Genomic DNA, 57,451 nt, shown 5'->3' with positions numbered 1-57,451 from the left:
GAGCTTCTCGCCGAGACGGCCAAAGTGGAAGCCGCGCTGAAGGGCCGCCGCGTCACGGGGGCGGATCTGTTTGCCGCAGCCCGGCAACTGGAAGAAGCCTATGCGAAGGCCGGCTATCTCCTGGTGCGCGTCAGCCTGCCGCCGCAGACCGTGAAGAACGGCAGGCCGCTGCGGCTTGTGGTGACGGATGGACAGGTGGAGGCGATCGACGCCTCCGCTCTGCCGGAGCATGTGCGTGGCCGCATCAACGACGTACTGGCCCCGCTGGTCGGCAAGACCGGCCTCACAAAGGCCGAGCTCGAACGCCGCCTGCTTTTGGCTGGCGACACGCCCGGTGTGATGCTGAAGTCGACGCTGAAGGCGGGCTCGAAGCCCGGCGGCACGGTTATCGTCGTGGATGGCCGCTATGATGCCGTCACCGCAACGCTCACCATGGACAACAGCTTGGCGGATAATCTCGGCCGCTATGTGATGGGGGTCGGCGCTGACTTCAACAGCCTGCTGGGCATGGGGGAAGTCGGCTATCTGCGCCTCAACGGCTATCCCGGCTTCAACGACAATGTCTTCGACGAAGATCCGCGCAACCGGCAGATCATCGCGGGCTTCACTTTGCCGCTCGGCACGGATGGCTTCTGGCTCAACATGGAAGGTGTGGACAGCCGCACCCATCCCAAATCGGATCTCGCCTATACGATGGAGGATCACTACCAGCGGCTTTCCACCAAACTCGGCTATAGCTGGATCCGCGCCCGGGAGGCTAACACCAGCTCGGTGCTCTCCTTCGACGTCACTGAGGAGAAGCAGAAGCTGAACTTGAGCGGCGCGACGACGCCCTTCACGCAAGACCAGTTGCGGGTGCTGCGCTTCACGCAGACCGGTGACATGATCACCGCCTGGGGCGGGCAGTTCAGCGGTAGCCTGACCGCATCCTTCGGGCTGGACGGTTTAGGTGCTCGAAGTGGGACCACCGACCTGCCGATGTCACGCAGCGGCGCAGAGCCGGATTTCCAGAAGCTGGAAATCTCTGCGACCTATGGTCAATCCTTCCTGGCAGAGCGGATGCACCTGTCGGTGTCAGGCAAGGCGCAGACCTCGTTCGGCGAAGCGCTGGCCTCTTCGGAGCAGTTCGGGCTTGGCGGTGCTGACTGGCTATCAGCCTTCGACAGCGGCAAGATGCAAGGCGATGCCGGAGCGGCGTTCCGCGCCGAGCTGTCATTCCCCGTAACGCTGCCGCAGAGCCTTGGTCTCGGCAATGCCTTTGGTAGTGCAGTGGCACCCTATCTGTTCGGAGCGGCGGGCATTGCCAAGCTGGAGCAGCCGACGGCCGCGGAAGAGGAGATCACCCGCGCCAGCGCCTTCGGCGCCGGTATCCGCGTCGGTCTGTCAGAAAAGGCAAGCCCACATTCGGCGACGCTGACGCTGGAATATGCCCATGGCGAATCCTCCAGTCTCGATAGCCAGAACCGCTTCAACATGAGGTTCATTGCGAGGTTCTGAGCCGGCTTTCGTGTTGCCGGTTGCACGGATTATCCCGTTTACACACAAACCTGGCGCCGCCACGCCATGTGGCGAGCGTCATCCGTACACAGACATTCATGGTCCGATTTATGTTCACAAATAGCCTTATGACGTCCGCTCTCTTTGCAAGTCTCTGTGCTGCATTGACGCTTACCGCTGACACAGCAGCGCTTGCCCAGACGACGCCGAAGACGGATGCGGTCAAGGTGGATGCTCAGAAACCTGCCGTTCCCAACGAACCAACTGTCACCACGGCCACCTATGGCAGCTGGGTGCTGCGTTGCGTGCAGGTTCCGGCACAGGCGACTGCGGACGGCAAGCCTGCGCGGGCGTCCGGTCAGACCTGCGAGGTCGCGCAGACGGTACAGGTGCAGGGGCAGCAACAGCCGATTGCGCAAGTGGCTCTCGGTCGTCTGCCGGGGGAGAAGGACTTAACCCTGACGGCACTTCTGCCTGTCAATATCAGCCTGCCCGGTCAGGTTCGGCTTTCTGGAAACGGTAAGAGTGGCACAGATGAAAAAGGTGGGCTTGCGCTTGCGTGGCAGCGTTGCCTCGGCGGTGCCTGCATCGCGAGCGCCAAGCCAGATACGGCAACCCTTGCGGTGATCCGCGCCAGCGCCGAAGGCAATATCCGCTTCACCGACGCCACCGGCAACACAGTCGCAATCCCCCTCTCCTGGGCCGGACTAGACCAGGCTATTACAGCGCTGGAGAAGCTGAAATGATGGGCACGTGGGGCCGTCGGATCACTGTCTTGCAAGTTCAGCACGCCTTTGCTGCGCCGGATACAAGGGGAACATCGCCATTTTAGGCGGGTTCGCCTCCGTGCGGCGTGCCATTCCATAAAAAACACAATGGGTCGAGAGATGTTTCTGCCCGGATAGCGACACGAAGGGTTCCACCGGGGTAGAGCGGCGCGGTGCAGCGCACGCGCAGGAAGACCAATCGGGAAATCCTCAGTGGCAGGTCACTAGGTCGTCAAGCTGGGCCGCAAAATCGGAAAAGATGCAGCTCCGGCTTGAGCCCGACCGATATCAGTTTTGCTCCCGCCGAAATGCGCGCAAAATTAAATCGGCCCCTTCTCTTGCAATCCGGTCTGGGTCGGTGACCGTTACCTCTTCGGCATATTCGAGATGGGCGATTGTCATGCTGGCGACAATGAGGCGACCCAGCATCGGATCGATCTCAACAAATTCGCCGCTGTCGATCCCTTGCGAGATGAGATCTTCCAGCGAATGGTAGAACGCCTTCAGCTTGGCAGCAAGCTCGGCGAATTCCTCCGATTTCAGCGCGTCTCCGGTATAGATGGCTGACATGGCCATGGGCATGCGATGAAGGGTCGACAGATCCCAGACGAGATACTGGTGAAGACGCTCAGATGCAGGCCCGTCCCGTCGGCAGGCTTCCTCGATGCGGACAGCCGCTTCGTTGAGGCTCAGCGAAAAGATTTCCTCAACGATCGCCTTCTTGTTCGGGAAGTGGTGGAAGAGCGAGGGCTGCTTGATATTCACAGCCTTCGCAATCTCCCGGGTCGTCGTAGCGCGGTAGCCCAGCTTCTTGAACAGTCTTGAAGCCTGGATCAGGATTTCCTGACGGGTGTCGACTGTCTCCAAGTGGCATCTCCCTGCTTATGCTGGTCCTCCGATTTCCCTCTGCCGGTTGACGGAGAGCTGGAAGACATCCCTACGGTCATAGTGACCGGTTACATCCAGATCGTGTTTAAATCTGATCGTGTCGGCAAGATCAATCGTCGCTTCCACGGTATCACCGCCGAAAACGGGGCCGATCCGATACTCTCCATCCGGACCGATCACACCCGAGCCACCCCGCAAACCGTCCTCACCGCCAAGGCCCAGAATGAACGCATCGCGAAGCGATAGCGGAACCCGTTCGGCCGGCATATAGGTTGCAGCGCTTACGACGAAGCAGCGGCCCTCGAAGGCATAGGAGCGGCTGGCTATCTGGTGCGATGACGGCATATCAGGCCACACAGCGACATGGATCTGCTCGTCAACCGCATGCAGCGCGTGGCGGGCGAGCGGGTGCCAGTGTTCCCAGCACACCAGTCCGCCGATCCGCCCGGCGGGTGTGTTCACAGCGCAGAGGCCCGCCCCATCGCCTGGTGTCCAGACAATCCGTTCCGTATGGGTGGGAAGCAGCTTGCGGTGTACGTTCAGGATATCGCCGTTCGGCCCTATCGTGACGAGACTGTTGAACAGGATCGCGGAACTCACGCGCGCGCGCTCATTGATGCCCATGACCACGGTCACGTTTGCTTCCTTCGCCGCCTGACGCAGCGCATCGGCGTGACTGCTGTTAAGGACCAGGCTCGACTCGACGAGCTTTCCAAACCAGTGCCGCGCCTCCTCGCTGTCCCAGCCGGCCATGCCGAATACCCAAGCCGGATAGCCTCCGAGCCAGGTTTCAGGGAAGACGACGAGATCAGCGCCCTTCTCCCCAGCCTTGCGGATGGCCTCGCGGGCCACCGCGATCGCAGTCTCCAGTTCGAAGAGCGGCGGCGTATCCTGTATGATGTGCAGGGTTGTCATGCGTGCCTCATATTGAAAAGAAAGAGAAAATGGCGGCCGCGCACAGACCGAGGGCGAAGCTCGAGAGCGAGCAGAAGTCCAGCCACCAGGCGAGCCGGGTTCGCGTCGGCCAGTCGGGCCACCAGGCCAAGGCGCCGGTCGCGATCGACGTGTAGTAGCCGCTTGCGACGAGCACCCAGACAACCGGTTGCGGGATCCATGTCAGCGTACCGAGAACGACCAGTATGGTGCCGATGACAAGGGCATCGACATGCCCTTGCCGGAAGCGGGACATCTGCCGGATACCCAGCCACCCGCTCGGCTTGTCGATGCCCACATAGAGCATCATGCCTGAAAGGCCGCCGATCGAAAGGAGAACCAGCCCCGCCTGTGTCGCGAGTGTCATGCCGTCTCCTTGCGAAACCGTGTTGCAATCGCGATGGCGAAGAGCGCCACGGCGGCAAAGATGAGGAGTGGCGCCCAGACCAGGATCCCTGTCGAACCGGGCGGTGCGAGTTCGACGCGTGGCCAGGCGATATTGGTCGTCTCGAAGGCGAGCCAAAGAAAGGCGATAATGTTGATGGCCGTGCCGAGACGGCCGGTGCGGAAGGCGCCGTTGGGCGTCCAGCGACCGGAGAGGCGGGCAAAGAGCGCGGCGGCGGCAACGAGGAAGAAGGTCGCGTAAAGCCCCATCGTCCCGAAGGAGATCATTGTCCCAATCGCCTTGTCGTTCAGCCCCAGGAGCAGCGCCAGGCCGGTCACCACGGTGACGAGCGTCATCGCCATCACCGGAACCTGATTGCTCCGGCTGACTACGGCGAGATGCTTTGACGCCGGCAGGACACCATCCCGGGCAAGCCCGAAGACGATACGGCCCGTATAGGCCTGCATGGAGACAATGCAGGCAAGGAATGTCGTGACGACGATGGCGTAGAAGGGCCGTTCGGACCATGCGCCGAAACTCGTAGTAACGACTTGGGTGACGGGATCAGCAATCTTTCCTGAAACGATCGCGGGCAGGTCGTTGCTTGCGAGCGTGATGGCCCCGGCCACAAGGACGACAAGGGCCCCGACTGCGGCTGTCGCGCCGATGATGGCTTTGGGAATGTTATTGCCGGCGCTGGAGGTTTCTTCGGCGACCGAAGCGCTGGCATCGAAACCGACGAAAGCCCAGCCGCAGACGGCCATGGCGGTCAGAAAGGTTGCTGTCGTCGGCATCGTGCCCATCGTGTCCAGGAGGGTGCTGGCAGGCTGGTTGCGGAAGAACAGGATCAGCACCACGCCGATGCAGAGCGATCCGAGCACTTCTGCCGCAATCCCGATATTGACGAGAAAGGCGACGATCTTGATTCCACGACTATTGACCACCAACGCACCCACCAGCAGCGCCATTGCGATCAGCGCACGGTTGACGCCCTGAGGTTCGCTTCCGGTGACCAGAAGGCTGACCCAGGGAGCTGCCAGAAAAGCGACCGTCGCAAGAGCTGCGGAAACCGCCAGCGCGTAGATGATGCCTGTGACCATTCCGAAGCGCGGGCCGATCAGACGGCCGGTCCAGTAATAGGGTCCGCCGGCAATGGGGAATTCCGAGGCGAGCTCTGAATAGACGAATGCGACCGTCAGCTGCCCGGCGAGAGACAAAAGCAGCATCAGAATCCAGGCCGGTCCCGTCAACTGGATGCCCAGCGAGAAAATAGCATAGAGCCCGACGACCGGCGCAACGGTCGCGACTCCGATCGAAAATACCGAAAACAGCCCGATATCGCGCCTGAGCTGCTGATCATATCCCAGTTCCGCCAATTGGCCGGCGTCTTTTGAAGGTGTTGTCATGGTTTAGACTCCCGCTCCCTATCATTTGATAGGGAAGCTACACAGGGTCTGAGAAGGTGTCAATCGGGCGCTATGCTGCGCAAATCCCTGGCACTTGTCGTCGTCAGGCGCTCCGGCTTCAGCAGAGACGACTGTCGTTTTGCGCTAAATCTCAAAGATGGAGGTGATAGATTTCAGAGGCGTGGGGGCCATTTAATTTGAGAGAGCACTTAACTTGCGAATTTGCTGGGATCTGTTCACTTTAGCCGGGAAATCAGACGACCGAGGCAATTGACCGTTTCCTGCTGTGAGTGACCCACTCCCTCACGAAATAGCCAAAGCGCCTTGGGATGAAGCGTGCCGACGCGCAGACGCAATTCGAGAGCTCCTGAAAAGTCGACTGGCAGGAGTCGAGGCGGATGTAGCAATGCTTGCGAACGATCTCGAAATCAGCCAGGCGACCGCATATCGCCTCATTAAGCTATTTCGAGCTGGCGACGCTATGTTGAGTCCAGTGGAGCGCAAGGCCGGCCGAGCAGAAGCATATAGGTGTTTGATGACTGGCGGGAGGAGATCATTCAGACGGCGATCAGCCGGTACAACCTCACCGGCAACCGTGCGTCATTTTCACGCTGTTCCGGAATGTGCAGACGAAGTGCATCTCGGTCTGGCTCAAACAGCCGCCCCTGTATGGCTCCATAGCTGGTCGCGACCTGCCACTTCATCCGCCCATCGGCGTTGATCGCCGCAATGTGTCGGTCTTGCTGACTTGGGCAATCACTTTCCGGCCGTTCCAACGCATTGGCACGCGGTGGAATAACCACCGCAGCATCGGCGCTGTGCCCGGTGATGGCGTAAGGTCCACGCACCAGAGTTGATCAAATGGCGTCTCTGACAGCCGACTGCCCGCTCGCCAGATAATCTGCAGCTTCCATTTCGTGTAATGGACGGGAATAGAAATACCCCTGGATCTTTGTGCAGTCCAGCGCCTTGAGCGCATTAACCTGTGTATCGGTTTCCGCGCCCTCCACCACACACCCAATGCCGATGCCGCGGCAAAGCGCGACCAGAGAACGGATGATCATCTGGTTGGTCTGATTGCTTTCTATGTCAGCGACAAAGCGCTGATCTATTTTCAGCTTGTCGAGTGGCAGGTTCTGAACATGGCTGAGGCTGGAATAGCCGGTGCCGAAATCATCGAGCGCTACGTGAATGCCGGCACGCCGCAGCAGTTCAATGTGCTCGCGCGCCAGCGTAAAATCCTGCAAAAGCGCCGTCTCCGTCAGTTCGAAAACGATCCGGCGCGGATCGATGCCGCTATTTTCCACATTGCTGATGAGCCGCATGATCATAACCCTGTTAATGATCTCACAGGCAGACAAGTTGAACGATAGACCGACAGATTGCGGCCACGCCTTCATCGCCTGAAGAGACTTGCGCAGGATGACAAGCGTGATCGACGAGATTAGACCGGCGCGCTCGGCAACAGGAATGAAGAGGCCTGAGAAACGGCTCCAAGAACCGGACTGTTCCAGCGCGCCAGCGCCTCCATATATTGCGTGCGGCCAGTGACTGTATCCACGATCGGTTGGAACATGGGATAGAATTCCGCTTCAGCATCAGCTTGCCGCATGGTCTGCTCGGTTGCCCCTTGTGCCTGAAGTTCTTCCTTGTGCAAATGCGTAAAAACTTCAGTGTGCGCTCTGCCTGTTCGTTTGGCGTGATAGAGCGCAAAATCGGCGTATTCGAAAAGTCGGTCACCAGTGTCTGCCATGTCCGGACAGACCGCAATTCCGACAGAGCCGCTAACGGAAACGGTCACGTCACCAAATGTCATCGGCGATTCGATCAAAGAGATCATCACCTGACCGAATTCCTTTAAAGGCGCGTCTTCTTCCTGAAGCAGAATGATGAAGGCGAACTCGTCCCCGCCGAGCCGAAAGAATGATGCTGCTTCAGCCAGGTTGGACTTCAGTCGTTCAGCCACTTTGCATAGAACCAGATCGCCAACACGATGCCCATAAGAATCGTTGATCGGTTTGAAACCATCTAGATCTAGGATGCCAACGGCAAAGCGACAGGAACCCGTGTCGGCTCTACCGATCAATTCATCGAGCATATTGAAGAAGTGGCGACGGTTTGGCAGGCCTGTTAACGTGTCGCTGTTGGCAAGTGCAGCATTCGTCCTGCTGAGCGTCTGTGCTTCGCGTCTTGCCCGTTCAAGGAAGCGGAGATCGTCATAATAACTGACCACACAGGCATAAAGCACGGCTACGAACAGCATAGCGACCAAGGCAGATACGAAGGCAAAATAGTTGTGCATTCCCCACACAACACAGAGCATGGCCAGATTGACCGTGCCTGCGACCAGATTGGCATAGTGACGGAGGTGAATGAGCGAAACGGTGCTGACGACGGAGCAGACCAGAAGCTCCATGACCAGATAATACTTACCGTATATATCAAGATAAGGCGCTGCCATCATATCCATCAAAGCGACGACTATGGCTGCCAGGAACAAAAGGCGCGTGGCACGCTCGAGCCTTACCGCAGCTAGACGGTCCTCAACAGGCTTATTCTTGTTCCGATGCCACCAAATCCCACGAACGATGGCCCCGAGAAAAAGAGCGCCCGGGCATACAACCGACCAGACACAAGGCACTATACAATACAAGGAATAGATGTGGCACGCCATCGCGAGCGTCAATCCGGCATATATGGGCGGCATTTTCTGCGCAAACGAACGGTATTGCGCCAACGATAAGTGATGATCTTGCGAAATAAAGCCTGCCATTCATCCTCCGCAGGTGGCTCGGTTTGTCTGAACCTTATTGGACGTTTCGTTAAATGGATTTCGGTCTCGATGAGCCGACGTGGCTTTCATGGATCCCACCGACAAGGCCATGTCGGCGGCGTGTCACTTCAGCTTAGCGTTCTCATCGTCTAACTGCCGATGCCGTTTGACTTCAGAGGGTCCAACGAGTTGAGCAGTTGCCTTTTGTTGCATTGCTGCACCGTTTGCAGGTTTTCATGCCCTCAACCGCGGGCTCATCGTCGCGCCCGAGCCCTGCCCCGCGCTGTCACCCAAATAATTCCGCTGCATATCTGTCAAGAACTGGCGGCTAGAATCATCCAGTTTGAAGTTCGCAAGCAAGCGCCGCAATTGTTCTGCTTCGGCCGCAAGGCTCTGGCTAGCTGCGGACGATTCTTCCACCATCGCGGCGTTCTGCTGGGTGTTCTGATCGATCGAAGACAGAGCGCCATTGACCGATTGCAATCCAACGGCCTGTTCCTTGGCGGCGTCCACGATGGCAGCCATGTGCTTGCTGATTTCCTGAACATCCGCAACGATCGCATGCAGTGCGTTTCCCGTTTCGCCGACGAGCGTGACGCCGGCCTTGACCTGATGATCGGAATTGGTGATCAGCGCCTTGATTTCCTTCGCCGCTTCCGATGCGCGTTGTGCCAGGACGCGGACTTCCTGCGCAACCACGGCAAAGCCCTTGCCCGCTTCTCCAGCGCGGGCAGCTTCCACACCGGCATTCAGCGCCAAAAGGTTCGTCTGGAAGGCAATCTCGTCCATGGTTTCGGTGATATTTCCGACCTGGAGCGAAGATTGTTCTATCTCTGCCATCATTTGGATGGCTTTGAGCATCACCGCTTCGGATTGCTCCGCGCCTTGTCGAGAACGCTCGACGAGTCGACCTGCAGCTTCAGCGCGCTTGGCGGTTTCCTTCACAGTCGTGGTGATTTCTTCGAGTGCCGCGGCCGTTTCCTCAACGAAAGCAGCCTGCTGTTCCGTCCGTTTGGACAGATCGTCGGCGGCATTGCGGATTTCGCTCGCCGAGGAGTCAATGGAATAGGCGTTTTGACCGACCGCCTCGAGAGCGGCCCTCAGCGTCGCGATCGAGTTGTTGAGATCGTCGCGCAAGCCATGATAGGCTGGCGGAACCTCGCCATCGACGCGAGAGGTCAGATCCTGTGCGGCGATGCTCTTCAGCGCCTCTCCCAGGCTGCTGCAGACAAATTCCTGTTCTCGCGCAATCGCTTCGGCTTGGGCAATCTGCTTGGCTTTTTCCGCCTCCTCCAGATAGACGGAGATGGCCAGATCCATGTCGAGCAGGACCGCTTTGGCGAGGCTTCCGAGCGCCTGGCCGAAATCCGCCGGCGACAGGCTGGTCTTCCGCCCTAGCCACCGACCTCCGGGAAAGTGCTCGGCAATTGCTGTCCTTATCAGATGGTCCAGGACGATGGCATAGCCGCCGATATACCATTTGGGTTCCAGACCGATACGCGCATGCACGCTGCCGATCTTGTAGACCTTCTCTCCGTAGGTACCCGTGAAGTCGCCATTCGATATGTTGATCCAGTGGCCCGTCTGTGCGGATTTGGCGGCGTTCATATGATCGTCCGAGCGGAAGAACTGCCGCGTCTCGGGATGTTTCTTGACCTGAACATAGAAGCGATCGAGCGCCACAGGCAATTCGCGGTCGATAACGGCCTTGAGCGAGCGGATGGCCTCGCAGTCCTCCTGTGCCATCTGCATGAAGTCGAGCCTGTGCCGAATTGCCTCAACGCGATCGGAGGCTGTCCGGTTGTCGGTGGATGGAGCATGGGAGTGTTCGTTCTTCATGTGTTTCGCGTCCTTTTCTGGGCAAATGCTGACAGTCGGCCTTCAGCCGGCTGATGAAACAGGGGATTTGTTGAGACGTTCGATGGCGCTGAGGTCGCGTTCTGCGGGAGCGGGACGGCCGAAGAGATAGCCCTGTATCTCCATACAGCCTTCTTCGAGTACGCGATCGAAATGCGCCCTCGTTTCGACGCCCTCGGCCACGGTCACGACATTCAGCCGTTTTCCAAGATCGCAAATGGCGCGCACGATTGCTGCGGCGTCTGCATGTTCGACAGCTGCCCTGACGAAAGACCCGTCGATCTTGATCTTGTCGAAGGCGAAGGCGCGCAGGGCACTGAAGGTAGAATAGCCAGTCCCGAAATCGTCGAGTGCAACTTGGACCCCGATGGCCTTTAACTGGCGCAAATCGCCAACACTGCCGCGCCCTTCCATGATGGCCGTTTCAGTCACCTCGATTTCCAGTCGATCGGGAGCAAGACCGCTCGTGGTCAGAGCGTTCAAAACAGTCTGCAGCAACGTGCCCTTCCCCAATTGGACGGGAGAGATGTTGACCGCAACCCTCGCACCGTCCTCCCAGCCGGCTGCATCGCGGCAGGCGGTCTCCAGAACGTGGGCGCCGAGCTGGAAAATGAGACCACTTCGTTCGGCAATCGGGATGAATTCGCAAGGGGAAACCCAGCCGGCTTCCGGGTGATGCCAACGCAGAAGGGCTTCGCGCGTGGACACTGTCTGTGTAGCCGCATCAACAATCGGTTGATAAAAGATGAACAGGCCTTCGCCGCTTTGCAGGGAGTGTTTGAGACCTGCTTCCAGCCGAATTGCATGCTGCATGCCTGCTTCCAGATCCGGCGAAAACATCCAGAACATGCCTTTGCCCGCAGCCTTGGCGGCGTAGAGCGCGATATCGGCATGGGCGCAAAGGGTTTCTGCGTTTAGGCCGTGCAGAGGTGCCATCGCTATGCCGATCGAAACACCGACTTGCACCTGTTGACCATTGTCGAGCCTGTAGGGCATCGACAATGCATCGATGATGCAGCTTGCGTGCCTCTTAATGGCAGTCACATCATTGAACGGGGACAGAATGGCGAATTCGTCGCCGCCAAGCCGTCCGATCGTGGTATTTGCCTCCACACACACACCGCGCAGCCTTTCCGCAACCATGCGCAACAGACTGTCTCCCGCCGGATGGCCCAACGTATCGTTGACCAGCTTGAACCCATCAAGGTCTAGGAAGAGAAGGGACAGGTTGTTTCCGGGAATGGAGAGACTGGCTTCGAGGCGCTCGTTGAAGCTCGCGCGATTGGCGAGGCCGGTCAGTGTATCATAGTGGGCAAGCTGGATGATCCTTCGTTCGGCCTCGACTTCTTTCGTGACAATCGCCCAGGTCAGCATCGGACCGAGATATAGCCCATCATCAGAAGTGATGGCTGTTACCTGTAGGTCCAGCACTTCCGAACCCAGCTTGATCCTGGCAAAATGTGGCAGGTTGTTGCCACTGGACAGCAATTGTCGCTGAGCTTCAGGATGACGGTGGAAGACATCGATGGACGTGCCGATCAAATCTTCAGCCTTGAGCGGGAGAAGATGCTCGATGCTTCGGATCAGGGTCTTGGAAGTCTCGTTGGCATAGTTGATTTTGAAGGTTTCAAGATCGACGGTCATCACCGCGACAGGCATGTCATCGATCATCCTAAGCAGCCTTTGGGTCGCCTCTGCATTGCGGACGATCTTCTTCAAGCTGGCGATATCGGCGCAGTGTTTTGCAATCTTCTTCCCCGCTGCCAGAACAGGCGAGGTTTCCCCAGAAGCCCTCAAAGGCACCGCTTTAGACTTGCTCCTCACGATACGATGCATGCATTCAATCCCGCACAATTCCGATAGGCATGAAACGAAGGCCGAGTTTCATTCGGTATTGCGCGCGGAATCATTTCGCGGACGTCGTGGTCTCGTAAAAGAATAGATGTTCTCAAAAACTCATTCTACATCCGATCCAAATGGAAGATTTTAAGCTTCATAGGAACGTAGGATTTGATATTATTAAAAATCTATAATTACGAGGAAACGTAATTACATGATGACCTAAATTAGGCGCGACATAAACGAAATAAATTTGACGAATTTCATTTTCCATGCAACAAAAACACATATTTACAGACATTGTATTTAATAATGGAGGACACAGCTTCAGTTCGCGCCACAACGCGCAAGATCCTGTGAGGGATGAGGAACAGGCCCGTCGGTCAAACCCTCATCCAGTTGCGCGAAGCCATCAACCGTCATTGATTGCCGATAGGCACGCGGCGACATTCCTATCCAGCGTTTGAAAGCAAGATTAAAGGCGGGCCCTGACGAATAGTCGAGTTTTGTTCCGACGAGATGGACCGGCAAGTTTGTCGTCGCGAGAAGGCGAAGCGCTTCGGTTCTGCGAATTGCTTCGAGGATTCCACCATAGGAGGCCCCCTCTTCGGCGAGACGCCTTTGAAGCGTTTTGGGGCCTAAATCCATGCATGCAGCCAGCATGTCCAGACTAACAATATTGACGCCGAGCATGGCATGTATGGCGACAGCTACGCGTGACGTCATGCTGCCGTCGAAGTCGGGGATATAGGCGATGCGATCGTTGATGAGATTCAACGCGCAGTTTCTGACGTGTCGATGCGAACAGAGAATAGGCAGGTCGAGCAGCTTGCTGGCAAATACGAGTTCGTTATGGTCGGCATTGAACTCCAGAGGCGATTTGAAAATGGCACTGTGAGGCGTCGTGTCGGACGGTCGGCCGTGACGAAAACGGACCAGTACATGTTTGCCTTCCGTGACGCCTGTCAGTGTTTCGAAGATCAAACTTGTAACGGCAAGTAGATGCTCGATGACCTGACGGCGATCAAGCATACGCGCGTTTATCTCCAACCTGTAGGCAAGCTCAGCTCGCCCGGACTGATAGACCACGCGCGGACGATAGGCGTTCGTATGCCCCGGTAAAACGCGTTCGGCAAGCGCGATAACATCTCGGATGGTGTGGGCATGGAAACTGGCAAGCATGATCGGCCCGAGTTGCGGGAAATATGGCTTGCTCCATGCTGCCCAGTCTAAACCGAGAGAAGGTCGGTTCATACGGCTAGAAATAAGTTGCAGCGCCATGCCGAATTTCTGCGCTCCAATATAGCTGTCCGGTTCGATCAGGCAGGCTGACGAAAGTCCAGCGGCCTCTAGCAAGCTGTCGAAATGCTCAGATCGCCCGCCCAGCATGTCCGTCAGGCCGCAAAAAGCGCCGGCTCGAATGTAGTTGCGCTCGAAGCCAACAATCACGTTTTTGCTGTTTTGTGCCATGCAGTCTTCTCGCATCTGACTGACGTATCGGCTGCCGCTGCAAACAACTCGGAACGACTTCATTTGCTTACATGAACGCGAGGATCGCACGCCCTCGGCCCGATGCGACCCGCTCGATCACATGTTCTGGGTTTCAATCTGAGAGCTCTGTTGGCATCCGACCTTGACGGCAAAGTCACGCACACCCCGCTCTCCGCGTAAGGCTTTGCCGACGCAAGAGGCTTGAGAAAAGTCAAATCTGTGCATGGCCGCAAGAAATTTGCACCTGGAGTGCAGATTTGCATTTACACGATAGGACCGGCAAAAAATCTGAGCACTGAACCTGGTGATTGCATCCTGCACGCGGTAGCTCTCGCGAAAGATATGTCTCTCACTCGCTCGGGGCTGCGATTCGCAACGTATTTGTGAGGTTTCGCGCCGAGGCGCTAAAAATGCATTTCCCGGAATTTCGTAGGGGAAACGCCATATGTTTTCTTGAAGACTTGGGAAAAGTTTGACGGTGAACTAAAGCCCAATGATCGCGCAATGTCTTCAATGGACCGATGGGCGCTTTTGAGTATCTCCTTGCCAGCCATTTCGAGCCTGAGCGCCGTCTGATATTCGCTGATCGTTCGTCCAGTTGCCTTCTTGAACGCATATTGCAAGGCGCGCGTACTGACTCCACTGACATCGGCAAGAGTGACAGCACTGATGTGACGGTGTGGAGCACTATGGATGAACTCCAAAGCGCGCTTGACCTGACGGGGCGAAAGCTGCGGCGCGTTGGATAAGAAGCCTGAATTGTTGTTGGGGAAATTCAGGATGAGCGAGTCAACGATGAAGTCTTCAAGGCCGCTGGATTGGCCAGGAGCGCCCTCGGCCAATTGCACGATTGGCGATCCTGGCAGGCTTTGAACTGCGGCGGCGAACTGCTTCAGCGCATTTGCTGGCAAGGCCACGTTGTCAAACCGCAACGGACGTCCGGCGCGCCCGTCCAAAAGATGACACAGCCTGCTCTGCAGCACATTATCGGGAACAATGAGGGAGAGTTGTTGGGAACCATCCTGCAATTTTACGTCGACAGGGTGGTGATAGACGGTTGCCATGCCTCTACCGAGACGCAAATCGGAGATTTTCGAGTTGATGGCGATCTGATGGTCCATGACGATCACGAACATTGTCGCGTCCATCGGCGCGATCGGCTTGATTTCATAGCTACCAACGGCGGTAAAGAGTTCCAGCGTGACATGACCGATCGTGTTCACCATCCCGTTGAAGCCGAAGTTCTCGTAACTGCCCAATGGCCTGATTTCGACGGGGGAATAGGATGAGGAGAGATGCTCCTCAAGTTTTGCAATGTTCGAGGAACTGTATTCAACCTTGCTTTGCATGGAGGGCCTTTGTATCAATCGCGACACCGGATACGCTGGTTCGTTGCCTTTTGTCACTTGACGCTGAAGTCGATCTTTCATAGCGGATTCAGCATGCGGCGGAAAATATTAATCATGGTCAGGGATCATTCACGGTCGTGAGTCCGCAGGACAAGAATGCTCGTGACTTCGAGCCACTGGTCGCCAGAATCGTATTCCATGTGGTCAGCGATGGCCAACGGCAAATTCGGGAGCCTGTTTTGCATCCGTCATTGTTTGCACGAAGACAGAGCAAGCGTTTCAGATGATCCGATCTTCTCCAGACGGCCTGATATCGCTAGGCGTGACACCATCGTCAACTGCCACAAAGGGTGCACTAAATTCGAAAAGCAAGCCCTCCTCCAGGTATCGCAAGGTCGCCGTGCCGCCAGCCTCCTGTGCAAGCCACCGCTCAATCATCCGTGTCCCAAATCCGCGGCGGCCCGGCACGCTGTGAATGGCGGGGCCATGTTGTTCGCGCCAGGAAAACAAGAGGGTTCTGACACCGTCGACGTCCGCAACCCGCCAGGAAACCAAAACTTCACCGTCGCCTGTACTCAGCGCTCCATACTTCATCGCATTGGTGCACAACTCATGGAGCGCAAAAATCATGACTTTGGCGAGCCGCGAGGAAATGAAGATTTCGTCGCCGGTGACATGGAAAGGAGAAAAATCCCTGTCGAATGGCTTGGTTGCCTCTTCAACGACATCCGACAGTGAGGCGCCCCGCCAATCATTGCGAATCAAAAGGTTCTGCGCATTGGCAAGCGCGCTCAGCCGTGCCTGAAAAATTGCCAGCGCTTTTTCATCAGATCGCGTTGTTTTCAGTGTCAGCCGCGCGATCGACTGCACCATAGTCATGTTGTTCTTGATGCGATGCGCAAATTCGCCCAGGATGAGCCGGGTACGTTCCTCCCTTGTCTTTAGGGACGTGATGTCCATGAAAACGCATTGCAGATCACCGGGTTCTGTTGGAACGAATTTGGCGAGAAACCAGCGCCTTGGGCTCTCTGCATCGGCGAAGAAAAACTCCACCTCACCGATGGAGCGGTTAGCAGTACTCCTGTCAATACAGGCTTCAAGAGACAATCGACTTTCAGTCGGCAAGATCGAAAGAGCTTCGGAAAGATTGCGGACCCGAATTGAAGGCGCGTCATCAGCGCGAATATCAAAAGATGACGCTGACGACGAAATAATAAAAAATATGCATGATCTTGATTTATAAATGTCCATCAATCCAATATATGTCGATTTGTTCATAGTAAACCCATTCCGACATATACGTTACATGCCATTTCATACTTGAATATATAATAATATATATGGTTATTAAGAAAATTTGCAATCGACAACTTGTTAATATTCGAGGTCAAATTGACAATCGTCAATTTGATGTCCCAAGTGCAATTGGAATTGGGATGCATAGACCGGTTACTTCGGTGGAGAGTGGTCGCCGCTTGGCGATAGCGTCCAAACCATACAGCGCTGGACGATTGATGCTCTCACTGTAGAAATTTTTTGCGGCTCTATGATACTCTGCCAACCTGGCCAATGAGCCAGCAGGCTTTCCCTGTCCGGCGTTCAGAAAACCGGCTGTCCGCGCATCCGCGCCGACCAGACTTCGGCGGAACGACCGCATTCTCACGATTAACTGCCAAGCGACACATTCGTTCGCGCTGCGCGTAATCCTCACGGTTGGCAGGCTCGACGTGCTCGTCGTTAACTGCGACCGAAACCTTTAATGGCAGGTCGATGACCTAGATTTGGATGAGGACGCTCTGGAGATGCAGTTCGTGATCAATGCCAGTGTGGCGATCGCGGCAATCCGCACCGCGATCAATGGTATGAACGATCATGGTAGGGTGATCGAGGTCGGTGCCAATGTGGTTGATCTTTTCGGTACGCCGGCTCTTACGGATTACGAGGCCACCCGTACTGCCATCGGGGCCTGCAAGGCAGTGGCACGTTATGTCGATCCCCCTGGCATTTTCGCGACTGTCGTTCCATAGACGAGACTTGCAATTGGCGGATCTAAGCCGTGGTGCCTGCCTTGCGTTCTCAAGGCAGGGCCTGCGAAATCCCCTCTACTCAGGTCAATTGCTTGTGAGGATTGGCGTGCTGGGAAACCTCACTGCACGCCACGTGCAACCTCTAGGCCGCAACGATCTCATCGGCCAGCTGCGGCCGCGCAAGCAGCTCATAGCTTGCCGCAGTCGTAACATCGGCTTTTGGATTGTCGATCGCGCCATCAAAGCGACCGATGATCTTGCCACCACTGACAAGTGCCGGCGCATCATGACTGATCAGCAGGAAGCGGGTGCCGGACAGGGCGCGCTTGATGGCTCTTTTCTCATCCAGCGTGGACATGGCATGATTGCCTGTAATGGTCGGCTCATGGGCGGCCTGATCCAGCAAGGGTGAAATCAGCTGATCGCCGAGATGATAGGCAATGTCACCGGCAATATTCACCAGGCCTTCATCGGTCTCCACGAGGACTGAGATCGACCCTGGGGTATGTCCACCGGAGAGACGGACCGCAACGCCCGGAATGATTTCTTCTTCGAAAGTGCCGTCCACGTCGAACAGGCGAAGGGCGCCACGGGTGTGCAGGCGGTCGATCAGATGCTTGGTTTCCGTGGCTGTGTACATGCCCGGTCCCATCAGGCCAGATGCGGCAAATTGAAGTTCACGGCGCGACAACATCACGGTTGTGGACATCGGAAAGAGATAGTCCTGACCGGAATGGTCGATATGAACATGCGTATGGATGATGTGGCGGATGTCTTTCATCTTGAGCCCATGTTGAGCCAGATGATGTTCGATCGTCATCTCGCGCGTCCGTTCGTGCAGCATGCCAAAGCGTTCGTACTGCTCCGAGTTTCGCGATCCGGTGTCCACGAGGATCGGCTCCTCGCCGCCGGTGATCAGGAAGCCGAGGGTTGGAATGGTGGTCGGTTGTCCGGGATTGCGGAACAGGACCAGACCACTGGAATCCATGGTGATGTTGCCGTTGTTGATCGGGTGAATCTTGAGAGCCATTTCAATTTTCCTTGAGGTTGGGACTACGTTTTGAACCATTTGGTTCTTTTTGGATGGATGCACTTTGCTCGGGAAGCTGAGGTCAGACGTCGGGGGAGACGCAGTATCGGCCGTTTTGCAGAGGTCGGCTCGATGGAAGGGGCAGAACGCTCGTCGGTATGACCGCTGACCTGTTGTTGAGGCGAGACACCACCCCGATCACGATGATGCACAAGGCGACCATCAAGCCGGCGCCGATCATGGTCGCCGTGGCCATATTGATGACGGTGGCCACCTTTCCGAGTGCTACGGCGAGCAGACCGGTGAAGAGATAGGCAAGAAGATAGAGAGCCGACATGACGCCGCCACGAACCGCTTCGGGGGTGACAGCATTCATGATCGTCAAGCCGCCATACACCGTCAGTGCGTAGCCGACGCCGGAAATCGCGGTCGCCGGGATGAAGAACAGGAGGCTGTGCTGAACGACTGCACCTGCCAGGAATATCATGCCGACAATCGAGGCGAGCGATCCGCAGATCACCGCGACGGTGCCTGACAGCCGGCGCGCAAACAGCCCGGCCGCACCAAGCGAGATTGCAAAGAGGGCCAGCGCGAAGCTGTTGACGAACACGTTCGAAGACCGGACGAGTTCCTTGGCGATCTGCGCTCCGAGCGAGGTGATGATGACACCGTGAGTGTAGGCCGTCATGACCGCGATCGATGCCGCAAGAAATGTCGGGCGGATGCCTGCCTCCACTTGCGGCATACGCGGACGCCACCGACGACCGGTCTGTCGTTCAAGGTTCCGGGGCAGAAACCAGCTGAAGATGAAGAGCACGACAAGCAGCACCAACAGCACGATGAAACTCAGTCTCGTCGGCAGCGGGGCGTACTGGACCAGAACGCCGCCCACCAGCAGCGCAGATGAAAATCCAATTGCCTGGGCAACGATGGTCGTCGCGCTTGCGCGCGTCACTCCGCCTTGTCCCGCATACTCCTGCAGTGCAGCCGTCGAAGGCCCCGCAGACAATCCGACGCCTATGCCCATGAAAATCCGCCCGACGAACAAGGTTTCCACGTTGGGCGCGACCGCGAAGAGGAGCACGCCGAGGATCGACGAAGCGAGCCCGAACAGCATCGTCGCGCGTCGTCCGATGAAATCCGAGACGTCCCCAAAGATGACCAGGATCGCCACAACGACGATGGGATAGACGGCAAAGATCGCGGTGGTGATGGTGGGCGTCAGGTTCCACTGCTGTGCGTAGAGCGGATAGGTCATCGCGGGTGCGGCACTGGTCCACAACGTATGCGCAACGACGCCCGCGCAAACCCAGAAGGCCTGTGGGTTGGTGAGTCGCTTATGCATCGGGAACTCCTGTCATCCGGCCGTCGTAGCCATTATGAACCAATTGGTTCAAAACTAGGTGAGCAATAGCGTGCCGTCAAGTAATTTCGAACTGTTTGGTTTTTTATTTTATCGAGCGAGACCGAGAAGGGCCTGCGCTGAGACCCATAGTCGATGGAACAGGGAGAGATTGTCCGATCCGCTGATGGTGATGACGGCGACAATTATCGACGAAGAGGGAAGTCGGAATGTACGGTCAGCGAACCAGATGTCTGCTTATTGACCGGACTTCACCGCGCCTGAACCGGCCCGCACAAGCGTCATAAACTGCTGGACGCGTTTTTCATGCTGAAGCCCATCTGTATGGAGATTGGCATCGATGCACAGGCCAGAAAAGTAGGTCCAGATGAGATCGCAAATTGCTTCGACGCGATCGGCTGTAACTGCGGCTTCCACATTTGCCCGGATCGCCTGCATGCGTCGCGCATTGAAATCCGCAATAAGCCGCACCGCTTTTTCCGGCAAGGTCGCAACGTCACGTGTCGAATTGATCGACAGGCAGCCGGCGTGGTCGGCCGAGAATGTTGGAGCATGGAGCAGGAACTGCTCGATATTGTGAAAGCCCGGCGGAGAGGTTTCGAGGATCCGCAATGCCGGCCCTGTCTCCAGGTAGCGCTGCAAAGCAGCAACAAAGAGGTCCTCTTTGCTGTCGAATTCGGAATAAAGACCAGACTTGTTGACCCCGGTTTCTGCTTCCAGTGTTTGGACATTCGTGCCCGCCAGGCCGAATTTCCAGAAGATGGGGATCGCCTTGTCGAGAACCCCTTCGCGATTGAACTTTTTGGGCCGCGCCATATCCGTCACCTCAGTTTCGAACCATATAGTTCAAAATAAGGCGTGTTTCAACAGACGACGGAAGAGGGCGAAGTGACGTGTCCCTCCGCTTGGCCTGCGAAGAGGATTCCCTATTCCGCACCGCGGCCAGCCTGCGCCGCGGGAGACGTGTCGAGGAGGTCTGGATGCTGTGACAATCGATCGGCCAGGAAGCGTACGAAGGTCCGTACCTTGGCGGCGATGTGACGATTGGCCGGGTAAACCGCATGAATGGGGATGGTTGCGATTTCCCAGTCGTCCAGCAGACGGACCAGTTCTCCCGCCCGAAGAGACGGCCCAACCACGTACATGGGCAATAGCGCAATCCCTGCCCCATGGAGAGCGGCGGCCAGCAGGCTTCTGCCGTCATTGCTTTCAAAGCGCGGCTGGATGGCGACGCGTCTCTCCGTCTCCGCTTGCGAAAAGTGCCAGACCCTGCCCCATCTCAGCTTGGAAAAGTGGAGGCAGGCATGGGTCGCGAGATCTTCCGGGTGAAGCGGTCGGTCCCGGTCGGCAAGATAGTCCGGCGAGGCGCAAACCACGATGGGCGAAGCGCCAATCTTGCGGGTGACAACATTCGGTTCGAGCGAGATCGTTCCCCGGATGGCAAGGTCGAAGCGTTCCTCCACGAGGTTGACAGCATCCGGCGATAGGCTGAGTTCGATGGATATGCCGGGATTGAGCTTCAGAAATGCGGCAATCGACTGCGTGACGTGATCTGCCCCTAGATCCGGCGGCGCGGAAACGCGAATACGGCCGATCGCTTCCTTCTGAAAGGACGTGGCGGCTCTTTCTGCCTCTCGCAACTGTGGCATGACATCCGCAAGCGCCAGCCGGTAGGCTTCGCCGGCCTCCGTAAGGGATACCACGCGCGTCGTCCGCTGCAGCAGCCGAATCCCCAATCGCTTTTCCAGATCCTGCACCTGCGCGCTCACCGTCGGACGCGACATGTCGAGCCTTTCAGCAGCTTTGGAAAAGCTCAGCGTCTCGGCGACTGCGAGAAAGGCAGAGACCCCCGCTAACGGATCAAGCGTCTTCATGAAAATCTTCCGACAAGTGATGTTCGTTTATCAATCTTATCACGAACAGCGGGTGGCGGTAATCCTTGTGCATCGGGACGGTGCAGAGATGGCGTCCCTCAACCCAGCAGGCGCCGCAGCGCCAGGAGACAGAGTATGAGCGAGCAAGATCGTTGGTTCATGAATGCCTATCTGAGAATTCTTCTTTCCAAGTCGGTGAGTGCCGCTGGCGTATCGCTGGTTGAACATACGATGGCCAAGGATTTCGCCGTGCCGCTGCATGTCCATAATGACGAGGACGAAACCTTCTACATGCTGGAAGGCACAGCGCGCTTTCAGGTCGAGGACAAGGTGTTTGACGCTGTTCCCGGTCAGTCCTTCCACGTTCCCGGCGGCACGCGCCATTCGTTCCGCGTCATCTCGGATGTCGCGAAATTCCTGACCGTCTCGAACGGCCATTTTGAGGATATGGTTCTGGAGGCATCCGTTCCCGCCGAACGGGCGGAGCTTCCGCCGGCTGCGCCCTTCGGGCCGAAAGAGCAGCAGCGGCTTGCCGAGATCTGCAACCTCAACGGTATCGAGTTTGTCGGGCCGCCGGTTGAATGAACGAAAGGTCTCGCGGGGAGGAAATGCCCCGCGAGACCTTCCATATCGATGGGGTCAGCGCTGATAACGCTCTGCCGGTTCGCGGCTGGAGAGGTGCGGCAGCATGGCAGTGCGGGCGGCTTCCCAGGCATCCCACTCGGCAGCATCGGCCAGCGATGGAATGGTGGCAAATTCGCCCCGATCCAGCCCCAGAAGCGCTGCATCCACGAGATCAGCGGCGGACATGACCCATTCGGTCGGCAGATTGCTGGCCGGCAGGCCCGCCACATCCCAGAACTCTGTTCCGGTCGCGCCAGGCAGCACGACCTGAACATTGACGCCGGTGCCAGCCAGTTCCTTGCGCAGCGAATGGCTGAAGGCGAGCAGGAAGGATTTTGTGCCGCCATAGACGCCGTTGAGGATTTCCGGGCCGATCGCAACGATCGAGGAAATGTTGATGATCGTGCCCTTGCCGCGCGCGATGAAGCGGGGAACTGCTGCATAGGTCAGTCTCAGAGGCGCCGTGACATTGATCGCCACCATCGCCTGCATGTCGCGTACATCGGCGGCCGTCAGGGGGGCGGCACTGCCGAAGCCGGCATTGTTGACCAGATGCGTGATCGCCTGATCCTCTGCAAGGACGGCTTCGACGGCGCTGAGGCCTTCCTCGGAACCGAGATCGGCGGCGATCGTCTTCACCTGAACGCCGTGCTTTTCTTTCAATAAAGCTGCAACATCAGTCAATCGGCCAAGATTGCGCGCCACCAGAATGAGATCATGGCCGCGGGCTGCGAAGCGGTCCGCATAGATGGCGCCGATGCCGGACGATGCGCCAGTGATCAGAACGGTTCCTTTGGTATCAGTCATTGTCTTGTCCTCTCATGTGCTGGCAGTTGATGCCCGCTGTTTCGATGAGTGAACCTTAGCGCTGGACGAGCGCGTCTCAAATGACGTATATCCGTCAAAAAAAGACACAGCCTCTTTCGGAGATCTGACATGCGCCACATCGGCTTCATCATGGAAAACGGCTTCCAGGTCATGGGCATGGCCGCGCTTACCGCGTTCGAATTTGCCAATGAGGCGCTGGGGACCGAAGCCTACCGCCTGACCGTGATGTCGGAGAAGGGCGGTCCGATCCGCTCCTCGCTGGGCATCAGAATCGACACCCAGCCGCTGGGCGAGTTTCCAGATACGCTGATGGTCGTGGGCGAACTTGTGCCGCAGCCGCTGAGCGCGCCTTTGCGCAACTATATAAGCGAAGCGGGAACAGCGTCCCGCCGGGTGGCGGGTGTCTGCACCGGGGCCTTTCTTCTGGCCGAGGCAGGACTTCTCGATGGCCGCCAGGCCACCACCCACTGGGCGCATGCCCGCACGCTGCAGGAACGGTTTCCCAAGATCGAGGTCGACGAGGATCGCATCTTCATTCAGGATGGGTCGATCTGGACGTCTGCGGGCATGAGTTCCGCCATCGACCTGACGCTTGCCCTCATCGAGGATGACCATGGGTCGGAGCTTTCGCGGCAGATTGCCCGTAATCTCGTTGTCTATCATCGCCGCCCCGGAGGACAATCGCAGTTCTCGGCCCTGCTGGAACTTGAGCCGCGTTCTGATCGCGTTCGGCGCACGCTGGTCTATGCCAAGGAGCATCTGCGCAATCCGCTGACCGTGGAGGAGCTGGCAGAGGTGGCAAGCCTTAGCCCGCGTCAGTTCAGCCGTCTTTTTCACGAGGAGACCGGGCAATCGCCCGCCAAGGCGGTGGAGCGGCTGCGCCTGGAAGCGGCCAAAGCCATGCTGGAGGAGGGGCGCCATCCGCTTGATATCGTCGCCCGTGATACCGGTTTTTCAGACCGCGACCGCATGCGCCGCGCCTTCCTGCGCTTCTTTGGCCAGCCCCCGCAGAGCCTACGTCGCAGCCTGAAGCTGATCGAGGGCGAAGACCCCAAGGTGCTGGCCGACTGACATGCATGTCTCGAATTGACGTTTTTACGTCATTTGAGACGCGACGAAACAGGCCTACTTTCCTTTCATCGAAACAAGCCCAGCGGGCAATGAAAGGAATGGCTCATGTCTGCTCCAACCAATCTGCAATGGCTTGATACCGCCCATGGCCGCCTTGCAGTTCGCAAGGATGGCCCGGAGGGAGGTATCCCCCTTCTCCTGCTTCAGCGCTTTCGCGGCACACTGGATGATTGGGATCCGGCCTTCATTCAGGCCATCTCCAGGGATCGTCGCGTCATCCGCTTCGATAGCGCCGGCATTGGCCGCTCCGAAGGAGACGTTCCTGAAACAATCGTCGGCATGGCGGCTGTCGTCGTCGAGGTTCTGGCAGCACTTGGCCTGTCAAAGGTCGATGTTCTGGGCTGGTCGCTCGGCGGTGTCGTCGCCCAGCAGTTCGCACTGGATTATCCGCATCTGGTGCGCCGCCTGATCGTCGCCGGATCCAGCCCCGGCGGCATTACGGATGGCCCGCAGCAGCATCCGCGGGTGCCGCAGGTGATGACCAAGAGCGAAAACGGCGACGATGATTTCCTCTTCCTGTTCTATCCGGAAACGGAAAGCGCGGTTGCCCAGGGGCGGGCATCGCTTGCCCGTATCAAGGCGCAGGCAGATCAGGGGCCAAAGACTTCGGCGCTTGCCTTCATGGGCCAGGCGAAGGCGATTTCCACATGGCCGGGCGTGCTGCACCGCGTGAACGAATTGCGGCTGCCGATCCTGGTCGCCAATGGCGCCCACGACGTGATGATCCCGGCCTACCGCTCCTATGTGCTCTCGCAACAGGCGCCGGATGCCAAGCTGGTCCTCTATCCCGATGCCGGCCACGCCTTTCTCTTTCAGGAGATCGAGGATTTCTCCCAAGAGATTGACCGGTTTCTCGAAGGTTGATCCGGCGATGGCCGGATCTGCCAAGTATTTCCCCGAGAGGTTCAGCATTATTCCTGAGAAAGGAGAACAATCATGTCTGCCATCACCACACTGACGGATGACGAAGTCACACCGCATGTTGCCGAAATCTTCGCGGGAGCGAAAGCTGCGATGGGCAAGGTGCCAAACCTTTTCCGCGTTCTCGCCCATGCGCCGGCGGCACTGGAGGTTTACACGGGTAGCAAGCGTTTCCTGAGCGGCGGCGTGTTGACACCGCAGGCGCAGGAGCAGATTGCCATCGCGATCGCCGCGGCAAACGGCTGTGACTATTGCCTTGCAGCTCATACGGGCGGCGCCCGCGCTGCCGGCGTCTCGGCCGAAGATCGCGTCTCGGCCCAAACGGGACACACATCCGATCCCAAGATCCAGGCCATTCTGGACCTCGCGCTGGCGATCAACGCAACCCATGGCCAGGCCTCCGCCCCGGCGCTGGAAGCAGCACGTGCCTATGGACTGTCAGACGCTGAAATCCTGGAAACGGTCGCACATGTGGCCGTCAACATCCTGACCAATAGCGTGAACAACATCGTCGGCACGACACTCGACTTCCCCAAGGTCGAACGCGTCGCCTGACGCCGGCAACCGGCCGGGAGAGATTTCTCTCCCGGCGGTCCTCCAACCAAACCCTTCAACCATCACTGAAATCACCACCCAACGCGGCGCGGCATGGATGCCACGCCCGACCAAGGAGTCATGACCATGAACATCACCGGAAACACCATTTTCATCACCGGCGGCACATCCGGCATCGGCCGCGCGCTGGCGGAAGCCCTGCATGCCCGCGGCAACAAGGTGATCGTCGCAGGTCGCCGCAAGGCCCTGCTGGACGAAGTCTCTGCCGCCAATCCCGGCATTGACGGTGTCGAACTCAATATTGCCGATGCCGCCGATATCGAGCGCGTGGCTGCACGTCTGGTCAAGGACTATCCGACGCTGAACGTGCTGATCAACAATGCCGGCATCATGCCTTTCGACGATGCCGCGTCGAAGATTGACGACGAGGTGTCTCGCCGGATCATCGACACCAACCTCTTGGGGCCGATCCGCCTGACATCGGCGCTGATCGACCATTTGAAGAGCCAGCCGGCAGCAACGATCATTCACAACACGTCTGTGCTCGCCTATGTGCCGCTCGCATCGACGGCTGTCTATTCGGCCAGCAAGGCGGCACTGCATTCCTACGCACTGTCGCAGCGCTTCCAGCTGCGTGACACCTCGGTCCGTGTTCAGGAAATCGCGCCGCCATGGGTCGATACGGACCTGATCAAGAAGAGCGGTGATCCGCGCGCCATGCCGCTGGATATCTTCATCGAGAAGACGATAGCCAAGCTTGCCACCGACGCGCCGGAGATCATTGTCGACGAAATCCAGGCCCTTCGCGACAATCCGGGCAGCGGCGAGCATGCGTTTGTTCACGGCTTCAATCAGTCGCTGGTCGAGAACCCCATTCCGGTCTGAGCAATAACGATACCACCGCGCCTTTCAGGGGCGCGGTGGTTCTCATGGATTGGAAATCCCCAAGAGCAAGCAAATGTAATCTTGTTCAACGCCGTGATTGACCAGTCATGTCACGATAGCGGGTCCGCATGACGGCGATCAGCCGCTCGTCCTCACCCCGCAAGAACGCGTGTTGCCGGAGGGGATTCTGGTTAAATGCCACGGTCACGCGCTCTCCCGGCTCCAGGTTGCCCAGATAAACGACGTTACGGGATTGTAGCGTGCGCACATGGGAGGCGCCTGCCTCGAACACTGCCCGCTCTGCCAGAGCGCTGAAACTCGGGAAATAGAGAAGCCCGACAGCGTTGAAATCGGTAGAGGGGCAAGGCAGGACCGACGTAATCTCCAATTCATCCTTGCCCGCCGAACGCGCCACATCGCTGGCATTCCGCGCCATTTTCTGGACGAGGGAGGGGGCATCGGGCGGCACCACCAACACCTTCGGCGCCCGCCGCACGATGGAGCGATTGCTCGATGGGTCAGCGCGTCCGACAAAGGTTGAAATCAGCACAACCTGTCCAATCCGGATGCCATCCACCTCAATGCGCTGCACCGACGCCAGCCGCCCATGCCCGACACGGTAAAGATCGGCGGCAAGCGTCAACTCACTGCCGAGCTGGGGACGCTCAGGCGAGGTGATATGCAGGCGTGTCGCGCAGAAGGCGGCATAAAGCGGCTCTCCTGCCGCGCAGGTGAACACGGCTTCCCGCTGCCCCATAGCCCGCGCGATGAGCCGCCAATGCAGGTCGCCAGCGCGACGCAGCAACCATTGCTCGGAGAGGCCGAGATAACCCATCTCGGCCATTCCAAGCACATGCCGCTCCATCAACTGCGGCGGCAGGCAAGGAGCAGAAGCCGCCAGTGTCATGCAGCAACCGCCTTCTTCTGGCGCGCAACGATCTGCTCGCTGAGGTACCGGCTGTCTTCATCAATCCCGAGGAAGCGCCCCGAGCCCCAGGTATTCAGCCAGCCGAGCCCGATGAAGTATAGCCCCGGTGCCGCGGTCACGCCGCGATGGTATTTGGGTTTGCTCCGTTCATCGAGGCAGTCGACCTCAAGCCACGAATAGTCCGGACGAAAACCGATCGCCCAGATGATCGAGGTGATACCTGAGGCGACAAGATCGACTTCCGTGATCTCCTGTTCAGGCCGCCAAACTTTCTCGAAGGGTGGTTCTTCCGGCGCATCGATCCCCTGCGAGGCGATCCAGGCATCGATCTGCGCCCGGATGCCGAGGTAACTCCGGTCCGCATCATCGAGGTTCTTTTCCAGATCGGGCAGGAAGCTCATCTTCGTGCCGGCGCCACCTGCCACGGAGCCATAGAGCTTTACGCCTTCTAGCGCATATTTGCGTAGATCGATCTCCTTGCCGCCATCGCGCCCGGACATATAGTGGTTGGTCTGGGTCAGCGCCTTGATGGGATCGGGGTGGCGATCGATGGTGACCGCATAGGTGCCGGCATCATAGAGCCAATCGGTGGCGTCACGGCCGCGATATTTGCGCGGGCTGCGCGGTGCCGGACCGACGGCAAGATGAACAGGCCGCCCTTCCAAATGGAAATCATCCATGATCTGCACGCCGGATTGGCCCGTGCCGACAATCAGCGTCGCGCCCTCGGGAAGCTGCGACGGGCGGCGATAATCGCGCGAGTGCATCTGCACGATCGCGGGATCGAGATCCGAGGCATAGGGCGGCACAATAGGGTTGTCGTAACCGCCCGTGGCAATCACGACCTGATCGGCAATCCAATTCCCCGCAGTGGTTTCGACCAGATAGCCGCCGCCATCACGGGGTGCGACGCGGGTGACGTCCACGCCCTCCTGCAAGGGAGGATTGAAGCTTTCCACGAAGCCATCCAGATACTCAACGATCTCATCCTTCAGCATGAAGCCGTCAGGATCCTTTCCACTGTAGCTCCAGCCGGGCAGGCGGCATTGCCAATTGGGCGTGACCAGACAGAAGCTGTCCCAGCGATTGTTGCGCCAGCTCTCGAAACGACGATGCCGTTCCAGCACCACATGTTCGATGCCTTCTCGCATCAAATACCAGCTGACGGATAGCCCGGCCTGCCCGCCACCGATGATCAGGACAGGAACACGAGATGGAATGATCTCAATCATGGGAAGCCCTTTCATGACAGGGAGAGACAGGTGACATGCCCGTCCGATGGTTGGTTCTTCGCGGCCTGCTCAATGAGCGCCAACTGGTCCATAGCGGCAGAACAGGCGAAACCGTATTTGGCCGCCACCCGCTCAGACGCTTCGTTCAAGCCAGAGCGGGCGCGGTCCAGGAACTCGGCCAGGGGATAGGTCTCACCGGCGGCGAGATGACGATGGATCGCAGTCGAGGGCGAGTAGCAGCTCTCTTCTGCCCCATCGGGCCAGCGGATCGTAAAGCGGACCTCAGGCATGTGCTGTTTCCTTGGATAGCGAGAGATAGGGCGAGGCGGCGTAGTCCCAGAAGATCGCGCGATCCTTTTCCAGCACGAGGGCAATCTCGGGCCTGACATGAGCTTTCCCGATGACGGTCGCGCTGATGTCGCGCTCCGCAAAGGCAGCACACACATCTGACGCCTTGTCCTGTCGGACCGACAGCAGGAAGCCGTAGCTCGGAAAGGTTCGCAGCCAACGGACCATCTCCACACCGGGCGGCAGGGGAATGGCTGTGAGATCAATATCGAACCCGCAGCGTGAACATTCGGCCAGCATCAGGGCCGTGCCAACAATGCCGCCCTGGCTGATATCCTTGCCCGCATCGACCAGACCCCGTTCGGCCAGCAGCGGCAGGAGTTCATAATCCCCGCGCAGACGATCATGCGGCGCCTCAAGGGCTGCGCACCAGTTGTCGAAGCGTGGCCTGTATTCTCCACGATGATCGACAACGGCAATCAGCGCATCACCCGGTTGGGCAGCAAAGCTTGAAATCAAGCGGCTTGCCCGACCCGTGACGGAGACGGCAAGATTGAGCTCTGCGCTCCGCAGATTGGTATGGCCACCCACGATCGGCACGCCATAGGCTTGCGCCGCATCCCGCAGGCCTTTCAGCAAAGGGTCGCCAGAGGCCGCGTCCGGCGCCCATATCGCATCCAGAAGCGCGGTTGCGCGCCCTCCCATGGCGGCAATATCCGACAGGTTGACCATGACGCCGCACCAGCCGGCAAACCATGGATCATCCTGCACGAACTGCGGCATGAAGCCTTCTCCGGCAAAAAGGTCCCAGCCGCCTTCAGGCCGCGCAATCGCTGCCGCGTCATCGCCCGGACTGCCGCTCGTAGACGCGGTCAAGGCCAGTGCGCGTGTCGAAGCCGCAATATCAAGCTTGCCGCGGATTGAGGGATGCGCTGAAAGTTGAGCGGCGATATCCTGGAGGTCCATCACCCCCTCCGCGCCCTGGCAGACCAGCCGGCAGCAGGATTGCCTATGGCCGGATAATAGGGGAGCGACGCCTGCATATGCATATGCGGCACGCCATGAAGATCGACTTCCTTCACCGCCTCCCAGTGCAGCCGCCGGAAGAGCGGAACATTCTTAAGCTGAACATGGGCGTTGAACACATGGCAGCCGACGCCATTGGCCGTGCTAACCGCCAGACGGATCAGTTCTGCGCCGAGCCGGCCAACCCGTCGATAGTCGGGAGCAACGGCAAGCCTTGAGCCCCACCAGACGCCTGACGAGGACTGGTGAATGCGTACCGTACCGACCACATCGGCAGGTTCCGCCGCGACTGTAGCAATCGCCACCAGCGGAAGCGCGATCTCGTCGATTGCGTCCCGGTCGTGTTCGGCAAAGATCTTCTGTTCCTCGACGAAGACTTGATGGCGCAGGCGCCGAGCGCCCGCCACTTCCCAGGCTTCTGTTGCGGCGCGAATGATGAATTCCGGGCTGATGAAGGCCTGATGGTCCATAAGGCTCATGCCGGAACCCTCAGCTTTTCATAGGTGGAAAGAGCAGAGCAGGCGCCGCATTTGCCGCATCCGGCCTTGATGTCGGAGGCCTTGAGGCCGCCTTCGATCACGATGCGGGAAAGCGGTTCCAGAATGCCCGCCATGAACTCCGATGTCGGCGCCGGATGGCTTTCGAGCGGTGTGCCCGAAATCGGCACGAAGGGTACGACAAAGGGATAGACCCCCATCGCGACCAGCCGTTCCGACATGTCGAGAATCGCCTCCTGCGTATCGCCCAGACCCGCGAGAATATAGGTCGAGACCTGTCCTCGCCCGAACACCTTCACCGCAGCCTCAAAACTGGAGAAATATTTTGAAAGCGGCACGCTGGCCTTGCCGGGCATCATGCGTTCGCGAACCTCAGGGGTGACCGCCTCCAGATGCATGCCGAGCGCATCCGCGCCTGCATCCTTCATGCGCTGGTGCCAGATGTCATCTTCCGGCGGTTCGCACTGGACCTGGATCGGCAGATCGACAACAGCTTTGACGGCTCGTGCGCTTTCGGCAAGGATCGCAGCACCGCGATCTTTACCCGGCGGCGTACCCGTCGTCATGACCATGTGCTTGACGCCGTCCAGCTCGACGGCTGCCTTGGCAACTTCCGCCAATTGTTCGGGCGTCTTGTGCGCGACGGTCCGACCAGCCGCCAGACTTTGGCCGATCGAACAGAACTGACAGGTCTTCTTGCGGCTTTCATAGCGAATGCAGGTTTGCAGAACCGTGGTGGCAAGCACGTCGCGAGAATGGAGAACCGCAATCTTGTTGTAGGGAATGCCGTCGGCCGTCACGAGGTCATAGAATTTGGGGCGATTGGGAAAGCGGATACGGGCAACCTCGGCTCCATCGCGCGTGATGCGCGCCTTGCCATCGGCACCGGGCGCTTCGACCAGATAGGGGCTGTCGAAGGCGGGGGCTGTATGCACTGGCACCATGACCGTCGTATCGCCAAAGCTGACCGCCTTGTGATCGGAGGGACCGGCGCCGCCGCGCCGGCTTTCGTGGCCCGCCCGTGGATCGACAAGCCGCATGCCTTTTGTCTGGAGATCGTTGATGAGTTCGGGATCGGTCGAGGGCTGCAGATCAAGCATCTTGAACCTCCTGAAAACTGGTAGTGTCGAGATCTTCATGGGGCGGGCGGGCGCTGCCGATCTGCTCCAGCGCCCGGGCAGGGCGCACATCCTGGACAAGATGCAGCAGTTCAGGCCGTGCGTAATGCCCGACCGAATCCATCATTCGCTTGCGCTTGGTGATCAGCCGCATGTCGAGGTCGCCGATCAGAATGCCCTCTCCCGACGTCAGCGGCGGCACGACATGGCGCCCTTCGGGGGTGATGATGCAGGTCATGCAGCCATCCCTTAGGCCCTTCTGCAGCGCGGGGTCAGGGTGGATCGAATGGATCTGTTCTTCGCTCAGCCATCCGGTGGCATTGACGACGAAACAGCCGGATTCCAGCGCATGATGGCGCATGGTCACCTCGATCTGCTCACCGAAGATCGGGCCAACGAGAGAGCCCGGGAAATGCGAGGCATGGATCTCTTCGTGCTGCGCCATGAGGGCATAGCGCGCCAGGGGATTGTAATGCTCCCAGCAGGCAAGCGCACCGACACGTCCGACGGCGGTATCGACAACCTTCAGACCGGCTCCATCGCCCTGCCCCCAGATCATCCGTTCATGATAGGTGGGCGTGATCTTGCGACGCTTCAGTTTCAGACTGCCATCGGCATCGAAAATCAGTTGGGTATTGTAAAGCGATCCCCGGTCGCGCTCGTTGACGCCAAGCACGATCACAACATTGCGCTTGCGCGCCGCCTCGGCCACGGCTCTGGTTTCGGCGGAGGGAACTATGACGGCTTCCTCGTACAGTCGCAGATGCTCCGGCCCCTGTTGCACGGGCGGAAGGACAAAACTGAAGTAGGGGTACCAGGGAACAAATGTCTCCGGAAAGACGATCAGCTCAGCGCCTTTTTCGGCAGATTCTGCAATCGCATTGAGGACACGCTCAACCGTCCCGGCACGCGATGTGAGGTCAGGCGCGATCTGGACGGCGGCGGCACGGACGGTTCGGGACATGGGAAGCTCCTTCGCATCGTTGAGGGCGCGTGGGGTCAGGGTGCGGAATGCCCGGGCGGACACAGAGCCCGGACATCCTGGCTAGGATCACACTGTCCAGGTATCGATGATCAGCGCGTTGGCCTTCTTGTGCAGCAGCACGCAATCCAGAACGTCCTGCGGCAGGATCGGGATAATGCCGGGGATCAACGATGGCTCACCGTGGCCGTAAAGCGCCTGCAGCGCGAAGCGACATGCATAGACCTTGCCGCCCTCCTTCATGAAACGCTCGAGGTTCTTGTTGAAATTCAGGTGTCCCGGAAACGCCTCGTCACCAAGCTTGGGAAAGCCTCGCTGGATGCCGAGCGTCACGCCCGGGCCGTACAGAAGGATCGAGGTTTCATAGCCTTTGCGCTGCAGGCGAATGGCGTTGAGAATGTTGACGAGGCCGATGGAGCCCTCGAAGGCAACTGTATGAAAGGTCACCAGGGCCTTTTCGCCCGGATCGGCCTTCACATCCTCGAAGACCTTGGATTCGTAATCAACGAAGAAGTCGCCATCTTTGTGGGCTTCATGCGTGACTTGAGGCATTTCTGTCGCTCCTGTTGCGGTTGGGATGACCAAGCGTACGACAGGAATTGTATGAATCAATATTAAGTTTAATATCCATACAATAATTGTTCATCTTACCGAAATCATCATGTGAATTGCATTTTCTCTCCTCACATTGCCCGTAGAAAGGGCAGATTATGCGTCGACCTTGCCCACTATTTACTCTCGAATTAAATGGTTGCCATGCGCAATACCGATGCATACAATTAGCAACAATTGATGAAAGATAGGATTCGAGACGGCATGACGAAATGGCTTCCGGTGCTCAGGCCCGATGGCAAACCGCGATACCTTCAAATTGCAGACGCGATCGAAACGGCTATCAAGACTGGCAAGATCGCGTCAGGGGAAAGATTGCCGCCCCAGAGGAAGCTTGCGGAGAAGCTTGGCATCGATTTCACTACGGTCAGCCGCGCCTATACGGAAGCCAACGCTCGTCGTCTGGTCGAGAGCCATGTCGGACGCGGCACATTCGTCAGCACGCCTGCCTATGCGCGTCATGAAGTCGATCCGCGCCGCACACGCGACGAAGATCTTTCGATGAACATGCCGCCGGAACCGCAAGACCCCGATCTCGTCGCGCGCATGCAGGAAGGCTTGCGAACCGTCGCCGCCAACCTTGTCTCGCTACTTCGCTACCAATCCACAACGGGCGGAGCGCAGGACAAGGCAGCGGCATCCTCCTGGCTTTCAAAGCGCGGCATGGTGCCGAGCCTGGAACGGATTGCCATCACGCCGGGTGCCCATGCAACCATGACCGCGCTGCTGTCGACCATGACGCGGCCCGGAGATGTCATCCTATGTGAAGGCGTGACCTATCCCGGGCTACGCGCCATTGCCGCCCGAATGAGCCTTCAGCTGGTGGGCCTTCCCATGGATGCATCCGGCATAATGCCGGAAGCTCTTGATGCAGCCATCCATCTGCATCAGCCGAAGGCGCTCTATCTGAACCCCACCGTCCAGAACCCGACAACGCTGACAATTCCACAGGCGCGCCGGATGGAGATTGCCGAAGTCCTGATACGCCACAGACTGCCCCTCATTGAAGATGATGCCTACGGGTTCATTCCGGCGATCGCACCGGCACCGTTCGCGACCCTTGCGCCGGACCTCACCTGGCACATTGGCGGGCTAGCCAAATGTTTGGGCGCCGGCCTCCGCCTTGCCTATACCGTCGCCCCCAATGCGCGGGCCGCCTATACGCTTGCACAGGCCCTGCGTGCGAGCGCCGTGATGCCGTCGCCGATCTGCATGGCGCTTGCCACACGCTGGATCGAGGATGGGACAGCGGATGCCATTCGTCGCTTCATCCGCACGGAAAGTGCGGCCCGCCAGATCATCGCAACGGAAACATTGGCCGGTTACAGCTTCAAGGGAGAGCCGGAAGCCTTCAACATCTGGCTGAAGCTGCCGGTGGGCGCGAGCCGAGCCGAATTGATGGGGCGCATGGCAGGCCGGCACGTGGGACTGATGCCATCAGATGCCTTTACGGTTCTTGGCACCCCGGATGAGCATGTGCGCGTATGCCTAGGAGGCGTTATTCAGCGCGAGGAGCTGCGGGCCGGACTTCTATTCATTGCGAACACCCTGTCAGACGCAGGATGGATGGGGTGATGCAAGCAGCAGGTCCAACGCACAATATCGTGATCGCTGGCGGCAACAATTGCCTGGAAAGGCTTACGGCGATGCGACGCCCGCTGGTAATGGCGCGCCAGATACTTCGAGAAAGGCGCGTCCATCCGGAACGTCAGGCGCAGCTAAAACATGCTCCTCTTCCCGGTTGCAGCAGCAGAGCATATGGCGTATCCCATTTTATAAAAGTCATACTTTCTCAACTGGCATCAGAACACGCTGCCAGGTGCACCCGGCAAGCAGCAAGGACGAAACGTCATTGCGAAGGCCATGGTTATGAACAAAATCAATTTTAGGGTGCAAGATGACGATCTACCGCTTTGGTGAATTCGAGCTTGATCCTACACAGCGCCGTCTGAGCAAGGGCGAGTCGGTCGTCCGAATCGGTGCGCGGGCGTTCGACGTTCTGGCCTGCCTGGTTGCCAATGCTGGACAAACGCTGAGCAAGGACGAGATCATCAAGTCCGTCTGGCCCACCACGCATGTGGATGAGGCGGCTCTTCGCGTACACATGGTCGCCTTGCGCAAGGCGATTCATGACGGCACGTCTCCCACGTGCATCGTGAACATTCCTGGTGTCGGATACAAGTTTGCCAAGCCGGTCTCGAAAACGGATCATAATATCCCGGCTGAGGCTGAGCTGCCTATCCGTCAGACTTTGCCGGCAAATCATGCAAGGCTCATCGGGCGGGAAGAATTCATCAATCGCTCCGTCGAGTTGATGGATTCGGCCAGACTCCTGACCATCACCGGGCCTGGAGGCATCGGCAAGACATCAGCAGCCATCGCCATTGCCAGAGCGCTGGAAGGTCAATTCGACCAGCTTTTCTTTCTGGATCTTGCGACGCTCTCCAGCAGCGATCTTGTCACCTCCGAGATTGCCTCGTCACTGGGCCTCAGCGTCTTCTCGGCAGATCCGCTACCCGGCATCATACAATCGATCGGCCGGTCACGCGCGCTGTTCGTCTTCGACAACTGCGAGCACGTGATCGATGTCTGCGCCACCGTGATCGAGCAGTTGTTGCGCCTGACACCCAACGCGGCCTTCATCGCAACCAGCCGGGAAGCTCTGCGGGTGGTATCGGAAAATGTCCGCAAGCTCCCAAGCCTCGCCGTCCCCGAAGCCGACGAGGTCCCTGATACCATCGAGGCCTATGCGGCTCTCGAACTGTTCCATGAGCGGCTCGCGCTGGTTGGCGGGCAAGGCTTGCGACAGCCCGAAGACTTGCCGATTGCCGCCGAAATCGTGCGTCGGCTTGATGGCATTCCGCTGGCTATAGAACTGGCGGCATCGCGTGCGGCAGGCCTCGGCTTGCAAAATACCGCGTCATCCCTCAGCAATCCCATCAATGCGCTTCGTCGCGGGCGGCGCACCGCGCCCCCTCGCCAGCAGACGCTGAAGGCAACACTGAAGTGGAGTTACGATCTGCTGTTGCCGGAAGAACAGATCCTGCTTTGCCATCTGTCTGCCTTCGCCGGCCCATTCAACATAGCGGCCGCAAGCGCCCTTTCGCCGAAATCCCTCGGCCCGGAGACATTCGAGGACGCCCTTGCTGGGCTGATCTCGAAGTCGCTGATTTCCACGACGCGGCGCGACGGTCGCATGCGCTTGCTGGAGATGACGCGTGCTTTCGCCCGCGAACAGCTGGAAGCTAGCGGTCAGATGGACGCATGCGGACTATCGCATGCCCTGTGGGTGATTGCCGAACTTGAGCACGCCAAGGCGGAATGGCGGCAAATGGAAAAGGCGGATTGGATGAACGCTCATGGCGACCTCATCCATGACGTGCGAGCTGCCTTGGCCTGGTGCTGCAAGAGTGAGAGCCGCGCGCTTTGTCTGCAGATTTCGGCGATCTCGCACATTCTGTGGACGCAACTTGGTCTCATGAACGAAGAGCTCCAGGTCGTCGAGCGCGCCGTTCGTCTGATGGAAGAAGGAACCGCCACAGACCCCTTGATCGAGGCACAGCTGAGATCCGCCATGGGCCATGTTCTCTTCCACGTGCGGGGCGTGACGGCAGATGACGAAGCTGTGCGCCAGTTCAAAATTGCCGGAGACATTGCAGAAGACTTGGGTGACCACGTCGAAATCGTGAGAGCCCACAGTGGCCGATGCGCTGTTATCACCACCCAAGGCAAATATGCCGAAGCCGTGGATGTGGCGCTCCGGCTGGAGCATAAATTCGGCCGGATGCCCGGTGGCGCCAGCAGCCGAATTCTGGCCATGAACAAGCACTTTCTCGGCGAGCACGAGGAGATGAACCGGCTCTGCCACCTGGCGCTCGAGGCCAGCAGCAAGACTGTCGGGCGCACCACCACAAGCGGCGCGGGCTATGACCAGAGAACCGTCGCATTGATGCTGATGGCCAAGACCGCCTGGATTCAAGGCTTTGGAACTCGAGCCATCGAACTGGCTGAGGAAGCCGTCGCTGAGGCGCTCAACAATGACGACGCGATTTCCACCTGCCTTGCGATCTATGTGTCAGCCTTCCCCGTTTACTTTGGCCAGAACAAGCTTGAGACGGCCCGGCACCTGCTGGACCTGCTTCGTGAACTGGCTATCAAGCACTCGATATCGCGATCGCTGTTCTGGGCGGATGGGTTTGAGCCCTTGTTTGATGAACCCTCGGGAAACCGGCAACGCCTGGAGGCGGCCTTTGTCGGGGATACGAATGGGGCACGACTGGAAACGGTCGTCGTCCTCGCAGGAAAGCGCTCCGGCTCTGCTCTGGTGGATTGGGCGCTGGAGTCCAATGCTGGCTGGTGCCGACCGGAACTCATCCGTCTCAAAGGCGAACTTCTGCGCGATGAACATCCCGAAGAGGCAAGAAGACTGTTTTCTGCCGCCATCGACGCTTCGGTCGCCCAAGGGTCTCCCCTCTGGCATTTGCGGGCAGCCAAAAGCCTTGCCGCATCTTTGGGAAACACCGGGCGCAACGAAGGCCAGCGCCTGATCAATGCCGCCCTTGCGACCTTTCCGGAGCCTCCGCCGCCCTGCGAGATGGAAGAGGCGGAAGCGCTCCTGGATGCTTAGTCGCTATCCGGCTCATCAAGGCCCTGGCACTGGAAACCGCTTGCATTATGGCTGATGCAGCAGGCGCCCCGTGCTGCAAAATGGGCGGGCAGGAGCAGGCTTCGGTTCTCCGTTGCACGCTCCAAAACCTTCCGCCGCGTCGACGCAGCCATCACGGGATCAAAGCAGAAAGCGCTGCTCCAATCGGGATAATAAACCTGGATCGGGTGATGCATGATATCGCCGGAGAACAACGCCTCCTCTCCCCGGTCACGCAGCGCAAACAGCAGATGCCCCGGTGAATGGCCAGGCGTGCTTTCCGCCACCAGATGATCGCCGAGCTGGAAGCCGCCCTCGATCAGCATCTCCTGGCGGGATTCGAGCACCGGCAGGATGCTGTCCTGATAGAATAACGGACCCCAGGTTGCGAAGTCGGCTTCATGGCCGCCGACTTGAAGCGCCTCGCACTCGATCTTCGACATGACATATTTTGCGTTCGGAAAGGTCGGCACCCAGCGGCCGTCGTGAAGATACGTGTTCCACCCCACATGGTCGGCATGAAGATGCGTGCAAAGCACGTAATCGATCTCTTCTGGACGAACGCCTGCCGCCGTCAAGCGGTCAAGATAAGGTCTGTCCAGCATGTCGAACAACGGGGCACCGCCGGGGCGCGACTTATGATTGCCTGTGCAGGCTTCGATCAGGATGGTGTGATGCCGCGTTCTCACCAGCCAGCTGTGAGACGACATGATCACTTGTTCTCGGGATGCCGTCAGATGGTTCGGAAGCAACCAATTCAGATGCGGCTCGATTGCCTCGGCTGTCCAATCCGGCAGAAGGACTGTGGGGCCGAAGGCCGGCCCCCGATATTCCTCAATGCGTCGAATTTCAATCTCACCAATCCGCATCCTTGCCCCCAAGATGTCTTTCTTCAACGCGCCGCGTCCTGTGTGACTTTGCAATCCCGGCCTGTTCGCCGACAGTGTTGACCACACATAGCCGCAACCGTCTGCTAGGCATAGGATCAGGTCAGACGAATGTCGGAAAGATCAATCGAGACGACGAGAGGTTCAGCCATGGACTGCCCGTCCGGCTGGCGCGGGAAGATGCGCCGGATGGTGGGAAACTTGAGGCCCTGCACGTCAACATAGCCATCGATGTAGTGAGCGCCCGGCGTATTGCCGGCAATCTCCACATCGTAATCATGGCGCTTCAGCAGGCCATCGGCATCGACATAGATGGTCTGAACCGTGCTGTGGGTGGCAATGTCGGACGAAAATGTCACTTTTAGCCGTATCCAGGTCTCACCCTTCTCCCGCCACGGACCAATCTCCTCAACCTGCACGCCCGGTGCGGCCAGCAGGAATGGCATGTTGAGGTAGGTCCACATTGCAAGTCCCGCGAAGTAAGCGAGCTGCGTCTGGCTCCACGGCGTCTCAAGCGTGTGCCCCGCAAACGAGGCGCGCGGATCCTTCAGTTCGTCGACGACGGTGCCAACAGCATCCTTCAGCTGCACGAGGCTAGGCTCGAAATGCGATACAAGACCCTCTGCACCAAAGGGATGATGGGAGGCCCATTCTCGATCCAGGCCAACGGTGACATTGGTTTCATCCAGACGCCCCGCATGCCCCTTCAACATCCACAAGGCACCGCCTTGTTTCAGATGCGCAGTGAGACTGGAGAAGGATTTCCAGCGCTCCAGTCCACCATGGGCGTCGATAATCTTTTTGACGAGCGGGGTCATCGGGGTGTTCCTTCTGCAGATGTTCGGATGGGTTTCCCCTCTACCTAACCTGCCAGATGAGCGACATCTTTGATGATCATGCCTTTCCGCGCCGGGCGATGACTCGACTGCGCTTCACCAGTTCGAGCATCGACATGCATGCGTACGAAAGCCGCCGGATTGTTCAATCGGCCACCATCGTTTTTGACTAAACACAAGAGCTGCCGTCCGCTTGCTGCGGTTCGCGTGGCATCGCCTTGCCATCAATTCAGCTTGAGAAAGACGGTTCTGACATGCGGGTTCTGGTTCTGTTTGCGCATCCTGCGCAACGGAAGAAAAGCATCAATCTGGCCATGGCCGAGCGCGCGCGCAGCGTCGACGGGGTTACCCTTGTCGATCTCTATGCCGAGTATCCCCGCTTTTCCATACATGTGGATCGGGAGCAGCAAAGGCTGCTGGAGCATGATGTCATCATCTTCCAGTTTCCGCTCTTCTGGTACTCGACGCCTGCGCTGTTGAAGCAGTGGCAGGATCTGGTGCTGGAGTATGGCTTTGCCTACGGCCCTTCCGGCAAGAAGCTTGCGGGCAAGCATATGCTGGCCTGTGTCACCACCGGCGGCCGGCGCGATGACTATTCGCCAACTGGCGGCAATGAGCATCCCATCCAGGATTTCTTGCTTCCCCTACGTCAGACGGCAACCTTGTGCGGCATGGAGTTCCTGCCGCCCTTCGTGCTGCATGCTGCCAACCATATCGAAGAGGACCGTGCACAGGCGCACATTGATGCCTACCCGCAACTGCTGGCGGCGTTGCGCGACGACCGTTTCGATCTGCAGGCGGCGCGCTCTTATTCAACCTTGTCCAGGGACGATCTCGTCCACCTGATCGGAGGGTAACCCATGGACGGATTAGCCTTTTACGCCTTTGCCTATCTTGCAGCAGCCGTGTTTGCGGTCATCGTGTCGCAGCGGCTCGGTCTCGGCACCGTCGTCGGTTATATCGCAGCTGGGGTCATCATAGGCCCGGTTCTACAGGTCTCCACCGCCGGTTCCGACTATCTGGAGCAGTTCTCCGAGTTCGGGATCGTGATGATGCTTTTCCTGATCGGTCTGGAGATCGATCCGCAAATGGTGTGGAAACTGCGCGCCAAGCTTTTGGGACTCGGCGGCCTCCAGGTTGCCGCCACGATTGGCGTGATCACGGTGGTCGGAACTGCCATCGGCTTTACCTGGCAGCAAAGCCTGCTGTTTGGCTTTATCGGCGCCCTGTCATCGACTGCCATCGTGCTGCAGACGCTGGAAGAGAAGGGAATGCTGGAATCCGATGGCGGACGGGCAAGCTTTGCCGTGCTGCTGTTTCAGGATTTCGCCGTCATCCCCATGCTTGCCTGTATCCCGTTGATGGCAGCGGCCGGCAATGCCGCGCCAGCGGGACATGGTTCAACCCTGATCCAGCATCTTCCCGGATGGGCGTCTGCACTTCTGACCCTGGCCGCCGTTGCCTTCGTGGTGATTGCGGGACAGTATCTCTCACGTCCCATTTTCCGGCTGATCGCGCTGTTGCGACTTCGAGAGATCTTCACCGCGATGGCCCTGCTCCTGGTGGTGGCGATCGCGCTGTTGATGTCGGCAGTCGGGCTCTCGCCGGCGCTGGGTGCCTTCCTCGGCGGCGTCGTCCTGGCCAACAGCGAATTCAAACACGAGCTTCAGAACGACGTCGAGCCGTTCAAGGGGCTCCTGCTCGGTCTGTTCTTCATGACGATTGGCGCCAAGATCGACCTTGGCATTCTGCGCGACAATTGGCTGGTGATCTTCGCTGCAACCTTGGCCTTGGCGACAATCAAGGTCGTCGTCCTTCTGCCGCTTGCATGGACATTCAAGGTACGTACAGCAGCGGGCTGGCTCTTTGCGCTCGGCCTTGCTCAGGCAGGCGAGTTCGGCTTCGTGCTGCTTTCCATCGGGCAGGAGCGCCAGATCTTGACGGGGCAGATAGCCTCGATCGCCATCCTCGTGATCACCATGGGGATGATCCTGACGCCGGCACTCTTCGCAATTTATGCCCGCATTGCGATCCTGATCGACAACAGGCAAGGCCAGAACGAAGCAGATCAGCCCGACGAAGGTACAATCATCATTGCCGGTGTCGGTCGCTTCGGGCAGATCGTCAACCGCATGCTGCTGGCCAATGGCCACAAGACGGTCATCCTGGATTATCGCGCCGATGTGGTGGACGATATCCGGCGCTTCGGCATCAAATCTTTCTTTGGGGATGCCAGCCGGCCTGACCTTTTGGAATCTGCCGGCCTTTCAAAGGCTGATCTCCTGATTGTGGCGATCGATGATCGTGACCGCGCGACCGAAATCGTCAGCCATGCGCGCCAGCAAAATCCCAACATCCGCATCATCGCCAGGGCCTATGACCGGCTACACCACTACGAGCTGTTAGACGCCGGTGCCGATCATATCGTTCGCGAGCTGTTCGGAAGTTCGGTGGAGGCCGCAGGCCTCGCACTGCAATCGCTCGGCATGCACCCTTACGAGGTGGAGAAGCGCAAGAGCATCTTTGTGGATGAGGATGTGGCAGGGCTCAACAGGATGGCACCCCTGGTGGATCAGTCAACGCGCGTATCGGACAATCCGACCTTCATCGCAGGGTTCAAGGATATCGGTCGTGTGATTGAAAGCGCAATGCGCGGCGAACGCACAACTTATGAAGAGATCGTACGGCGCGGCTGGAGCCCGCCAGAGCTTGGCGAAAGCCATTCGCCCCCCATCCATACAACCAGGGCGCCTCCTGCAGGAACAGAACCATGACCCATCCTCCCCTGAAAAGGTCTCCGATTAGCAAGACCAGGAAAACTCTTGTCGGACTCGGCGCCGTGGCAGGCATCGGCGTGGTCGGCGCCGGCCTTTTCTTCGCCTGGCCGCATTCGCTGCCTGCGGTGACGCCAAGCGCGAACCTACCCAAGGGAGACGCCCTGCTTGAGCGGGGACGTTACCTCGCAACGGCAGCCGATTGCGTTGCCTGTCACACCACCAAGGGCGGCAAGTTCTTCGCCGGCGGGCTCGCTTTCAAGCTGCCCTTCGGCACTATTTACTCTTCAAACATCACACCGGATGCGGAATACGGAATCGGTAGCTGGAGCGATGAAGAGTTTGTTCGCGCCATGCGCTCAGGCATTGGCCAACATGGCGAGAACCTTTACCCTGCCTTCCCGTACACTTCCTATGCCTTGCTCTCGACCGATGACATCCTCGCAATCCGCGCCTATCTGCGCAGCCTGGCACCCGTCAGCGCCCCTTCGCCGGCGAACGAGCTTGCTTTCCCATTCAATCAGCGTTGGCTAATGCGCGGTTGGAATTTGCTCTTTCTGGCCTCCGGGCCGATGCAGCAGAACCCTTCCAAGAATGAGAAGTGGAACCGCGGCGCCTATCTCGTCGAAGCACTGGCCCATTGTGGCGAATGTCATACGCCGCGCGGCCTCATGTTTCAGCGCGTCCAGAGCGAGGCGCTTTCGGGTGGCGAGGTCGATGGTTGGAAAGCGTGGAACATCACCAGCGACCCCGACAGTGGTCTTGGAAAATGGACGGATGAGGAGCTGACAGCCCTCCTGTCGACCGGTCATGCCAAGGGTCACGGTCCCGCTGGCGGCGGCATGCGGGAAGCCATCGACCTAAGCCTCAGCAAGCTGCCGAAAAGCGATATCGAGGCCATCGTCGCCTATCTCAGGACGGTTCCACCTGTCAAAACCGATCCGGCAATTCGTGTTGAGACCAAACCTGCCGAAGCCCGTGCCGCTGAAACAGCGGCCGCCGGGAGCGGTAAACTGTCGACTGGAGCCGAAATTTTTGCGGGCGCCTGCGCGAGTTGCCATGGCAAGGATGGAAGCGGGCTCGCCAACGCACGCGCCGGCATCACCGGGGCGCATGCCCTGAGTGACCCGCAAGGCTCCAACCTTATTCGCGTCATTCTGAACGGCTCCTCTGATGGAAGCGGCGCCCCCGGCAAAACGATGCCCGGCTTCGCCGCGATCTATTCCGATACCGAAGTTGCCGCACTCGCGAACTACATGATCGGCACCTTTGGCGGCAAGAAGGGCACTGTCACGGCAAAGGCCGTGGAAGGGGCGAGAGAATAAGGGTTGGGCTTCGGCCCAACCACCGCTGCTTGAAGCCTTCCGCTCAACGCGACATGCCTGGATCAGGCGCTATAGCCGCCGTCAATGTTGAAAATGGTTCCGGTGATGAACGACGCGGCCGGACTTGCCAGAAACGTGATGGCGCCGGCCGCCTCTTCGGCAGATCCCAGCCGCTTCATAGCATTTGCCTCCATCTCCGCTTCGATCTGCGTTTCGGGAGCGCCGTGAAGCAGGGCGTCGATCGCGCCGAGCTGAACAACATTCACGGTAATGCCGCGCGGCCCGACATCGTGAGCAGCCCCCTTGCAAAAGGCGACGATGGCAGCCCGCGTAGCGGCATAATCCGCAAGTCCAGGGGTCCCGACGCGATCGGCAACGCTCGAACCAATGGCAATCACCCGGCCATGATCATTCATGCCCTTGATTGCAGTGCGGATCACCGCAATGGATGCTCTTACATTGATTGCGAATTGCATCTCGAGCGCATCTTCGTCGAGATCGAGATCATCGACCTGCCATTGAAATTTTCGCTCGCAATTGACCACGACCACGTCCAATCGGCCAACGGCGCCGATGACGCGACGGACGAGCCGGATGCATTCCTCACTGTTAAAGGGTGTCGGAATTTGGAAAACGGTGACTTTGGTGCCTCTGGCTCGTAACACGGAAATGAAGCCAGGTTCAGGTCGGCCGGCGCTGACGGAAACGGCAAGATCCGCACCGCTCTCGGCGAGTGCACACGCGGTTGCAGGGCCAATGCCAGCATCTGCGCTGGTCAGAAATGCGATCTTTCCGGCCAGCGGCTTTGCTTTTTCAAAGTACATGTTGTCAATGCCCCCTCATTTTCATGGATTTTGTCCGCAGGATGAAGGAGCACGTTAGGCATCTGTGTCTGATGCCTATTGTCGATTCATGCCAGAGATCTCACGATGCCGTGTGAGATCGCGTAATCTCGAAGGTGACCTTCGATCATGCCGTCAACGAATCGACGCGAAAGCAATATCAACCACCGGATCTGCATTGCGCGCGTTACCGCGGCACTCGACGTGGCTTTTCTGGCGCCATTGGTGCGGGGTCGTTCCGGCAATGCGACGGAACAACTTGCACAGGTGTGCCTGATCGCTCATTCCGCAAGCATGAGCAATCTGGCTCAACGGCTCGTCGGTGGTGCGGATCAGGTGCTTTGCCAAAGCAATGCGCCTTGAAAGAACATAAGCATATGGGGGCTCACCGAAAGAGATTTTGAAGTTGCGGGAGAAATGGCTGGCGCTCAAATGAACAAGCGCGCCAAGATCGGTGATCCTGAGACTGGAGCGTATGTTCTGGTCGACATGCCGGATGATCTTCTTGATTTGCCAATCCGAAAGGCCATTGGCGCGATTGCGATCCGGCACGGATGATTGCGGTTCCGCATGAGCGGAAGCGCGCTTTGCGCTTCCGATATCCAGTTGGATCTCTGAGGGAATATCATGCGGATGATTGGCAAACTGGGGGGCAGGTACGGAGTAAGGTGCTGTCGTGGCTGTCATGGGAGTGACCTCGCTGTGTGGCTGACAGCAAAGTGCCGCATGGTGACGACCACCGCGAGTTATCAGATGTTAAGAGACGTTGCCCCTCCTGTTAACACCCGGTTTTGGCGCAGCCTCAACCCTTTTCGAGCATCTGTCGGACAGCAATAAGATCAGGACTATCAAGGGCTTCGGTAAATCTTTCATACACGCCGCGAAGGTCCCGCAGAGCTTGTTTGGAAAGTTCAGGCTCTTCAGACATGCTGGCAAGAGCGACCAGCACCCGCATTTCGACTGTTAGAATGCCGTCTGACCTTGCCTGTATCAGCGCCCGCTGCAAACCCGCCACATAAGCTTTCCGGTCGCCGCTCTCGTGCCATTGATAAACCGCCCGAAGGCGCATGAAATCGGCACGATTGACCTTGGTTGAGGTATTCTCAGCCCGCGAAAGCGCCGCCTCGACAAGTTCCCGCGCATCCCGGTAGCGCCCGGCGGCGGCATAGGCGTGGGTCAACTGCCCCAGCAGAAGAATTTCCTGCACACGGCTCTTGGTTTCGACCAGCTTGGCAACGCTGCGTTCGAGGAGTTCTATGCCCTTTTCAACGTCTCCCTTCAGCATCGCAATCGTACCGCTATGTCCTTCTGCCACATAGCGGTAGGGCAGGAGCGCGTTTCGTGTGGAGCATTCCAACAGCCGCTGCGTTCGCTGCTCCGCCACCGCGACATCTCCAGCCCACAAGGCAAGGACACTGCCCCAGACCAGGGCGGTCGCCAACGGAACGGCGCTCCCCAGCGCTTCCGCCTCATCAACCATGCGCTGCGCCATCGCCCTTGCCGTATCGCGATATCCATGAATCCAAAGCGCAAGGACATAGGACGTGTAGGTCCAGATGCGAAAATCCACTCCGATGCGCACGAGCCGGTTCGAACGCTTGAGCGGCAGCAATGCCAGAGCGCGCTCGGCATGCAACCGGTTCTTCGAAATCTCGCTGGAGAAAAAAGCGACGATCGAGATCATGCTTTCCAGCATGCCTCTGTCCTGCAGTGCCTCGCTCATCGCTTCGGCACGGCGAATGGCCTCCTGCATGCCTCCAACATTGCCGGCGCGCAAGTGGAAGGCAAACACCGCAGACATCGTACTGGACCAGAAGACGGCATCGCCCAATTTTTGCGCGAGTGCCAGGGCGTGCTCAATGGCTTGTCCAACTTCCTCGGAATTTCCGCGCATGAAGAGAAGCGGCATGGCAAAATGCGTCAAAAGCGCCATTTCGGCATGGGTGCCCCTTTGCGCCTGAGGGAGCCGTTCCAGTGCAGTTGCCGCCCATTTGGTGCATTCGGCCAGAAGCGACAAATCCATCATCAGGTCCGCCGCCGCTATCGCCAGCGGGATGGCAATCTCCAGCTCGCCGACCTCTGAGAAACTCCAATCCAGTGCGATGCGAACATTCTCGATATCCGATCGCAGATGCGCAACCGTTTCGTTCGGCCGCTTCTGGATTTCCTGCGTGAGCATGGAGAGAAAATAGCCAGCATGGCGTCGGCTAAAGGTTGCCACCTCAGCGGCCTCCTTCAGCCGCTCGGTCGCATATTCACGGGTCGTGTCGAGAAGCCGGAAACGAACCTCGTCATAGGTGACATCCGCGGCGACAAGAGACTTGTCCACGAGGTTTGAGAGGAACTCGGCAACGTCATGGCATCCGATCCTGCCGTCGCTGGTGATCTCCTCCGCCGCCTCCAGGGAAAAGGTGCCAGCAAAGACGCTCAGCCTCCGCAGTACGATCTTCTCCTCCTCCTCCAGAAGATCATAGCTCCAGTCGAGCGTCAGTCGTAGTGCCTGGTGGCGGGGATGGGCGGTCCGTCGCCCCCGGTTGAGGATGTTGAAGCGCTGATGCAGGTAACCAGCTATGCCCTGAACGCCGAAGGTGGCGACACGTCCGGCAGCCAGTTCGATGGCGAGCGCAAGTCCATCCAGGCCACGACAGATCTGCGCCACGATCGCCGCATTCTCGTCGGTGAGTTGAAAGTCATCGGTCTGGGCGCGCGCGCGCTCCACGAAAAGCGCCACAGCAGGGTAACCGGCAACGCTATCAGCGGAAATCACTCCATCGTCCGGCGGCACGGCCAGCCCCTGAAGCCGAAGTACCTGTTCCCCCTGAACGCGAAGCGGTTCGCGGGTGGTTGCGAGCAGATGGACCTGCGGGGCACTCTCAGAGATCTTCTCGGTCAACTCGGCAACGGCGCCGATGACATGTTCGCAGTTGTCGACCACGAGAAGGATCTTCGTCGACTCCAGTGCCGCGATAATGCTCGCCGTTTCGCTTTCGCCCCGCACCGGCAGGCCAAGCGCAGTCGCAAAGGTCGTCGTCACCATCCGCTGATCGCGCAGCGGGGCGAGATCGATGAACACAATGGCGTCTGGAAACTCCTCGACCAGGCTTTCGGCCACTGCAAGCGCGAGCACCGTCTTGCCAATACCGCCCGTCCCGACAATCGACAGGAAACGGTTCGCCAGCAATTCCTGCCGGATGCGCGTAACATCTGCCTCGCGGCCTACCAGCTTCGGAGGCCGCAAGGGTAAAGGATCGAAACGAGCTGTTGACGCGACGGAGGTCACGACGGAGGCCGCGGGCAGAACCTGCTGCTGCTTCACCGTTGCGGTAAAACTGTAACCTCGGCCCGGAACATTGATAATGTAGCGATCAGCATCGGAAAACTGGTCAAGCGCCTTCCGCAATTCGGAAATGTGCACGCGCAAGCTGACCCCCTCCACATGCACGGCGCCCCAGACATCGAGGATCAGTTGCTCGTTGCTGACAATGGTACCGGCATGACGGATGAGACATATGAGGATATCCAGCGCACGGCTGCCAAGACGAATGGGGCGGCCCTCATGACTGAGCAGCCTTGCACCGGGCGACAGGCGAAAGCTGCCGAATTCCAGAACATCCCCGCCCGACACCATCGTCTCCTATTCGCGCCCCGCCGGCCGGAACGAAACCACGGCGAAGCGGGGAACCGTCCTGACAATGGGATGACGAATATTAGGACGAGAGGGATTGCGCAACCACCGCCTGCCGCCATTCAGCGAAAGGTGAACTGTGGAAAGCGCGTATGGCCAAATGGCCGCAGGCGCAAATGCCTGCGGCTTTCGGGCGAGGATTCTCACGCCTCCAGGAAACGACCGATTTCGGCGGCAAAGTCCTGGATATGCTGAAACAGGAAGGCGTGACCGGCGTCTGGATAAAGAACCAGCTTGGCATTCGGCGCGCGTTGGGACAGCAGATAGGAACGATAGGCCGGAAGCATCACGTCGTGGGCTCCATTGGCGACCAGCAGCGGCAGCTTGAGGTTCTCTGCCCGATCCAGAATACCTGGCCAGCCAGAGACGGCCTTGACCTGCCCCATGAAGCTGACAGGGCTGACCTTGGGGCCACGGCCTGGCTGTGCCATGATGCGGGCAAGTGATGCGCGACCGGAGGAGATTGCCGTTTCGGTTTCCGGGTAAAAGAGAAACAGAAAGTCTTCCGCGTCATTCTCACCCTTGGTCATGATCTGCGGCACCCGCGGATGCTGCTGCGGTCCCTCGGCCACCGGGCCGGGGCTTGAACCGGCAACGATAAGGCGGCGAACGAGCTTCGGAAAATCCAGCGCGAACTGCTGAGCCACCACGCCACCCAGAGACCAACCGAGGACATCGACCTCTCCGAGACCGAGATGGCGGATGAAGTCCGCCGCGACCGCCGCCATGCCCGATACGCTGTCCGGCACCGTGCCTTCCGAGCGGCCGATACCGGCGTTGTCGAAGCGGATGACCCGACGTGTTCTGGAGATGGCGGCGATGAAGTCCGGATCCCAGTCGTCCATCGTGCCGCGAAACCGCTGGAGAAGGATCAGCGGCGTCCCGCCCTTCGGGCCGTCGTCGTGCCAAGCCAGCCGGCCATGCGGGGTCTCCAGCCAATTGATCGAAAAAATGTCGGACATTGTTGTCTCCCGTGGTCAAGCGCCATTGCGCGATTGGAGAGTTAGGTCCGGACCAGATCGTCGGATTTGATGATCGTGCCGCAAATGCTTAGACTTCGGCAGGCGGGACAACTTTTCGGTCACCTCCTGCAGGATGATACAATCCCGCTCTCAAGCGGCCTCCTAGCCTCGGGGCATCATCCGAGAAAGGGAGATCATGACGATGACAAACACATCATTAGCCGCCTATGCAGATCCGGAAAACCCGGCACTTCCTAAGGTCGGAATGGACATTGAGCTGGGCCGCACCGCCTTGCTGATCACCGACCCGCAGATCGACTTCCTGAGCCCGAAAGGCGCCGCCTGGGACGCCTTCGGCGAAAGCATCACCGAGCATAACACCGTCGAGAATATCGGCCGGCTATTGCAGGCCTCGAAATCTGCCGGCATCGAGGTGGTGATCTCGCCCCACTACTACTATCCGTTCGACCATCGCTGGGATTTCGCCGCCACCGGCGAAACGCTGATGCACAAGCTGCGCATGTTCGATCGCCGTGATCCGCTGTCGCTTGAAGGATTCGACGGATCAGGCGCCGACTGGATGCCGGAATACAAGGAGTTCATCCACGACGGAAAAACCATCGTATGCTCCCCGCACAAGATCGCCGGTCCTCAGACCAATGATGTGGTCTTCCAGCTGCGCAAGAAAAAGATCGATAAGGTGATCCTGGCCGGCATGGCGGCAAACTTCTGTGTCGAATCGCACCTGCGCGATCTAGTCGAAAAGGGGTTCGAGGTGGCCGTCGTGCGTGATGCGACCGCCGGCAGCAAGCTGCCGGAAGGGGATGCCTATCTAGCCGCGCTGGTTAATTTCCGCTGGTTTGCCAACGACCTCTGGACCACAGCTGATGCAGTGGATCGCCTCTCGCGCGCCCGATAAACATGTCAACGCAAATGAAGAACCCGGCCGAGACATCTCGGCCGGGTTCTTCGTCATGCAGAAGTGACGGAAAGTTCAGCCCAGCTTGCCCTCCTCCGCCTTGTAGAAATACTGGCTTGCCACCAGCCAGCCCTTCAGCGGCCTCAGCGGCGGAATGCAGGTCAACAGCATGAAGGGTCCGGTGACGAATACCTGGACCCAAAGCGACGCCTGGAAGGCGACCTCCAGCCATACACCCAGAAAAATGCTCGGGATGCAGGCAAAGCAGATGACGAAGAAGGCCGGCCCATCGGCAGGATCCGCAAAGGAATAATCCAGCCCGCAAACCTCGCAGGATGGCCGCAGCGACAGGAAGCCAGAAAACAAATGTCCCTGCCCGCAGCGCGGGCAGCGCCCGCGAATGCCCGTGCGCCAGGGCTCGATCGGTGGATATGAACTGTCCGACATCGCGATTTCTCCTTGCTGTCCATCATTGCGACAAAGGTAGCCCTGCCACCACCGGCAGCCTTGTATCATCGCGCCTTACAACAAGGCCGAGTAAAATTGACGCATGGCAATTCCGACCGCCCGTAACGAAGGCGCGGAACGTACAAGCCCGTTGTCCATAAAGCCTCTAGCACTTGGACATACCGTCAAGAGGACGGTCGATCCCACTCTCTCCAAGCCGACGGAACGTCACAATGAGCGACGAATTTAAACTCGAACTCTCGCGAAGGCAGACGCTGATCGCTGGCGCATCGCTTTCTTTCGCAATGGCCACACCGGCCCTTTCCGCCTCCAACACGAAACTGAAAGGAATTGATCCCATGACCGAGAATTTCATCAAAACCAAGGATGGCGTGAACCTCTATTACAAAGACTGGGGCAAGGGACAGCCGATCGTCTTCCATCACGGCTGGCCGCTATCCTCGGACGATTGGGACGCTCAGATGCTGTTCTTCGTCCAGCATGGTTTCCGTGTCATTGCGCATGACCGTCGCGGCCATGGCCGCTCTTCTCAGGTCAGCGAGGGGCATGATATTGCTCACTACGCGGCGGATGCTGCCGCACTGACCGAACACCTGAACCTTAAGGACGCTGTCCACATCGGCCACTCCACCGGCGGCGGCGAAGCGGCAGCCTATGTGGCGCGTCACGGCAAGGGCCGCGTTGCAAAGCTGATCATGGTCGCCGCCATTCCGCCGCTGATGCTGAAAACAGCCACCAATCCAAACGGCACGCCGATCGAAGTGTTCGATGGCTTCCGCGCGGCGCTGGCCGCAAACCGTGCGCAATTCTACATGGATGTGGCGTCCGGCCCGTTCTACGGCTTCAACCGTCCGGGCGCGAAGGTATCTCAGGGCTCCATCCAGAACTGGTGGCGTCAGGGCATGATCGGCAGCGCCAAGGCCCATTACGATGGGATCAAGGCTTTCTCCGAAACGGATCAGACCGAAGACCTCAAGAAGATCGATGTGCCGACCCTCGTCATGCATGGCGATGACGACCAAGTCGTACCGATTGCCGCCTCTGCGGAGCTTTCGGTGAAGCTGCTCAAAAAGGGCACGCTGAAGGTCTACAAGGGCTATCCGCACGGCATGCTGACGACCAATGCCGATGTCCTGAACGCCGACATGCTGGCCTTTATCAAGTCCTGATTTTCCGGGGCAGGCGAATAAGCCCCAACCGCCTGCCCCATTCAACATTTGCCATTCGCGCCGGCGCCGTGGCGCCGAACGCCCGCGCTCCAACCATGAGGTTTGCCATGCGACCGAACTTTCGCGACGCCGCTGCCACGGTGCTTCTCCTGATACTTTCGTCTGCGTCGGCGCTGGCCGACGGCGATGCCGAAAACGGCAAGAAACTCTTTGCGCGCTGCAGTGCCTGCCACGCCATCACCGACCAGAACAAAGTCGGGCCCGGCCTGCAGAACGTCGTTGGCAGGCCGGCTGCATCCGAGCCCCAATATAAATATTCCGCAGCGCTGGCAGCGTCCGGTCTCACCTGGGATGAGGCAACTCTGGACACCTTCCTGAAAGCGCCGACCACTCTGGTGAAGGGCACGCGCATGAACCTTGCTGTGACGAAAGACCAGGAGCGCGCCGACATCATTGCCTATCTGAAAACCCTGTCCGGGAAATAACCCTGCGACCTGACGAAGAGGACAATCAGGATGAAAACACTCGTGATCAATGGTGTTTCGCACCAGGTCGAAGCCCCGGACGACATGCCCCTGCTGTGGGTGCTGCGTGACATTCTCGGCATGACCGGCACGAAATATGGCTGCGGCATCGCCCAGTGCGGTGCTTGCACCGTGCATCTCGGCGATGAGGCTGTTCGCGCCTGCCAGACCACGATGGACATGATCGACAGCCAGCCGATCACCACCATCGAAGGCGCTGCCGCGAATTCAATTGGCGCCAAGGTGCAGGCGGCCTGGCTGGAAAAGGAAGTCGTGCAATGCGGCTACTGCCAGTCTGGCCAGATTATGTCGGCCATTGCGCTGCTTTCCAGCAACCCGAAGCCATCGGATGCGGAAATCGACGACGCCATGGCGGGCAATATCTGTCGCTGCGGCACCTATGTGCGTATTCGCGAAGCCATCCACGCCGCAGCTTCGGCCTGAAGGAGGACACCAATGATCAAGAACCTTCATTCACGCCGCGGCTTTCTCAAGGGCACGGCCCTCGCGACCGGGGGCATTCTGCTGTCGCTGCAATTACCAGACGCGGGCCGCACTCGTGCGGCACTCGCAGCGTCCGGCCCCTCCCCCTTCGTTCCAAACGCCTTCGTGAAGATCGATGATCAGGGGGTGACCCTGATCATGCCGCATACGGAAGTTGGCCAAGGCATCTATACATCCAGCGCCATGATGATGGCGGAAGAGCTGGAGCTCGATCTCGACCAGGTGAAGGTGGAAGCCGCCCCGCCGGACATGTCGAAGTACATGGACCCCAATCTCTATGACCAGGCGACCGGCGGCTCCATGTCGACCCGCTCCGACTGGATGCGCCTGCGTCAGGCGGCAGCCGCTGCCCGCATCATGATGGTCTCGGCGGCTGCGGCGCGCTGGAAGGTGGATCCGTCCACGCTGAAGGTCGAGCGCGGCATCATCCGCAATCCCGCAGCGAGCCAACAGCTGACCTATGCGGAAATTGCGCCGGACGCGGCGACCCAGCCGGTTCCAAAGGATATCAAGCTCAAGGCCCCTTCACAGTTTCGCCTGATCGGGACCCGTGCCAAACGCGTGGATACCGCAGCCAAGGTGAACGGTTCCGTGCTTTACGGCATCGATATCCGTCAGCCGGGCATGAAGATTGCCACACTCGCACTCGCCCCCGTCAAGGGCGGCAAAGTTGCCTCCATGGATGAAGCGGCCTGTCGGGCAACGCCAGGCGTCCTCGATATCGTCAAGTCCGGCGATGATGCGGTTGCCGTGATCGGCGAACATATGTGGGCCGCCAAGCAAGGTCTTGAAGCGCTGGCACTCACCTGGGACAATGGCGTCAACGGTAAGGTGACCCTTGATACCATCGTCGCGAAAATGGACGAGGCTTCAAAAACGCAAGGCGTCGTCATCCGCAACGACAAGAATGCGCAGGCTGCCATCGACAAGGCAGCGACCAAGCTTTCTGCCGTCTACCAGTCTCCCTTCCTGTCTCACTCCCCGCTGGAGCCGCTGAACTGCACGCTGCATATCCGTGCCGATGGAGCAGAGCTTTGGGTGGGGACACAGGTGCCGGTGCGTGCGCAAAAGGCGGTCGCCGATGCGACGGGGCTCGCCCCGGAAAAGGTGGTCGTGCACAACCAGTTGATGGGCGGCGCATTTGGTCGGAGGCTGGATATCGACAGCATCGAGATTGCCGCCAAGCTGCTCAAGGACATCCGCTATCCCGTCAAGATGGTCTGGACGCGCGAGCAGGACATGACCCACGACTACTACCGGCCCTATTACTACGACCGCGTCGCGGCCGGCCTGGATGCGAGCGGCAAGCTCGTGGGCCGCACCCATCGTGTCACCGGCTCGTCCATCTATGCGCGTTGGGCAGCAGCCGCGTTCAAGAACGGCATCGACCCCGATGCGGTCGATGGGGCCGCGGAAACGCCCTATGACGAGGACGCGGTTTTCACCGATTACGTCCGCCAGGAACCGGATGGCATGAACACCAGTTGGTGGCGCGGTGTCGGACCGACGCACAATGTCTTCGTCATCGAAAGTTTCGTGGATGAGATGGCGGCCGCCAGCAAGCAGGATCCGCTGGAATTCCGCCGGAAGATGCTGAGCCGCAATCCAAGGGCGCTTGCTGTGTTGAATCTGGCTGCGGAAAAGGCCGGTTGGGGGCAGAAGCTTGCCGCAGGGCACGGTCGCGGCATCAGCCTGCAATTCGCCTTCGGCAGCTATCTGGCGCATATACTGGAGATCGAAGTGGGGAAGGACAACATGATCCGTCTCCTCCGCTCGGTCATTGCGGTCGATTGCGGGATCACCATCAACCCGGATACGGTTCTGGCGCAGATGCAGGGCGGCATGATCTTCGGCCTGAGTGCGGCGATGTTCAACCGCATCACGTTGACGGATGGCGCCGTCGACCAGACGAATTTCGACACCTATCGCGTCATGCGCATCAATGAGGTGCCGAAAATAGAGGTCTACCAGATCCACAACAACGAGGCACCGGGCGGCGTTGGTGAGGCCGCAACGGCAGCCGCGGCTGGCGCCCTGGCAAACGCCATCTTTGCGGCGACCGGGAATCGTATTCGAAGCCTCCCCTTGGCGGACGCACTAGGCGCGTAACCACCCAAGCCGATGAACATGAAGGGCCGGTCGGACACGTATCGGCCCTTCGCACGCTATCTTTCTGGATCAAGCCAGGTGCTGTGACCGCTGGACGCGCAAAAGAACTTTACTTCCTTGGAGCGCATTACCTTCGATAATGAAATGCCAGAATAGCGCCGATGAAGCCCGTTGCCGAAAACATTAGGAAGGCAACACCGTAGGATCCCGCGACCGAAACCAGCTGCGCGAAAAGCGAGGGTCCGAAAATGACGCCGATGAAGGTGTAGACCAGCACGCCGCCGGTAAAGGCACCGACCCGTCCGGATTCGGATGCGCGGGCGATCTCGGCCAGAAGCACGCCGTTCCAGCCGATCGACAGCCCTCCCATGCAGATAAACAGCAGGATCTGCAGTGGTGGCGGCAAAGTCCCGAGCCAGAACAGCGCCACACAGCAAAGGCCGCTCAATAGTCCAATTAGCCCGAGAGTCACGAAACCACCACCGAGGCGATCCGCCATCACGCCCCAACCGATACGCCCAAATGCGCCCGACAGCTGCATCGCGGCGGCGATGCTGCCTGCCATCAACAGCGGCATCCGGCCTTCTTCCGTTAAGCTCAGCACAGCAAAGGCCGACATGGACAACTGCATCGCCGAATAGATGAGACCGAGCAGCGACAGCGTCCGCAGCGACCGGTTCCTCCAAACCAGAGCCTGTACCTCCGCAAAGTCTTTCAGCAGCGAGCCCCCCGGTCTGCGGGCGTCAGGCGCATCCTTATGGGTCAAAGCAAGCCAGACCAGAAGCACCAGACAAAGCAGTCCGGCTATAACGAAGGTTTCCCGCCACCCAAACCTTTGGCTCATAACCGGAAAAAGCACGCTGGCAACAACACCGCCGAGCGGCACGCCGCTTTGCTTGATGGAAAACACAATGTTGCGGCGTGAGACCGGTGTCACACGGCTCAACAATTGAGAAGAAGCTGGATTGTTGAGGCCATACCCGACTCCAATACTGGCGGTGCCCAGCAGCATCATAGCCGACTGCCCCGTGGCAAGGCAGAGAAAGCCGAGCGCACTGCAACCAATCGCGACCTGCTCGATCCGTGATGCACCGAAACGCGCGACAAGTGTGCCGGCGGTCGCGGATGAGAAGACGCCCACCGCGTAAATGGCGCTGATTTGATAACCGATCCAATGGGGCTCGATGCCGAGATCCGAGGCCACGACACCTGCCAACGCCGTTAGAGCAAGTACGCTGGCCGTAGCAAAAACCTGCACGGCCGTAGCAACCAGGAGGGTATGAACGAGACCTGGATGACGGGTGCCGTCAAGTAAAGAGGGAGATAAGGACACACACATGCTTTCAGTGATGAACATACGATAGGGCGGACCGCCCGCGCTTCACGGCATGTAGCCGCCGCCGTTGACCCACAGCACCTGGCCGGTCATGAAGCCGCTTGCCGGCGAGAGCAGGAAATCGATTGGGCCGACGATATCCTCCGGAAGGGCCAGGCGTTTCATCGGTGTCATCGCCCGGTAGGCATCAAGCGGTACGATGGAATCCTGGTCTTCTGCGGAGCGGCCGGTGCCACCGCGCAGGAAGGCGGTATCCACCAGTCCGGGCGCCACTGCGTTGAAGCGCACGCGCGGTGCATTTTCCACGGCGAAGGTCTTCGTCATGGCGATGATGCCGGCCTTTGAGACGGAATAGGCACCGTAGCCGGGGCGGATATTGGCGGCAAGCCCGGAGGCGATGTTCACCACCGCGCCGCCATCGGCCAGCAGCGGTAACGCCGCTTTGGCCGCCAGAAAGGCGCCGCGCAGGTTTGCGCCGGTAATCTCATCGAAATAGGCAGACGTCGTCTCGCCGATCGGGATCAGTTCGGTATTGTAGCCGGCCAGATTGACGAAGCCATCAATGGCGCTCCATCGTTTGGCCAATTCGTAAAATGTGGCTGTGACGGAGGCTTCACTGGTAATATCGATCGCCAGCGATGGAACGGTCGGCGCATGCCGCTCCAGCGAGGCGGCTAGATCCAGCACTATGACCTCGTCACCTTTTGCCACAAGATGCCCGACCAACGCCCGGCCAATGCCGCCGGCGCCGCCCAGAACCGCGATGCGTCGGGAGGTAGTGCGTTCAGCCATGTGCCTCGCCTTTCAGCGAACGAAAGAAGGCGATGATCTCCGCTTCCGAGACGACGTCGGCATATTTCGCATTCATGTCGAAGAGATTGGCTTCGTGTGGCGCGGGATGGCGATCACCGCAGGCATCGCGCACGACGGTCGTGATGAAGCCATGCGACATGGAATCGACGCAGGAGGCGCGCACGCAGCCGCTTGTTGTCAGGCCCGTCAGCACCACGTTGTCAATGCCCATGGCGGTCAGAGTCGAGGCAAGCGACGTGCCGAAGAAGGCGGATGGATATTGCTTGGAGACGATGATCTCGTCGTCCCGCGGCACCAGGCCCTCTGCGAAACCAGCCGTCTTCTGGCCTTTGACGAAGCAGGAGAGCGGCTTTGCCTTTTCGAAGAAGCGCCCGCCATTTCGCCCGCCAGGCTGGTAGGTGACTTCCGTCAGGATGACCGGAATACCCTTATCATGCGCCACCTCGCGGATACGCAGTGCCGAGGCGAGCGCATCGTCGACGCCCGCGTACAGCACGCAACCCGGATCGAAATAGGCATCCGCGAAGTCGATCAGTACGAGCGCCGG

The 57,451-nt window shown here is 58.9% G+C and carries 50 protein-coding genes and 2 pseudogenes (2 of these 52 running past the window's edge); 18 read left to right on the top strand and 34 right to left on the bottom strand.

Going from position 1 to position 57,451, the window contains the following annotated elements; genetic code table 11:
• Positions 1-1,497, top strand: partial view of a ShlB/FhaC/HecB family hemolysin secretion/activation protein gene (locus Q2T52_RS15345; protein ID WP_302077650.1) — the 3' portion only. 213 nt of this gene lie to the left of the window's left edge; only the last 1,497 of its 1,710 coding nucleotides appear in the window; its start codon lies beyond the left edge, outside the window; its stop codon occupies positions 1,495-1,497.
• A 128-nt stretch (positions 1,498-1,625) separates the two neighbouring features.
• A complete protein-coding gene (locus Q2T52_RS15340) occupies positions 1,626-2,243 on the top strand; it encodes an invasion associated locus B family protein (RefSeq protein ID WP_302077649.1) in 618 nt (205 codons plus the stop codon).
• A gap of 309 nt (positions 2,244-2,552) precedes the next feature.
• Here Q2T52_RS15340 and Q2T52_RS15335 read toward each other — a convergent pair whose 3' ends face one another.
• From Q2T52_RS15335 to Q2T52_RS15285, 11 genes and pseudogenes are all read right to left on the bottom strand, one after another.
• Positions 2,553-3,131, bottom strand: coding sequence for a TetR/AcrR family transcriptional regulator (locus Q2T52_RS15335; RefSeq protein ID WP_302077648.1), 579 nt, complete (start codon positions 3,129-3,131; stop codon positions 2,553-2,555).
• 15 nt (positions 3,132-3,146) lie between these two features.
• Complete coding sequence (locus Q2T52_RS15330; RefSeq protein WP_302077647.1) at positions 3,147-4,067, bottom strand: carbon-nitrogen hydrolase family protein; 921 nt, start codon at positions 4,065-4,067, stop codon at positions 3,147-3,149.
• A gap of 7 nt (positions 4,068-4,074) precedes the next feature.
• A complete protein-coding gene (locus tag Q2T52_RS15325) occupies positions 4,075-4,452 on the bottom strand; it encodes a hypothetical protein (protein WP_302077646.1) in 378 nt (125 codons plus the stop codon).
• Positions 4,449-5,876: an APC family permease gene (locus tag Q2T52_RS15320; RefSeq protein ID WP_302077644.1), complete on the bottom strand. Its 1,428-nt coding sequence runs from the start codon at positions 5,874-5,876 to the stop codon at positions 4,449-4,451. Before Q2T52_RS15320 ends, Q2T52_RS15325 begins: the two co-directional genes overlap by 4 nt.
• A 674-nt stretch (positions 5,877-6,550) precedes the next feature.
• Positions 6,551-6,709 (bottom strand): annotated as a pseudogene (locus Q2T52_RS15315) (IS5/IS1182 family transposase); the annotation flags it as partial.
• A gap of 24 nt (positions 6,710-6,733) precedes the next feature.
• Positions 6,734-8,139, bottom strand: a pseudogene (locus Q2T52_RS15310) (putative bifunctional diguanylate cyclase/phosphodiesterase).
• Between the two features lie 744 nt (positions 8,140-8,883).
• On the bottom strand, positions 8,884-10,488 hold the full coding sequence (locus tag Q2T52_RS15305) for a globin-coupled sensor protein (RefSeq protein WP_302077643.1): 1,605 nt from the start codon (positions 10,486-10,488) through the stop codon (positions 8,884-8,886).
• A 42-nt stretch (positions 10,489-10,530) separates the two neighbouring features.
• Positions 10,531-12,342: a putative bifunctional diguanylate cyclase/phosphodiesterase gene (locus tag Q2T52_RS15300; protein WP_302077642.1), complete on the bottom strand. Its 1,812-nt coding sequence runs from the start codon at positions 12,340-12,342 to the stop codon at positions 10,531-10,533.
• A gap of 330 nt (positions 12,343-12,672) precedes the next feature.
• Positions 12,673-13,815 carry an AraC family transcriptional regulator gene (locus Q2T52_RS15295; protein WP_302077641.1) on the bottom strand — a complete coding sequence of 381 codons (1,143 nt, stop codon included), beginning with the start codon at positions 13,813-13,815 and terminating at the stop codon, positions 12,673-12,675.
• A gap of 425 nt (positions 13,816-14,240) precedes the next feature.
• Positions 14,241-15,185 carry a helix-turn-helix domain-containing protein gene (locus Q2T52_RS15290; RefSeq protein ID WP_302077640.1) on the bottom strand — a complete coding sequence of 315 codons (945 nt, stop codon included), beginning with the start codon at positions 15,183-15,185 and terminating at the stop codon, positions 14,241-14,243.
• A gap of 279 nt (positions 15,186-15,464) precedes the next feature.
• Positions 15,465-16,463, bottom strand: a complete 999-nt coding sequence (locus Q2T52_RS15285; protein WP_302077639.1) for a sensor histidine kinase — start codon at positions 16,461-16,463, stop codon at positions 15,465-15,467.
• A 524-nt stretch (positions 16,464-16,987) separates the two neighbouring features.
• Here Q2T52_RS15285 and Q2T52_RS15280 point away from each other — a divergent pair.
• Positions 16,988-17,212, top strand: coding sequence for a hypothetical protein (locus tag Q2T52_RS15280; RefSeq protein WP_302077638.1), 225 nt, complete (start codon positions 16,988-16,990; stop codon positions 17,210-17,212).
• A gap of 142 nt (positions 17,213-17,354) precedes the next feature.
• Here the strand turns inward: Q2T52_RS15280 and Q2T52_RS15275 are convergent, their stop codons facing one another.
• The 4 genes from Q2T52_RS15275 to Q2T52_RS15260 all read right to left on the bottom strand — a co-directional run bounded on the left by Q2T52_RS15275 (position 17,355) and on the right by Q2T52_RS15260 (position 21,479).
• Positions 17,355-18,242: an N-acyl homoserine lactonase family protein gene (locus Q2T52_RS15275; protein WP_302077637.1), complete on the bottom strand. Its 888-nt coding sequence runs from the start codon at positions 18,240-18,242 to the stop codon at positions 17,355-17,357.
• An 82-nt stretch (positions 18,243-18,324) separates the two neighbouring features.
• Positions 18,325-19,587 carry an MFS transporter gene (locus Q2T52_RS15270; protein WP_302077636.1) on the bottom strand — a complete coding sequence of 421 codons (1,263 nt, stop codon included), beginning with the start codon at positions 19,585-19,587 and terminating at the stop codon, positions 18,325-18,327.
• A gap of 255 nt (positions 19,588-19,842) precedes the next feature.
• The gene (locus Q2T52_RS15265) at positions 19,843-20,421 is read right to left on the bottom strand and encodes a TetR/AcrR family transcriptional regulator (protein WP_302077796.1); all 579 of its coding nucleotides are present in this window, start codon (positions 20,419-20,421) and stop codon (positions 19,843-19,845) included.
• Between the two features lie 110 nt (positions 20,422-20,531).
• Complete coding sequence (locus Q2T52_RS15260; RefSeq protein WP_302077635.1) at positions 20,532-21,479, bottom strand: LysR family transcriptional regulator; 948 nt, start codon at positions 21,477-21,479, stop codon at positions 20,532-20,534.
• Between the two features lie 135 nt (positions 21,480-21,614).
• On the opposite strand from Q2T52_RS15260, the gene Q2T52_RS15255 reads away from it, so the two are divergent.
• Positions 21,615-22,064 (top strand): cupin domain-containing protein, encoded by a 450-nt coding sequence (locus tag Q2T52_RS15255; RefSeq protein ID WP_302077634.1) that lies wholly within the window; start codon positions 21,615-21,617, stop codon positions 22,062-22,064.
• Positions 22,065-22,118: 54 nt separating this feature from the next.
• Here the strand turns inward: Q2T52_RS15255 and Q2T52_RS15250 are convergent, their stop codons facing one another.
• Positions 22,119-22,910, bottom strand: a complete 792-nt coding sequence (locus Q2T52_RS15250) for an SDR family NAD(P)-dependent oxidoreductase (RefSeq protein WP_302077633.1) — start codon at positions 22,908-22,910, stop codon at positions 22,119-22,121.
• A 129-nt stretch (positions 22,911-23,039) separates the two neighbouring features.
• On the opposite strand from Q2T52_RS15250, the gene Q2T52_RS15245 reads away from it, so the two are divergent.
• From Q2T52_RS15245 to Q2T52_RS15230, 4 genes are all read left to right on the top strand, one after another.
• Positions 23,040-24,002 carry a GlxA family transcriptional regulator gene (locus Q2T52_RS15245; protein WP_302077632.1) on the top strand — a complete coding sequence of 321 codons (963 nt, stop codon included), beginning with the start codon at positions 23,040-23,042 and terminating at the stop codon, positions 24,000-24,002.
• Positions 24,003-24,107: 105 nt separating this feature from the next.
• Positions 24,108-24,926, top strand: a complete 819-nt coding sequence (locus tag Q2T52_RS15240) for an alpha/beta fold hydrolase (RefSeq protein WP_302077631.1) — start codon at positions 24,108-24,110, stop codon at positions 24,924-24,926.
• Positions 24,927-24,998: 72 nt separating this feature from the next.
• Positions 24,999-25,538 carry a carboxymuconolactone decarboxylase family protein gene (locus Q2T52_RS15235; RefSeq protein WP_302077630.1) on the top strand — a complete coding sequence of 180 codons (540 nt, stop codon included), beginning with the start codon at positions 24,999-25,001 and terminating at the stop codon, positions 25,536-25,538.
• A gap of 126 nt (positions 25,539-25,664) precedes the next feature.
• Positions 25,665-26,423, top strand: coding sequence for an SDR family oxidoreductase (locus tag Q2T52_RS15230; protein WP_302077629.1), 759 nt, complete (start codon positions 25,665-25,667; stop codon positions 26,421-26,423).
• Positions 26,424-26,508: 85 nt separating this feature from the next.
• Here Q2T52_RS15230 and Q2T52_RS15225 read toward each other — a convergent pair whose 3' ends face one another.
• The 8 genes from Q2T52_RS15225 to Q2T52_RS15190 form a co-directional block, all read right to left on the bottom strand.
• Positions 26,509-27,330 (bottom strand): Pnap_2097 family protein, encoded by an 822-nt coding sequence (locus tag Q2T52_RS15225; protein WP_302077628.1) that lies wholly within the window; start codon positions 27,328-27,330, stop codon positions 26,509-26,511.
• Entirely contained in the window at positions 27,327-28,583 is a 1,257-nt protein-coding gene (locus Q2T52_RS15220) for an MSMEG_0569 family flavin-dependent oxidoreductase (RefSeq protein WP_302077627.1), read from the bottom strand. Before Q2T52_RS15220 ends, Q2T52_RS15225 begins: the two co-directional genes overlap by 4 nt.
• Before the next feature lie 11 nt (positions 28,584-28,594).
• A complete protein-coding gene (locus Q2T52_RS15215; protein ID WP_302077626.1) occupies positions 28,595-28,873 on the bottom strand; it encodes an MSMEG_0570 family nitrogen starvation response protein in 279 nt (92 codons plus the stop codon).
• Entirely contained in the window at positions 28,866-29,837 is a 972-nt protein-coding gene (locus tag Q2T52_RS15210) for a sll0787 family AIR synthase-like protein (RefSeq protein WP_302077625.1), read from the bottom strand. The genes Q2T52_RS15215 and Q2T52_RS15210 overlap by 8 nt, the downstream gene beginning before the upstream one ends.
• Entirely contained in the window at positions 29,837-30,376 is a 540-nt protein-coding gene (locus tag Q2T52_RS15205) for an MSMEG_0567/Sll0786 family nitrogen starvation N-acetyltransferase (RefSeq protein ID WP_302077624.1), read from the bottom strand. Before Q2T52_RS15205 ends, Q2T52_RS15210 begins: the two co-directional genes overlap by 1 nt.
• Positions 30,373-31,494 (bottom strand): MSMEG_0568 family radical SAM protein, encoded by a 1,122-nt coding sequence (locus Q2T52_RS15200; protein ID WP_302077623.1) that lies wholly within the window; start codon positions 31,492-31,494, stop codon positions 30,373-30,375. The genes Q2T52_RS15205 and Q2T52_RS15200 overlap by 4 nt, the downstream gene beginning before the upstream one ends.
• Complete coding sequence (locus Q2T52_RS15195) at positions 31,487-32,476, bottom strand: Nit6803 family nitrilase (RefSeq protein ID WP_302077622.1); 990 nt, start codon at positions 32,474-32,476, stop codon at positions 31,487-31,489. Before Q2T52_RS15195 ends, Q2T52_RS15200 begins: the two co-directional genes overlap by 8 nt.
• An 87-nt stretch (positions 32,477-32,563) precedes the next feature.
• Positions 32,564-33,046, bottom strand: a complete 483-nt coding sequence (locus Q2T52_RS15190) for an MSMEG_0572/Sll0783 family nitrogen starvation response protein (protein ID WP_302077621.1) — start codon at positions 33,044-33,046, stop codon at positions 32,564-32,566.
• A 264-nt stretch (positions 33,047-33,310) separates the two neighbouring features.
• On the opposite strand from Q2T52_RS15190, the gene Q2T52_RS15185 reads away from it, so the two are divergent.
• Together Q2T52_RS15185 and Q2T52_RS15180 are read left to right on the top strand one after the other, a co-directional pair.
• The gene (locus tag Q2T52_RS15185) at positions 33,311-34,681 is read left to right on the top strand and encodes an aminotransferase-like domain-containing protein (RefSeq protein ID WP_302077620.1); all 1,371 of its coding nucleotides are present in this window, start codon (positions 33,311-33,313) and stop codon (positions 34,679-34,681) included.
• 322 nt (positions 34,682-35,003) lie between these two features.
• The gene (locus Q2T52_RS15180; protein WP_302077619.1) at positions 35,004-37,733 is read left to right on the top strand and encodes an ATP-binding protein; all 2,730 of its coding nucleotides are present in this window, start codon (positions 35,004-35,006) and stop codon (positions 37,731-37,733) included.
• Here Q2T52_RS15180 and Q2T52_RS15175 read toward each other — a convergent pair.
• Both Q2T52_RS15175 and Q2T52_RS15170 read right to left on the bottom strand, forming a co-directional pair.
• Positions 37,730-38,620, bottom strand: a complete 891-nt coding sequence (locus Q2T52_RS15175; protein ID WP_302077616.1) for an MBL fold metallo-hydrolase — start codon at positions 38,618-38,620, stop codon at positions 37,730-37,732. The genes Q2T52_RS15180 and Q2T52_RS15175 overlap by 4 nt on opposite strands.
• Positions 38,621-38,736: 116 nt before the next feature.
• Positions 38,737-39,456: a hypothetical protein gene (locus Q2T52_RS15170; RefSeq protein ID WP_302077615.1), complete on the bottom strand. Its 720-nt coding sequence runs from the start codon at positions 39,454-39,456 to the stop codon at positions 38,737-38,739.
• A gap of 272 nt (positions 39,457-39,728) precedes the next feature.
• On the opposite strand from Q2T52_RS15170, the gene Q2T52_RS15165 reads away from it, so the two are divergent.
• The 3 genes from Q2T52_RS15165 to Q2T52_RS15155 are packed head-to-tail and all read left to right on the top strand — an operon-like array spanning position 39,729 to position 43,573.
• Positions 39,729-40,331 carry an NAD(P)H-dependent oxidoreductase gene (locus Q2T52_RS15165; RefSeq protein ID WP_302077614.1) on the top strand — a complete coding sequence of 201 codons (603 nt, stop codon included), beginning with the start codon at positions 39,729-39,731 and terminating at the stop codon, positions 40,329-40,331.
• Between the two features lie 3 nt (positions 40,332-40,334).
• A complete protein-coding gene (locus Q2T52_RS15160) occupies positions 40,335-42,248 on the top strand; it encodes a monovalent cation:proton antiporter-2 (CPA2) family protein (protein ID WP_302077613.1) in 1,914 nt (637 codons plus the stop codon).
• Positions 42,245-43,573 (top strand): c-type cytochrome, encoded by a 1,329-nt coding sequence (locus Q2T52_RS15155; RefSeq protein ID WP_302077612.1) that lies wholly within the window; start codon positions 42,245-42,247, stop codon positions 43,571-43,573. The genes Q2T52_RS15160 and Q2T52_RS15155 overlap by 4 nt, the downstream gene beginning before the upstream one ends.
• Positions 43,574-43,635: 62 nt before the next feature.
• Here Q2T52_RS15155 and Q2T52_RS15150 read toward each other — a convergent pair whose 3' ends face one another.
• The 4 genes from Q2T52_RS15150 to Q2T52_RS15135 form a co-directional block, all read right to left on the bottom strand.
• Positions 43,636-44,397 carry an SDR family NAD(P)-dependent oxidoreductase gene (locus Q2T52_RS15150; protein WP_302077611.1) on the bottom strand — a complete coding sequence of 254 codons (762 nt, stop codon included), beginning with the start codon at positions 44,395-44,397 and terminating at the stop codon, positions 43,636-43,638.
• Positions 44,398-44,550: 153 nt separating this feature from the next.
• The gene (locus tag Q2T52_RS15145; protein ID WP_302077610.1) at positions 44,551-44,967 is read right to left on the bottom strand and encodes a helix-turn-helix transcriptional regulator; all 417 of its coding nucleotides are present in this window, start codon (positions 44,965-44,967) and stop codon (positions 44,551-44,553) included.
• A gap of 250 nt (positions 44,968-45,217) precedes the next feature.
• On the bottom strand, positions 45,218-48,040 hold the full coding sequence (locus Q2T52_RS15140) for an ATP-binding protein (protein WP_302077609.1): 2,823 nt from the start codon (positions 48,038-48,040) through the stop codon (positions 45,218-45,220).
• Between the two features lie 203 nt (positions 48,041-48,243).
• On the bottom strand, positions 48,244-49,062 hold the full coding sequence (locus tag Q2T52_RS15135; RefSeq protein WP_302077608.1) for an alpha/beta fold hydrolase: 819 nt from the start codon (positions 49,060-49,062) through the stop codon (positions 48,244-48,246).
• A gap of 202 nt (positions 49,063-49,264) precedes the next feature.
• Between Q2T52_RS15135 and Q2T52_RS15130 the strand changes: the two genes are divergently transcribed.
• Positions 49,265-49,981, top strand: a complete 717-nt coding sequence (locus Q2T52_RS15130) for a cysteine hydrolase family protein (RefSeq protein WP_302077607.1) — start codon at positions 49,265-49,267, stop codon at positions 49,979-49,981.
• 75 nt (positions 49,982-50,056) lie between these two features.
• On the opposite strand, the gene Q2T52_RS15125 is transcribed toward Q2T52_RS15130, so the two are convergent.
• On the bottom strand, positions 50,057-50,428 hold the full coding sequence (locus tag Q2T52_RS15125) for a DUF983 domain-containing protein (RefSeq protein ID WP_302077606.1): 372 nt from the start codon (positions 50,426-50,428) through the stop codon (positions 50,057-50,059).
• A gap of 305 nt (positions 50,429-50,733) precedes the next feature.
• On the opposite strand from Q2T52_RS15125, the gene Q2T52_RS15120 reads away from it, so the two are divergent.
• The 4 genes from Q2T52_RS15120 (at position 50,734) to Q2T52_RS15105 (ending at position 54,755) form a co-directional block, all read left to right on the top strand.
• On the top strand, positions 50,734-51,618 hold the full coding sequence (locus tag Q2T52_RS15120; RefSeq protein WP_436799545.1) for an alpha/beta fold hydrolase: 885 nt from the start codon (positions 50,734-50,736) through the stop codon (positions 51,616-51,618).
• A 107-nt stretch (positions 51,619-51,725) separates the two neighbouring features.
• Positions 51,726-52,103: a c-type cytochrome gene (locus Q2T52_RS15115; RefSeq protein ID WP_302077604.1), complete on the top strand. Its 378-nt coding sequence runs from the start codon at positions 51,726-51,728 to the stop codon at positions 52,101-52,103.
• 30 nt (positions 52,104-52,133) lie between these two features.
• On the top strand, positions 52,134-52,586 hold the full coding sequence (locus Q2T52_RS15110; RefSeq protein ID WP_302077603.1) for a (2Fe-2S)-binding protein: 453 nt from the start codon (positions 52,134-52,136) through the stop codon (positions 52,584-52,586).
• Positions 52,587-52,598: 12 nt separating this feature from the next.
• Positions 52,599-54,755 carry a xanthine dehydrogenase family protein molybdopterin-binding subunit gene (locus Q2T52_RS15105; protein ID WP_302077602.1) on the top strand — a complete coding sequence of 719 codons (2,157 nt, stop codon included), beginning with the start codon at positions 52,599-52,601 and terminating at the stop codon, positions 54,753-54,755.
• Between the two features lie 127 nt (positions 54,756-54,882).
• Here the strand turns inward: Q2T52_RS15105 and Q2T52_RS15100 are convergent, their stop codons facing one another.
• The 3 genes in view from Q2T52_RS15100 to Q2T52_RS15090 are tightly spaced (at most 24 nt apart) and all read right to left on the bottom strand, a layout consistent with a single transcriptional unit that may run on beyond the window.
• Positions 54,883-56,112: an MFS transporter gene (locus tag Q2T52_RS15100; RefSeq protein WP_302077601.1), complete on the bottom strand. Its 1,230-nt coding sequence runs from the start codon at positions 56,110-56,112 to the stop codon at positions 54,883-54,885.
• A 24-nt stretch (positions 56,113-56,136) separates the two neighbouring features.
• Positions 56,137-56,883, bottom strand: a complete 747-nt coding sequence (locus Q2T52_RS15095; RefSeq protein ID WP_302077600.1) for an SDR family NAD(P)-dependent oxidoreductase — start codon at positions 56,881-56,883, stop codon at positions 56,137-56,139.
• Positions 56,876-57,451, bottom strand: partial view of an isochorismatase family protein gene (locus tag Q2T52_RS15090; RefSeq protein WP_302077599.1) — the 3' portion only. 66 nt of this gene lie beyond the right edge of the window; only the last 576 of its 642 coding nucleotides appear in the window; its start codon lies beyond the right edge, outside the window — the gene reads right to left on this strand; the stop codon is at positions 56,876-56,878. The genes Q2T52_RS15095 and Q2T52_RS15090 overlap by 8 nt, the downstream gene beginning before the upstream one ends.

It is taken from the genome of Rhizobium oryzicola (genome assembly GCF_030504645.1).
Lineage (GTDB): Bacteria > Pseudomonadota > Alphaproteobacteria > Rhizobiales > Rhizobiaceae > Neorhizobium > Neorhizobium oryzicola.
The sequence above is the reverse complement of the archived record's forward strand: the minus strand, read 5'-3'. Positions and strand labels throughout refer to the sequence as shown.

Coding starts and splice junctions, on each gene's coding strand:
- Q2T52_RS15120 (WP_436799545.1), top strand. CDS start 50,734: ATGGCCACACCGGCCCTTTCCGCCTCCAACACGAAACTGAAAGGAATT.
- Q2T52_RS15265 (WP_302077796.1), bottom strand. CDS start 20,421: ATGGCGCGGCCCAAAAAGTTCAATCGCGAAGGGGTTCTCGACAAGGCG.
- Q2T52_RS15100 (WP_302077601.1), bottom strand. CDS start 56,112: ATGTTCATCACTGAAAGCATGTGTGTGTCCTTATCTCCCTCTTTACTT.
- Q2T52_RS15220 (WP_302077627.1), bottom strand. CDS start 28,583: ATGATTGAGATCATTCCATCTCGTGTTCCTGTCCTGATCATCGGTGGC.
- Q2T52_RS15210 (WP_302077625.1), bottom strand. CDS start 29,837: ATGGACCTCCAGGATATCGCCGCTCAACTTTCAGCGCATCCCTCAATC.
- Q2T52_RS15200 (WP_302077623.1), bottom strand. CDS start 31,494: ATGCTTGATCTGCAGCCCTCGACCGATCCCGAACTCATCAACGATCTC.
- Q2T52_RS15300 (WP_302077642.1), bottom strand. CDS start 12,342: ATGCATCGTATCGTGAGGAGCAAGTCTAAAGCGGTGCCTTTGAGGGCT.
- Q2T52_RS15330 (WP_302077647.1), bottom strand. CDS start 4,067: ATGACAACCCTGCACATCATACAGGATACGCCGCCGCTCTTCGAACTG.
- Q2T52_RS15290 (WP_302077640.1), bottom strand. CDS start 15,185: ATGCAAAGCAAGGTTGAATACAGTTCCTCGAACATTGCAAAACTTGAG.
- Q2T52_RS15110 (WP_302077603.1), top strand. CDS start 52,134: ATGAAAACACTCGTGATCAATGGTGTTTCGCACCAGGTCGAAGCCCCG.
- Q2T52_RS15215 (WP_302077626.1), bottom strand. CDS start 28,873: ATGCCTGAGGTCCGCTTTACGATCCGCTGGCCCGATGGGGCAGAAGAG.
- Q2T52_RS15255 (WP_302077634.1), top strand. CDS start 21,615: ATGAGCGAGCAAGATCGTTGGTTCATGAATGCCTATCTGAGAATTCTT.
- Q2T52_RS15195 (WP_302077622.1), bottom strand. CDS start 32,476: ATGTCCCGAACCGTCCGTGCCGCCGCCGTCCAGATCGCGCCTGACCTC.
- Q2T52_RS15340 (WP_302077649.1), top strand. CDS start 1,626: ATGACGTCCGCTCTCTTTGCAAGTCTCTGTGCTGCATTGACGCTTACC.
- Q2T52_RS15235 (WP_302077630.1), top strand. CDS start 24,999: ATGTCTGCCATCACCACACTGACGGATGACGAAGTCACACCGCATGTT.
- Q2T52_RS15205 (WP_302077624.1), bottom strand. CDS start 30,376: ATGAGCCTTATGGACCATCAGGCCTTCATCAGCCCGGAATTCATCATT.
- Q2T52_RS15105 (WP_302077602.1), top strand. CDS start 52,599: ATGATCAAGAACCTTCATTCACGCCGCGGCTTTCTCAAGGGCACGGCC.
- Q2T52_RS15260 (WP_302077635.1), bottom strand. CDS start 21,479: ATGAAGACGCTTGATCCGTTAGCGGGGGTCTCTGCCTTTCTCGCAGTC.
- Q2T52_RS15295 (WP_302077641.1), bottom strand. CDS start 13,815: ATGGCACAAAACAGCAAAAACGTGATTGTTGGCTTCGAGCGCAACTAC.
- Q2T52_RS15275 (WP_302077637.1), bottom strand. CDS start 18,242: ATGGCTCTCAAGATTCACCCGATCAACAACGGCAACATCACCATGGAT.
- Q2T52_RS15325 (WP_302077646.1), bottom strand. CDS start 4,452: ATGACACTCGCGACACAGGCGGGGCTGGTTCTCCTTTCGATCGGCGGC.
- Q2T52_RS15240 (WP_302077631.1), top strand. CDS start 24,108: ATGTCTGCTCCAACCAATCTGCAATGGCTTGATACCGCCCATGGCCGC.
- Q2T52_RS15190 (WP_302077621.1), bottom strand. CDS start 33,046: ATGCCTCAAGTCACGCATGAAGCCCACAAAGATGGCGACTTCTTCGTT.
- Q2T52_RS15115 (WP_302077604.1), top strand. CDS start 51,726: ATGCGACCGAACTTTCGCGACGCCGCTGCCACGGTGCTTCTCCTGATA.
- Q2T52_RS15165 (WP_302077614.1), top strand. CDS start 39,729: ATGCGGGTTCTGGTTCTGTTTGCGCATCCTGCGCAACGGAAGAAAAGC.
- Q2T52_RS15175 (WP_302077616.1), bottom strand. CDS start 38,620: ATGCGGATTGGTGAGATTGAAATTCGACGCATTGAGGAATATCGGGGG.
- Q2T52_RS15170 (WP_302077615.1), bottom strand. CDS start 39,456: ATGACCCCGCTCGTCAAAAAGATTATCGACGCCCATGGTGGACTGGAG.
- Q2T52_RS15245 (WP_302077632.1), top strand. CDS start 23,040: ATGCGCCACATCGGCTTCATCATGGAAAACGGCTTCCAGGTCATGGGC.
- Q2T52_RS15125 (WP_302077606.1), bottom strand. CDS start 50,428: ATGTCGGACAGTTCATATCCACCGATCGAGCCCTGGCGCACGGGCATT.
- Q2T52_RS15135 (WP_302077608.1), bottom strand. CDS start 49,062: ATGTCCGACATTTTTTCGATCAATTGGCTGGAGACCCCGCATGGCCGG.
- Q2T52_RS15180 (WP_302077619.1), top strand. CDS start 35,004: ATGACGATCTACCGCTTTGGTGAATTCGAGCTTGATCCTACACAGCGC.
- Q2T52_RS15305 (WP_302077643.1), bottom strand. CDS start 10,488: ATGAAGAACGAACACTCCCATGCTCCATCCACCGACAACCGGACAGCC.
- Q2T52_RS15230 (WP_302077629.1), top strand. CDS start 25,665: ATGAACATCACCGGAAACACCATTTTCATCACCGGCGGCACATCCGGC.
- Q2T52_RS15285 (WP_302077639.1), bottom strand. CDS start 16,463: ATGAACAAATCGACATATATTGGATTGATGGACATTTATAAATCAAGA.
- Q2T52_RS15225 (WP_302077628.1), bottom strand. CDS start 27,330: ATGACACTGGCGGCTTCTGCTCCTTGCCTGCCGCCGCAGTTGATGGAG.
- Q2T52_RS15270 (WP_302077636.1), bottom strand. CDS start 19,587: ATGCATAAGCGACTCACCAACCCACAGGCCTTCTGGGTTTGCGCGGGC.
- Q2T52_RS15155 (WP_302077612.1), top strand. CDS start 42,245: ATGACCCATCCTCCCCTGAAAAGGTCTCCGATTAGCAAGACCAGGAAA.
- Q2T52_RS15320 (WP_302077644.1), bottom strand. CDS start 5,876: ATGACAACACCTTCAAAAGACGCCGGCCAATTGGCGGAACTGGGATAT.
- Q2T52_RS15250 (WP_302077633.1), bottom strand. CDS start 22,910: ATGACTGATACCAAAGGAACCGTTCTGATCACTGGCGCATCGTCCGGC.
- Q2T52_RS15280 (WP_302077638.1), top strand. CDS start 16,988: ATGCAGTTCGTGATCAATGCCAGTGTGGCGATCGCGGCAATCCGCACC.
- Q2T52_RS15160 (WP_302077613.1), top strand. CDS start 40,335: ATGGACGGATTAGCCTTTTACGCCTTTGCCTATCTTGCAGCAGCCGTG.
- Q2T52_RS15150 (WP_302077611.1), bottom strand. CDS start 44,397: ATGTACTTTGAAAAAGCAAAGCCGCTGGCCGGAAAGATCGCATTTCTG.
- Q2T52_RS15130 (WP_302077607.1), top strand. CDS start 49,265: ATGACAAACACATCATTAGCCGCCTATGCAGATCCGGAAAACCCGGCA.
- Q2T52_RS15185 (WP_302077620.1), top strand. CDS start 33,311: ATGACGAAATGGCTTCCGGTGCTCAGGCCCGATGGCAAACCGCGATAC.
- Q2T52_RS15095 (WP_302077600.1), bottom strand. CDS start 56,883: ATGGCTGAACGCACTACCTCCCGACGCATCGCGGTTCTGGGCGGCGCC.